The organism is Kiritimatiellia bacterium, assembly GCA_025054615.1.
Classification (GTDB): Bacteria; Verrucomicrobiota; Kiritimatiellia; order CAIVKH01; family CAIVKH01; genus JANWZO01.
This window is the reverse complement of the sequence record JANWZO010000002.1, coordinates 1-47,687: the sequence shown is the minus strand read 5'-3', so window position 1 is coordinate 47,687 and position 47,687 is coordinate 1. Positions and strand designations below refer to the sequence as shown.

The following is a 47,687-nucleotide window of genomic DNA, read 5'->3' as shown; positions in this document are numbered from 1 at the left end:
CGCCGACGGTCTTTTTCCGAGTGGAAACGCGGAATTCCATCCCGACGGCGGCCGGATTGGCCTCCTCGGCGTCGGGATTCGCCGCGCTCGCCCTCGCCTTGAATGACTTCTTCGGGTGGGATCTTCCCCATAACCATCTTTCGATCCTCGCCCGTTTGGGCAGCGGCAGCGCCTGCCGGTCCATCTTCCTCGGCTTTGTGGAATGGGAAGCCGGCGCAGATGAGGATGGCATGGACAGTTTTGCCGTACCGCTTTCCACACAGTGGCCGGAGCTCCGTATCGGTGTGCTCACCATCTCGGAGGATCAAAAGGCCATCAGTTCTCGCGAGGCCATGAAACGGACGCGGCGAACCTCATCCCTTTATGAATCGTGGCCCGTCAAGGTCGCACACGATCTGGCCCTCATCAAGGAGGCAATCGAAGGCAGGAATTTTGAACTGCTGGGTCAAACGGCCGAATCCAATGCGCTGGCCATGCACGCCACCGCGCTCGCGGCCTGGCCGCCAATCCTGTTCTGGCATCCGCGCACGGTCAGCATCATCCATGACATCTGGGCGCTGCGCGAGAACGGCCTGCCCATTTACTTCACCATCGACGCCGGACCCAACATCAAGTTGCTTTTCCCCCAAACGATCGAAAACGAGGTTCGAAATGTTTTTCCAGACGCGACGGTAATCGCCCCATTCTCCGACCCCGCACAGACAGCCAAAACGACAACCCCGTCGCCCGCCCAGCCATCCACCCCGACCTGAAACTCTCCCGCCAGCCGCTTTAGGATCAATCGATCCGCAAAAAAGGATTTGATACTCTCTCCTGTGAGATCGTTGTTTCCGGCCCATGGCCGGGAAACACTCGGGTCGCGTCTGGTAGCGTCATCAATCGCCGCAGCGACTTTTGCAACGTCAACCAATCGCCTCCCGGCAGATCGGTGCGGCCGACAGAGCCGCAAAAGAGCACATCGCCTGGGAAAAGCCATCCGGGCTCCGGAAAATGAAAACTGACGCTACCCCGCGAATGGCCCGGCGTGTGAAGCACCGTGTACGTGAAGCCGGCGTCCGCCCACGTTTGCCCATCACCGAGTTCGCGGTCAATCGGCGCCGGCCTCGGCGGCTGCGGATAAAAGGGCGGCAAGGTGTTGCGCTCCGTAAACGCCCAGGCTGAATCCAGCGGATGCATTGAAACTGGCGCGGGAAAGGCATCGCACAAGTCGGCCAAGGCGGTCACATGGTCCACATGACCGTGCGTGATCAGATATCGTTCGACGACCAAATCGCGCTTCTTTAGCGCCGAGGCGATCTCTGCCGCGTCGTCGCCCGGATCAACCACGAGCGCGCGCGAATCGCCTCGCCGCCAAAGAAGATAACAGTTAGACGCGAAAGGCCCAACGGAGAGACCGACCACGCAAAATGGAGAATCGCCGCTCAAAAGAGCGTGTAAATGAACGGCGCGACGCTCGAGCCGGTTACGATGAACGCCGCCAGGATCAGCAAGACCAAGACGATAGGGATGATCCACCAAGCCTTGTTTTGCCAGGCAAACTCAAAAAATTCGCCGATCAACCGGCCTATGTACTTTATGACTCGCATGGACTTAACCCCAAACGAATTTCTTTACACCAATTTCAGCCGCCGGATCAAGCTCTTCCCATTCGCGCCTCGCCAGAAAACCCGCATCCCCCACGTGTGCATGGTGTCGCAGTTCAAAGCTAGGTCGGTCCGAGGAATACCATCCGAATGTGGCCGCGGCAGATTCAGACGCGCCGAAATTTCCATCGTATGGAAAATGAATGGGCGGTCACTTCCATCGCATGGAATTTCCATTTCATGGAAAAAAGGACCGGAGTTTGTTTCAGCACCACCTCGACTCAATCGTCAACTCCGCCCCCCTTGCTGCTCATTATGTCGTAGAGCCGGCATTGGGCCGAAAGACGAGCCAGCCGGCGGCTGACCGGTACTGATTGATCGCCAATCGACGGAGCCCAGAGTCATACCTACCTGATACCTCTGACGGGAAGCGGCTTTCTGAAGTGGTATAGAACTGAGACCCATGCCATCATTCCCGCATGCCGGAGTTGAAAAATGAATTCTCGTGGTCGACTTCCAGGGCGTCCATGTTTTCCGCCTGCCCCCGCCAATACTATTATCATTACTACGGCTCATGGGGAGGATGGTCACCCGATGCGGACCCCAAGGCGCGCACGCTGTACATTTTGAAGAAACTGATGACTCGGCAACAGTGGATCGGCGCAACGGTCCACAACTGCCTCCGCTGGATGTTGACCACTTTGCGGGATGAGGGCGCGCTGCCGCCAGAAGAAGTCACGCTACGCCATTTGGGTCGACGTCTGGAAAAGGATTATCAGGAATCCGGCGAAGGCCTGTATTGGGATGAACCCAAAAAGTATGTCGGCTTGATCGAACATGAATATGAAGAACTGGACGTCGACGAATCCCGCTGGCGCTCGCTAATGCAGCGGGCGATGGAAATGGTCGGCCGACTCTACCGAAGCGACATTCTCCGTGAATTGACGTCGTTGCCTCGCTCGGCGTGGCTCGACATCGAGAAACTGGCTTCGTTCACCGTCGACGACGTGAAAGTGTACGTGCAGATCGACTGCGCCCATCGCCGCAGTGACGACATCCGCGTCATCGACTGGAAAACCGGCAGGTCGGCCGCGGAAGAGACCCGATCCCAGCTCACCCTTTACGCCTGGTTTGCATCCCAAAATTGGAACAAAACGCCGCAACACATCGAAGCGGGCGAATACAACCTCCGCGACGGCGCGTGGCAGAGCTTCCGATTCGAAGTCGGCGACTTCGAGGCGCAGCGTGCCCGAATCCTCGAAAGCGCCGCGTCTATGCGGGCGCTCCTTGATGATGCCGAACGAAATTTGGCGTCGGAGCCGAAGTTCCCCCTCGCGGAGACTGAAGAACCGTGCCGCGCCTGCCCCTTCCGCCGAGTCTGTCCTCGTTTCGCCGAATCAACATGAAACACACCAGGCGGTTTAATCGCCACGCTCGATGTTGAGATGTCCTGATCTGGCGAGAACCGTTGCGACCCGCTTGCTTCCCTTCATTTATGCAGTGATCAAAAGGATCGGTTGATCTTCGCGCGCAAATGTTTTTGCTGCCGCCCAGGAACGTAGTTGCCATCGGCCGTTCCCGCTGCAAACACATACGAACCTTTATGAATACCTAGCAACTCTTGGATCTTTCCTCGCGCGCGTATCAGCCTTAATTGTGCGGGGCAGGATCAATCTTCGGCGTCGTCAGAGCACCGCGAGGGGCAGCCGAGCCGACTTCTATGTCGCCGAAATTTCTTGGATCAGGAAAAGATTGGACAACTCTTTCGCAACGGAATTAGTAAAAAACCTCTGACGACCCTCGCCGAATCGCAGTCCCCGCCAGCCGGGCCACAACACCCCATCGAGAAATCCCGTTTCGCTTCCTAAGAAACATTTCGCCAGATTTCGGAATGATGCCGTGCGCCGAAGCCTTGCGCCCGGTTTCGGACTGCCAATATATTTCGATCTTTTGACAATGAAGCGCGTACTGATCGTCTTCCATTCGTTCGATGCCTGGGAAATGGGCGCCATCCGAATACGTCGAATCGCCCGACACCTTGGCCGTTTCGGCTTTGAACCGCTGGTCCTCACCTCCCCCGCCACGGGAAATTCGACGGCCGACATTCCCGAATCCGTTCGCATCCTTCGCGCGAATGCCCTTGACCTTGCCGAACTCTACGGCCGCCTCCGCGGCGCGCGCGCCACCCATCAAGCCGGCAGCGGGCGCATCAATCGCGATATCGGGCTCACCACCGCCATCAACCGTTGGCTCATGGTCCCAGACAAGCAAATTCCATGGAAATCACCCGCACTGCGGCTGGCCCGCGAACTGCTCCGCCGCGAACCGGTGGACCTGATCTTCGGCTCCCTCGCTCCGCGAACCAACCTTCTCGTCGCGACGCAACTAGCCCGAGAATTCAGGCTGCCCTGCGCGGTCGAATTCCGTGATTTGTGGACGGCCAACATGTACCGCCATCTTGACCAGCCCACCCGCCTGCACCGCGCCCTCCACGCTCGGCTTGAGCGGCGCGTGATCCGTGCTGCCGACCGCGTGTTTGCACTGTCCCAAGCCCTCGCCGACCGCCTTGGCGCGGCGCATCGCGAAAACCTGCGGGCCCCTGTTGAAACTCATTATAATTTTTTCGATCCTGCCGAATTCGAAGGGTTGCCCGCGCGCCACCGGGGCCCGGGATCTCCTTTCATCATCTCCTACGTCGGACAATTCTACATCCGCCGCGACCCCGCCCCGTTCTTTCAAGGTCTGCGCCGCTTTATTGACGCGTACCGCCTCACGCCCGACCAATTCCGGTTTCGCTGGGCCGGGGCCTCGTTCGGGCTTGCCCACCTCGAGGACACCATTCGATCCCTCCAGCTCGATCCATACATCGATTATCTCGGGCATCGAGCCCATCGGGAAGCCCTCGCTCTTCTCTGTGATAGCGACCTGGCGCTGATCGTCCAAGCGCCGGGGGACGCCGTGCACGTCCCGGGCAAGCTCTTCGAGCCGTTAGGCGCGCGCGTCCCGATCCTCGCCGTCAGCGAACCTTGCGAAACCGCGGACCTTGTTTTGAAAACGCGCGCCGGATTCGTCGCGCCCCACGACCCAGATGCCATCGCTGCCGCCCTTGGCGAGGCCCGCCGGTGGTCGCAATCGGGACGCCCGTGGGAATATGACGAAACTCAGCGCGCCCGCTTCAGCGTAGATGGCGCTCTTTCGAGGCTGGCGGCCTCTTTTGAGGATCTCCTCGCGGAGACCGCAAATCGCCGATGAGCACTTTCGTGCTAATAATTCCTTTTTCGCGCCTGTCTCATTCCCGCGCTGGACGATGAACCTTGCCGATCTGCGCCATTTCATCCGCTCGCCTTACGCGAGGCGTCCTTCGCTTCTCGCCCTCAAGCTTGCCGGACGCCTCGGTATAAGTCGGCCGCTCCGATGGGAAACATCGCCCAAACCCTACCGCGAGCCAGAGGCGTTGGCGCCCTTGCTGTTCGCATGGCTGGACCGCCTTCACCTCACCGGCCGGCCCATGCCGTCAAACCGAATCTGGGGAAGCGACTGGGCGGAGGCCGATCTGCTCCGCCTGTGCCGCGAAGGGCCCGCGCCGGGCCGGGGTCTCGCCGCTGATGCCAGAACTCTCTGGGAATACGGACGCGCCCACCATGCTGCGCAGACTGCCGCATGGGCCCGCCGTCAAGGCTCCTCGGACGAAGAAGCCATGCGTCTGGCTGGCTGGATCCGACAATGGGAGGCGAATAACCCGTTCCCAGACGGCGCCGCCTGGCTTTGCAGCATGGACGTTGCCATCCGGGCCGTCAATTGGATGGCCGCCGATGTGCTCCTCGGGGGACGACTTCGCCAGGCATTCGGGGAGGACGAGTGGAGCGCCAGCCTGTGGAATCATGCGCGTTGCATCTGGCACCGCCTCGAAACTCGGCTTATCCTCTCCAATCACTACATTGCAAACCTGCTAGGGCTGGCATGGCTTGGAGCGGCCTTTTGCGATACAGCGCCCGGCGCGAGGTGGCTGGAGTTAGCCCGACTCGAATTCCCCTCCGCGCTCCGGACCCAATGCCGCCGCGACGGCGGCGCAATCGAAGCCTCCGTGCCCTACCACGGACTCTATGCGGAGCTCGCCCTGCTCAGCCTGCCGCTGCTCGGAAACGACGCCACCCGACGCTCGGAACCTGTTCTGCAGGCCCTATGCCGAGTCTGTGCCGCCATGCGCCGGCCGGTCGGTGATTGGTGGCGAATCGGGGATGACGACAGCGGTCGGGTCCTCCGATGGGACCCACTCGCCCAAGAGAGTCGCGCCGATCAAATCCTCGCGCTCGCAGAGACCGTGATGGTCAACGCGTTCCCACGCGCCGAGCCAGCCGGATCTCTCTTCGAGGACAGCGGGTGGTGGTCATCCCGCCATCCGGGCGGCTTCTGCGCCTGTCTGTCCTTCGGCGGTGTCGGGTTCCATGGCTGGGGCGGGCACGCCCACAATGATCGGCTCTCGATTTGCGTGGACGACGATCGGCAACCGATTTTTGTGGATCCCGGAACCTTTGTGTACTCCGCAGACCCCGCCGCCCGACTCCGATATCGTTCCGTTCTGGCGCACAACACCCTGTTCGCGGACGGCCACGAACACAGGAAGCTATCGCCACCGGACTCGGACCACCTCTTCGTGCTTCGCGGCTCAGACCGCGCGGCGCATGTCGTGGAACATGGGCCGTTCCGGATCGCCGTCGAGGACGACATTCCGGCGGAAGGCGAGCGGGTGCGAGTCCATCGGGCCGTATGGATCCACGAGGAATCCGTCGAGATCCGCGACCGCATTTTTGGAACCAGCCCCCATCTCCTGTGCTGGCGGTTCCATCTCGACCCAGCGATTTCGCTGGAGCCTACGGAGCGTGGCTGGATCCTCGCCTCACCCTCGCGCCGCTACCGATTCACCGTTGCAGAGCCGCTGGAATTGCAGGTCGAGATCGGGAGAGTCTCCCCTGAGTACGGTCGGGAAGAGCCCGCGTCAGTCCTTGTCGCGGCCCGACGCGGAGCCCTCCCTGCATCCGCGACGTGGCGGCTCGAGCGCATCGGCTGATTGCCCCCTCCAACGATTAGGCCGCTCGGCCTTTCAGCGACAGCTTCGTTCAAAAGACGGTTGTCGGAGCCGCGACACAGGGGTAGATTGCGGACAAGGAGTGTATCCATGAATTTCGACCTGGATGCGGTACTGAACGACTGGCCTTACGATCCCAACTCGGTCAATGCGCGCTGGATCGTCGCGCGGGATGGCTCGCGGAAATTGCAGCTCCGTCTCGACCTCGGGATTCTCCAGATGGAGCCCACAGGTCGGCCCGACGGACAACGGCCCTACGGGTTCGAAACGCTCCTCGACTACTACGCCAGCCGCGAACAGGTCGAGGGAACGGACGTACAGGGGTTCTCGCTCGACCCATCCGCCTGCGCGGAGTTGCAGCAGGAAGCCGCCCAGTTTTATTACCGCTACATCTCCCTTTACGCGCTGCGGGACCTCGATGGCGTCGTCGCCGACACGGAACACGCCCTCGGCATCCTCGAGCTCGTCGCCCGGCATGTCGAAGACGGCGAACTGGTCTGGCAGTTCATTCAGTTTTATCCCTATATCCGGATGATGCACGCCCGTGCCCTTGCCGAGCGCGCAGCCGAAAAACGCGACTACGACGCGGCCATTCGCGACCTCGAGGAGGGGATTGAAGACATCCGCGAATTCTGGCGCGAAAACGGAAGCGAGGACGACATCGCCGAGTCGCGTGAAATCGAGCTGTTGACCGATCTGCTCAGCGACATGCGTGGATCGCGCCCGCGCTCGGAAATCGACCGACTCCAGGACGAGCTCATGCGCGCCATCGCCGCGGAAAATTATGAGAAGGCGGCAAGACTTCGCGATGCGCTGAAGCTGCTGCGCAACTCTTGAGCCTTCCAGCCCGGCCATGCCCGAATCCCGCGGTGAGCTCGAAGCGCGCATCACGGAGGCCTTCGTCAAATTCGAGCGCGAATACATGGGCCGCGGACCCGCGGCCGCGCGGACCTACCTGATTGACGACATGGTCCTCGTGCGACTGCAGGGCGTCATCACTCGCGCTGAGCACCACCTCGCCGCTGCGGATCCGACTGGGCGCGGGCGCGACCTGATCAAGCAAACCCGGCTTGAATTGCTGGAAAAGGCGCGCCCGGAGATCGAGAAGCTCATCGCCGACATCCTCGGCCGCCGCATCAAGAGCCTACACACCGACATCAGCGTCAAATCCGGCGAGCGCATCATCCTGCTGACCCTCGAGTCGCCGCCCAACCTGTAGGGCGCAGGCTCGCGCCGCAAGCGTCCTCGGATTTTCCATGCTCTGGAATTTCCATGCCATGGAAACCGCCGCGCGGAACTTTTCCATTTCATGGAAATTTTGCGACCTCAGGACCGAAGGAAATTCTGATCACTCTTTATTTCGGATGTCCGGGATTGTGGAAGCGATGCCGAATCCATAGCCGGCCCGGGTGGAACCGGGCCCTCCATTTCCCTTGGAGGGACGCCTTCCACGGCGTCCGCAAATTCAATTTTTTACCAAACTAGTGGAACGGCGCTCTCCAAGATTGGCGCGGGTGGAACCGCGCCCTCCATTGCGCCCCATCTGAAGCGGCGGTTTTCAACCTGCCCGCCAAAATTTCGCTCGTGACAAACGGAGACGCGTAGCGCACCCGTACAATAGAATCGGATTGCAGAGATAGCGGGCGTAATGAATCATGATATTCTGAAATGCGTGGGGGGCGTATATTCAAGCGTTGGTTGGAGAGACATACGGACGCTTCGGAAGAATACTCTCAGAAGATTTTTCTCCAGGGGGGCTGGGTTTGTCTGCCTCTATACAAGTGCTCGTGAAACAAATTAAGCGAATGAAAAAAGAGAATCCCCAACTCCGAAAGAGATCAAGGCGAGGAGCAAGTAGCTGGAGGCGATAAAAAGGGCGATTTCGCAGTCATCAACAAGGAGAAATTCACAGTCTCTAAACTTTGATATCGGAGGAAAGACGCAATGAAACGAGGGTGGCTGTTCGCGATGGTGTTGACGGGCATGGGCGCAGTCGTGGTGCAGGCTGATGCGCCGGCGATGATTCATTATCAAGGTCGATTAGCGGAAGGATCGAGCCTGTACAGCGGGCCGGTGAGGCTGGTGTTTCGACTGTATGATGCGCCGACGGCGGGCACGCAGCTTCACTACAGCACGAATTTTGCGACGGCGGTAGACGGGCTGTATGCGACGGTGATCGGGCAATATGGCGTGGTGGGCGATCTGGATGCGGCGCTGACGAACGTGCAGGTGTGGCTCGAGGTGGAGGTCAACGGAAACATATTGAGCCCGAGGGAGCGATTGATGGCGGTGCCGTACGCGCGTGCAGTGCATGGGATGCGGGTTGTACAGGCACACAGCATCGTGCTCAATGCGAAGGGAGGAACAAACTCAATCGCGGCCGGTGCGAACTACTCGTCGATCGGCGGTGGTGCTGAGAATCAAATTCAGATGTTTTCGGACTACGCGACGATCAGCGGCGGTTATCAGAATCAAATTCAGACGGATTCGGACTACGCGACAATTGGCGGCGGTTGGTCAAATCAAGTTCAACCGGATGCACGGCTCTCGACGATCGGCGGCGGTTATTTGAATCAAATTCAGACAAATTCGAGCTACGCAACGATCGGCGGCGGTCGTGGGAATCGAATTCAGGCGGATTCGTGGTACGCAACGATCGGTGGCGGTAATGGGAATCGAATTCAGGCGGATTCGTGGTACGCAACGATCGGTGGCGGTAATGGGAATCAAATTCAGGCGGATTCGCGGTACGCAACGATCGGTGGCGGTAATGGGAATCAAATTCAGACGAATTCGGATTACGCTACGATCGGAGGCGGCGATGGTAATCAAATTCAGACGAATTCGATCTACGCGACGATCGGCGGGGGTCGGGAGAATAAAATTCAACCAGAAACGGATTACGTGGCGCTCGGCGGCGGTTATCAGAATCAAATTCAGACGGATTCTGACTATGCGACAATCGGTGGCGGCGGGGTGAATCAAATTCAGTCAAATTCGAGCTACGCAACGATCGGCGGCGGTTTTTTCAACGTTATTGGGCCAACTTCGTACTATGCGGTGATTCCCGGGGGATTTAATAATCGGGTGGGCAATAATGCAACAGGCGCATGTGCGATGGGTTGGCTGGCGCATGCTTTGCATGCGGGGGCGTTTGTATGGTCGGATAAGAGTTCAGGAGCACCTACTGCTTCCACGAATGCCAACTCGGTGACGTTCCGCGCGGCGGGGGGATTTCGGATCTTCACGTCGGCGGCGATGACCAGCGGAGTAGCGGTGGCGCCGGGGAGCGGGTCGTGGACGTCGCTAAGCGATAAGAATGCGAAAGAGGGATTTGAGCCGGTAAATCCTAAGGAGGTGTTGGAAAAGGTTGTGGAATTGCCGATCGCGACGTGGCGGTACAAGGGGCAGCCGGAACAGGTAAGGCACATGGGGCCGACGGCGCAGGATTTTTATGAGGCGTTTGGGTTAGGCGACGCACCGGGGTATGGGATTACGACGGTAGATGCCGACGGGGTGCTTTTCGCCGCCGTGCAGGCGCTGGCGAGGCAGAACGAGCGAATCGCGCGGGAAAACGAGGACCTGCGCCGACGGATCGAGGAACTCGAAAAACGAATCCAGGGGCCTGTAGGCGGATCATTTTGAGGCTGAAGATTCGATGAAGAAAATGCCGCTTATTGAATGAAATCGAGGAATGGCGCCCGCCCGCTTGCTCGCTGTTGATAATTAAGTTGGAGGGACGCCTTCCACGGCGTCCTCATCCGGAGGAAGAGCTTCCACCCTGTCCCAAATCATCGGCCCGGGTGGAACCGCGCCCTCCAACAAGCCTTATCTGGAAGGTCCATTTCCACGCCGACCGGAATTTGTGGAGCGGGCAAGCGATGTGGGCCGCCCCTCTGTGGGCGGCGAATTTACAGTCCCTCTTCACAGCGCCTCCCGCTAAAATTCCGCTCCCTTGGCAGCCACTACTACGGCGGACCAACCCTTTACCCTCAGCAACTTGAAACCGCGGCCAGATCCGTTTGGGGAGGGATCACTCGGTCCCGGTTCGCGCGCCAACTCCACTATGCGCAACGGATTTATTCCATCCGACTCATGACCGTCAGCCTCGTTCGCTCGTTCTGTCTGCTCCGAAGTTTTCCCATCGCGGCGGTCCTTGCTCCGCCGCCAAGGGGTCATTTTATCGAGTTCGCGCGCGGACATTTTCAAAACTTCATAGAGGCCGACCCGAGGGGGATTGACAACACGCCGCCGATCCATAGGCTATCACGGTTGCCGGGGTGCCGCGGCGCGCGCGCGAGGCGGAGCCTCGGAAAAACGATTGTTGGATGTTCAAGTCGCGGCCGAATCGCACAAGCGAAGCGGTCGGGAAGTGAGCCGACGCCGTGAAGAAGCGGCATCGGCTTTTTTAGTTGAAAACTCGAACTAGGAGGCCTGCGATGGCTAAAGTGGATCTAGGATTCGATGTGCCCCCCGAAGTGCGGGACATCCTCGAGGCGTGCCCGTCATACACCGTGGCGCGCAATCAGCAGGAATTGATCGAACTGTCCGTGCGCGATGCGGTCAACGGAATTCACGAGGTCGCATATGACGTACCCGGGAAGGGACGCGTCGTGGAGGCCTGGGTTTGCCGCGTCAAAAACGGAATCAGCGCGAATTACACCGAACCGTACATGCGGCGCCGCGACCCCGACTGCATGGTGATAGCGGACGAGCGGCCGACGGACAAACCGCGGTTTCGGGAGGAGTTCGGCACCACGTTCGAAAGCCTCAGGCTCGAGACATTTGCGTGGCTGAAAACGCAAGAACTCGCCCTATTCCCCTTCCACGCCGGTGGTCCTCAGACTGGCGCCGACGCGCTTGTGGTCGGGCCGGCGAATGCTGGATTCTTCGCATTCGGCCTGGCAGTGCTGCAGGGAATCCTCGAGTCCGACAAGGTCCCCGAGGGCTTCAACCCGCGCGCGATTATTTATGTGGCGCCGCCGTTCCGACACACGCATTTCAAGGGCAAGCAGATGGTCGTCCATAATCGGCGAAGCCGCATCCATGAGCTCTTCAGCTACAACCTATACCCCGGCCCCAGCGCCAAAAAGGGCATCTATGGCGTGCTTCTCACCCTCGGTGAAAAGGAAAACTGGGTCACCGCTCACTGCTCGACCGTGCAAGTTATTACACCTTACGACAACAAGGTGACGATCATGCACGAGGGCGCAAGCGGCGGCGGCAAGAGTGAGATGCTCGAGCAGGTCCACCGCGAGCGCGATGGCTCGCTCCTCCTCGGCCAGAACATCATCACGGGCGAACGCCGCACTCTCGTCATGCCGCGCAACTGCGAACTCCGCCCCGTCACCGACGACATGGCCCTCTGCCACCCGTCACTCGCCAAAAACGACGGGCGACTGGCCCTGATGGATGCCGAGCAGGGCTGGTTTGTCCGCGTCAACCATATCACGCGATACGGAGTTGATCCTCACCTGGAGGAGCTGACCATCCATCCAAAGGAGCCGCTTCTTTTCCTCAACATCGACGCCAAGCCGGGCAGCACCGCGCTGATCTGGGAGCATATTGAAGACGCGCCCGGCAAGCCGTGCCCGAACCCGCGCGTTGTGATCCCACGGCGGATTGTCCCGGGGGTCTACAATGGCGCGGTCAACGTCGACATTCGCAGCTTCGGCGTACGATGCCCGCCTTGCACGGAGGAGCATCCGACCTACGGCATCATTGGTCTCTTTCACAAACTGCCTCCCGCGCTCGCGTGGCTTTGGCGCCTCGTCGCCCCGCGCGGCCATGCCAATCCGAGCATTGTCGCCACGGAAGGAATGAGCTCAGAGGGCGTCGGCTCCTACTGGCCGTTTGCAACGGGCCGCATGGTGGACCAGGCCAATCTGTTGCTTCAGCAGATCCTCGATACGCCGCGCGTCAAATACATCCTCATCCCCAACCAGCATATCGGCGCCTGGAAGACGGGCTTCATGCCGCAGTGGATTGCCCGCGAGTACCTCGCGCGCCGCGGCAGCGCTCGCTTCTCACGCGATCAGGTCCGCCCCGCGCGATGCCCGCTGCTGGGCTATGCGCTCAATTCCATCGTCGTCGAGGGCCAGACAATTCCGTCGATCTTCCTCGAGGTCGATCGCCAGCGCGAGGTCGGCCCCGATGCGTACGACAAGGGCGCGCTGCAGCTCACCCACTTCTTCCACCAGCAGCTGGAGCGCTACCGCGGACCGGACCTCCATCCTTTGGGCAATCGGATCATCGAGTGCTGTCTGGACGGCGGTTCCGTCGAGGACTACGCGAAACTCATCCCGCACCCGATGCTAGAGGGCGACGACTGAGGCTGCAGACCGGCGCGGCAGCCGTCAAACGAGTCGAACTTTGACGACGACCTTGAAGACGGGGCCGTCGCCGGCCAGCGGCGCGTGCGCGTCGTCCGGCAGAAACAAGGTAAAGTAGCCGGCGGGGACTTCAAACCAGCACAAGGGCGGATCCTCGAAAAACACGAGGTCGCGCGATTTGTCATACGGCGACTTCGGCGACATACACGAGGCGAGATCTCGCCAGCCCATGATGTCCCGGCCCTCCACAACATACTGGACATCCGCAAAAACTCGGTGCGCCTCCAGCGGCGCGTGAGCGCGGCTGCGCCCCCTTGCCCGCTCGATGTGCGCGTAGAGCCGCGACGGCTTGAGCTCGACGCGTCCCTCTGGAAAGGATTCCCATCCACGTCGCATTAAAAAAACAAAGGCGTCCGAGAGCCCCTCGAACAAGTGGGCATAGGCCGATGCGCGGTCGAGCCGGTCGAGAATCATAGCGTCCCCCTTGTGAAACGACGACGATTTGTTAGGATCACGGCTACAGTCTTTCATGATTCGCGTCACAATCAACGTCTTCCTGTGCGCGGTGGGCGCGTCGCTCTTCGCCGCGGCCGCCAGTCAGAATTTGCTGTCCAACAGCAGTTTCGAGGCGGAAAGCGCATTTTCTTATGGATTTGCGCAAAACTGGAAAATGAACGATCCGGACGACCATGGCGACGCGTGGGGCAGCGCGTCGCGCGAAAACTGGCGCGCGAAGGATGGCCAATACATCATCGCCATTCGGGGCACGTGGGCCAACGCCGGCTCCAACGGCGGCGTGTGGCAGGAGGCGCAGGGGCGCGGCAACCAGTCCTACCGGCTCAAAGCGTGGTTCTACGCAGACGTCGGGTGGGCCGCCGAAACTCAGGAAATGAAACTGGAATTCTGGAACTGGGATCGCACTCAGATGCTGGGCTCCGCCGCGCTGAAACTCGAAAACATTGGTGAAAGTTGGACCGAGCGCGAGCTGATCGCCGTATCGCCCGAGGGCACGGAATGGGTACGCGCCGTGTTCAACGTCTCCGGAGCAGGCCCCACCGGCGCGCTGCAGATTGATGATGTCTCGCTCGAGGCTCTTCCTTGACCGCGCTTTGCCCGCCAACGGTGCCCGCGGCGCTGTTTGGCGTACGAATGAATCCGACCTAAATCGCCGAGTCGAAATGGGACGGCCTTCGCCATACTGAGGACGGGTGGATGAATCATCGACTGCATCACCGACACGTTGGCAAAAAGGCGGAAGTCGATCGTTGTCGGGCCGAAGGATTCACCGGCCATTTCCAAGAAAGCTGCGACGAGCCTGCCCAATGCTCTAGACGAGCGGCGCAAATCATACGGATGCAGCCGGAGCCGCGTTTGGCACAATATTCGTAAACAACCCACCCGTTATTTCGAATAATCGGATAGTCTTTACAGCGGATGGACCCCCGCCGAAATATGCCATTCCGTCCTCCTTTTTCTGCCAATCGTTCTCGAAAGGCGGGTCTCTTGATCATTAACCCCATGATCTCCTGCCGAAGTGTGACGTACACGCGAATCACCTCATTCTCACGGCACACCCCCATCATGAAATTCGCCTGTCTCATCGGTTTTGCTCATTGGTTCCTGGCTACAGCGAGTTTGCGGGCAGAAACGGCGAGGGCTGTTGGATGGGAGGAGTTTTGCCTCGAAGTGGCCGCGCGCAATGCCGCACTTGAGGCCGCGCGCGAGCGGGCTGAACAAGCGCGGCGGTTGGTGGACGAGGCAGCCGCCAGATTCTGGCCCTCCCTGTCCGTCTCAGCAGACCGAAGCCGCTCAGAGTCCGACGGCGGAACGACGGACCGGACTTCTGCAGGACTCTCCGCGCAATACGCCCTCTATGCCGGCGGCTCGGACCGGGCCCGATGGCTGCAGGCCCGCGCGAATGCGGATGTCTCCGAGGCTGAGCTCGCGGCGGCGCGATCGCTGGTGGGCGCCGAGGCGCGAAGCGCATTCGTCCGTCTGCTCTTCGCCCAAGAACGCGCGGCGCTGGCCGAAAAAATTTCCGAACGCCGGCGGCAAAACTTCGAACTCGTCCGGCTGCGCTTCGAGGCCGGAGCTGAAAACAAGGGTTCCCTACTTCGTGTCGAAGCCGCGCTGCGCAGGGCCGAAGCCGAGGTGCGCGAAGCGAAGCGCGACATTCCGGTTCGCCAGCGCGAACTTTCGGCCCTCGCCGGGTACGATGACCCCGTGGCATGGGTGGCCGTTGGGAGTCTCGAAGCGCCGGAGCCACCGGACGAGTCGGATTGGGGGCCGCTTGTCCGCTCGGTGCCCGCGGTGCGCGCGGCGGCCGCCCGCGCGGAAGCGGCTAGCGCCGCGGCGGCCCTTGCTCGTGGCGAACGTAGGCCGGAAATTTCGCTGCAGGCGAATCTTCAACGCGAGGGAGAGGGCGACCGCCTCGACCAGGAGGGCTGGAGCATCGGCGCCGCGGTGTCGATCCCTTTGTTTACCGGCGGCGGTCTGCCGGCGCGCTACGCTGCCGCGGAGGCGGCCGCTCGAGCCGCTCGGGCCGAGGCGGATCAGGCACTACGAACGGCTGCCGCCGAGCTCGAACGCGCACGCGCCGACCTCATGAATGCCCTTGACCAGGTCGAGGTCCTGCGAGCATTCCGTGCGGCTGCGGAAATCCGCGCGGAAATTGCGCGCGCCCAGTATGCCAACGGGTTGTTGAGTTTCCAAACGTGGGACCAGATTGAGGATGAACTCATTCAGAGCGAACAAAACCTGCTCGCGCAACTCCGCGACGCGGCCTTGGCCGCCGCGGAGTGGGATCGCGCGCGCGGTGTTTCGCCCCTCCCGGAGGCTCCATGAAACGCATCATTGGGTGGATCGCTTTGGCGGCCCTCGGTTTGACCGCCGTCTGGGGCTGGTTGCGAATGCGCACAAACCCGGAATCGGAGACGCCGATGCGGGAAATCGCGGTCGAACGAGGCTCCATCCGCCAGACGGTTGTCGCCACGGGCACGGTAGAGCCGCGGAATCGCGTCGAATTGGGCTCGCCCATCGCCGGTCGCGTTGAAGACGTCCTAGTCCGCGAGGGCGACACCGTTTCGCGGGGTCAGGTTCTCGCATGGGTCAGCTCGACGGAGCGCGCCACCCTGTTGGATGCGGCCCGTGCACGCGGACCAGAGGAGCTGGCTCGCTGGCAGTCGCTGTTCAATCCAACCCCCGTCATCGCACCGCTTGACGGCTCTATAATCGCGCGTCTGCTTGAGCCCGGCCAGAACTCCGCTCCGGACAAGCCCATCCTCGTGCTGGCGGACCGGCTCCTCATCCGCGCCCAGGTTGATGAAACGGATTTGGCCCGGGTCGCTCCGGGCATCCGCGCAGAGGTGCGGCTCGACGCCTACCCGGATCACGCCTTCACCGGCCGTGTAGAGCATATTTCCTATGAATCGCGGGTCGTGAACAACGTCACGTTCTACAACGCCGAAATCGTTTCGGACGAGCTGCCGGAATTCGTCCGCAGCGGAATGTCCGCTGCAATTACTTTCATCCTACAGGAAACGAACAGCGTGCTCACGCTGCCGCTCGAGGCCATCCGCCGAACTGGCGACCGAACAATGGTTTGGCTTCCGGCCGACACTCCGCACGGCGCCCCGAGGGAGCGGGAGATCTTAACGGGCCTCGACGACGGGCGGCGTGTCGAAATCCGTTCAGGGCTCGCCGAGGGCGACCGGGTGCTGGCGCCCGATCTTCGGCTCTCCCCGGCCGGCGCTCAGAAGACATCGCCGTTCCTGCCGTTTGGCGGACGGAGGCGGCTATGACGATTAATCGGCATCTTCACGGGAAAAAGGGAACGGATCGTCCGTGATCGAGTTGTCTAATGTCAGCAAGACGTACCGGATGGGAGATGCGCAGGTGCATGCGTTGCGCGGCGTTTCGCTGCGGATCGAACCGGGAGAATTTGTGGCGATCATGGGGCCATCCGGCTCAGGCAAGTCAACGCTGCTCCATATCCTCGGGCTGCTGGATGTTCCCGATTCCGGGTCCTATCGCCTCCAAGGTCGCGAAGTGTCTGCGCTCGGCGACGATGAACTCGCCAGGATCCGCAATGAGGAATTCGGCTTCGTGTTCCAACAGTTCAACCTTCTGCCACGCGCCACCGCGCTCGAAAACGCCGCGATGCCGCTGCTGTACAGCCGAATGGTCGCCGATTCGAGCCGTCCCCGCGCTTTGCTTGAGCGAGTGGGCTTGGCCGACCGACTCCATCACAGGCCCAACCAGCTCTCGGGCGGCCAGCAACAGCGAGTCGCGATCGCGCGCGCATTGGCCAACCGCCCGCGAGTAATCTTCGCAGACGAGCCTACCGGCAACCTCGATTCCGCCAGCGCGCACGACCTCATGAGGCTGCTCTCGCGCCTAAACGAGGAAGGGCTCACGCTGGTCTTGGTCACGCACGAACGGGACATTGCCGACTACGCAAACCGCATCATCCATATGCGGGACGGCGCCATCCAGAGCGAGGAACGTCGATTGGGCCTTCGGCCCTTTGCCGAAGCGCCCCACTCCGTTGAAAAGCCGGAGGCCGAACCCGTCCGGCACTTGCCGGGCCGGGCGATGATAACCTACGCTCGCCTCGCCGGACGCGCTCTTTGGACGCACAAGGTGCGTTCTTTCCTCTCAATGCTTGGCATCCTCATCGGAGTGGCTTCCGTGATCGCAATGCTCGGGATCGGCGCGGGCGCAAAAGAGGCGATCCGTCGTCAGTTTTCGCACCTGGGGTCGAATGTGCTCATCGTGCGACCCAGTGCGTGGCATACAGGTGCCGTGCGGCTGCAGGCGGGGCAGGTCAGTCGACTCACTCCAGAAGATGCACGGGCGATCGCCGAACGTGTGCCCGGTGTGCGCTATGTGTCCGCCACCGTATCCACCCGCGCGCAGGCAGAGTTTGGCGCTCGCAACTGGAATACCGAGGTCACCGGCGTCGAGCCCGACCACCAGTTCATCCGCGCAATGCATCCGACCGTCGGCAGGTATGTGACAGACGAGGATCTGCGCACCCGCTCGCGCGTCGCCGTTGTGGGGCGCACCGTCGTTAGGGAGCTCTTTCAGGGCCGAAATCCGGTAGGTGAGGACATTCGGATCGACCGCATCCTGTTCAAGGTCGTTGGCGTGTTGCCCGAAAAAGGATCCTCGCCCTGGCGTGACCGGGATGATGTCATTATCATCCCGCTGACGACCGCAATGTTCCGTCTGGCAGGCCGTGAGACGGTCGACGCAATCGAGATGGAAATCGCCGACGCCTCGCTGATCCCGCGCGCTCAACGGGAGGCCGTTGCGCTGCTTCGGGCGAGGCTGAAGACGCCCCCGCACTCCGCTGATCCTGTTCAGGTCCAGAATATGGCAGAGATGCTCGCCGCGTTGACTGAGACAAGTCGGACGATGTCGATGCTCCTGGCTTCAATAGCGGCGATCTCGCTGGTGGTGGGAGGGATCGGCATCATGAACATCATGTTGGTCTCCGTCACGGAGAGGGTCCGCGAGATCGGAATCCGCAAGGCGGTCGGCGCGCGCCGGCTCGACATTCTGGGGCAGTTTCTGGTGGAGGCCGTCACGACAAGCTTGGTGGGCGGGACACTTGGAATAGGGCTGGGCGCGGCAATCGCGATGGTCCTTTCACATGCGTTCGGATGGGCGATCGCGATTACCGGCGGAGCCGTAGCGCTCGCATTTGGTTGCTCCGCGGCGACAGGCCTGATTTTCGGCCTCTGGCCCGCGCGCAAGGCCGCGCTGCTCAACCCGATCGACGCCCTGCGATACGAGTGAATGTCGAGCCTGCTCCGCAGTACTGCGACGGGTTCATCGTGCGGGATCGGGGCCCGCAGACACGTCATCGGCGACTTCATCGAGGACCGCTACACGCAGGCTTTCTCCAAATTCCCCGATCGCTTGCGTCCAAAGACGTAGCGTCCAGAGTCCGGGATCTGGAGGCACCCAGGATGCCTTCACGCGACCACCCGGCGGCGTGTCGGGAATACTGATCCATCTTGTGCGGCCAGTGGACGGAGTGGCGCGGAGCCAGACGCCTGCACTGGCCTTACGTTCGGAGCCGGCCCACGCTGCGGGCCCGGTATTCAAGAGCTCGAGCGAAACCGGCTGGCGAAGACGCACGGGAATAGCCTCGCCGGTTGGCGGCGGAATTGGATTCATCCAGTCGGCATTGAGCAGGCCGCGAAGGGTTTCCGCGCTATCGACCTCTTCCGATGAACGGCCCCACCCACGCGGGCGAATCTCGATCGGAATATCGACGCTTTGGACCTTGGCGAAAGCCGTTCGCCATTCCTCCCACGCCCGATGCAGAAGCGGGTCCGCTTCTTCGCTCCGCCATTGAACCGCAGTGACTGGTGCTTTGCGCCGCCACTGGTTCAGATGAACGCGCCACCGATCGCCGGCCGGGTTCCAAGAACCGTCCGGGTTCAGGAGACCCGCACTCCTTTCGTTCGATCCCCTCCGTCCGCCGGTGAGAGGACCCGCCAGCACGCCAGCTACATGGGTAGCCTCAACGCGTTGGAGGAATTCCCCGATCCGCTCGGCCGATTTTGCCGCCTCGCCATCCGAAGAATCGCCCGAACTGGAGGGGTGGATCCTCCATATCACGGGCTTTCCGCCGGATGCACCCCGCGCATAGGCGGTCAGGAATTCAATCCAACCAGGAGGGAATGATTCTCCATATCGGTTGGACAGGACGACAAAATCCACATGGTGAATCCCGGCCAGTTGCGGATACTGCTCGCAGCCTTCCGCTCCAAGCCATGCAATACCGCATTCGGAGAGTTCACGGCGTATCCGCCTCAGTTCCCTGCCGACCGCATCGTGGAAAAATCGACCCAGGTCCCGCTGCGAGTTTTCGGCAAGATCTGCCATTCGTTCAGGTTTCCGCGCTATCTCGAGCGGATCGATCGATTCCGCCCATTCGGGATCACCATCCGGCCCATACTCTTCGGCGATCCAATCCTGCCAGGCTGATCTCAAACGATTCTCGGCCGCCAGGTCTCCCGGCGATGGCGGGCCGACGGGGACCAAGACGGCCATCACCGGCGAATCGCGGGTCAGCGCGAGCGCATCGAGCAGCGCTTTCGCGGCTCTGCGCTCCGTCCGCCATGGCGACAGCGAGGGCATGGTGAGCACCGCCCGCATGCGTCTCGAATGCAATTCGTCCAATAGCAGACGCAACTGGGGAGCCTGCTCGATCCGAGTATATGGGAGTTCGATAATATTCAACCCTGCTTCCTGGAAGAGCGAGAGCTCTCGTTCAGCCGCTCGGGCCGTGAAGCGGGGCGGTTCCAGCGGATGCACGGAGGCGTCCCCGAATATCGGTTCGAATCGTGCGCCCGCCAGTGGGACGGGCCGTCGGCCGATCACAAACGATCCTCCACGAATACTCATCCTTGGCTCCCCGCTATCTACCGATCCCGCCGAACCGCTTATGATGCGGATGGACTGAACAAGTCGGTCGTATTCAATTTCCTCTCCAGGGTCGGTCAGGCTCGAATGGATGCGCCAGTTGATGCCGGTTGAAGGCGTGCGGGGCGCTGCGCCGAGCAGGGCCTTGGCGGATATGAGCGCAGGAACAGGGCGCGCGCCGGGTACTTCCAGAATCTGGGTAAAACGCCGCTCCACTGCACCCGCTTCGGAAACGGCCTCCACGGTTAGCCGGACCGATGCCCCGGTCTCGACCATGCCCGCGATGCGCACGCTTAGGGCGATCGACTCGCCGGGTGAAAAGGCTAAACGATCCGTTCCCGCTTCAACCAACAGGTAAGGTTTCCGGAGCAGACGCACCGCGCGGCGGAGCAACGCGGCCTGTGCCTCCGCGGCGCGCTGGTCAGGTTCCCACGCGATCCATGCCCATCCTCCAAACGCTCCGGACGGTCCAGCTTCGAAGACGGCAGACGCCGGCCATCCACGTACCGGACCATCCGGTTCGCGCGCTTCTGCAATCGGAATCCAGCGAAGCGTCGAGCCGGACCGTGCAGACTCTGGAAGAGGAAATGGGCTCTGGAGCCGGAGGGGCTCCCTCGCCAGGTAGGCGCCGCCGTCGAGCCCACGAATTTCAGGCGCACGACATTCGAAATGCTCCGAGTTCGGCCGTAACATCCGGACCGCCGAAGTGACGGCCTCTCTACCGGCCGGATCGGAGCCCCAGAACAATGCTCGGCCGCCGCGCGCAAGATGGTCGGCAAAGACCTCCCAATCCGCGTTCTGCATCGATCGGAGCGGAGGCGCCACCAGCACGACTCGATCCCGCCGCAAAACCGGTCCCGAGACGGCCAGTTGGTCCATCGTCAGGCGGCGAGCTCCCGGAAAGGCACGATTGAGGATCGCTCGGGCCTCTGGCGACCACTCGCGGCTGGGCGCCTCCACAATCACCGCCGAGCCGGGCGGCGGAGCCGCTGCCCGCCACGGTTCAACGGCGGGTGAGCACCCCGCGAGGAAGGCGGCACAGAGCGGCCAAACTGACAAGCGCTTAACCCAGCCAGCCGGCCAATTGGCGGAGATTGGGAAACGGCATGAGGCTCGCGCTAGAGCTGTGCGGTCCAACGGCAGAGGGCTACGCGACCGCTCATGCCCTAAGCGCCGATTCGAGAACGACGAGCGCTTTCGGAATGTCATTGACCCGCGCGACGATAAGGCTTTTGTCGGCGCTCTCGTCATCGGCCGAATAGGCATATTCGATGTTGATTCCGGCGCGCGCCCAGATGTCAACAGCGCTGGCCAGCCCGCCGGGCTCGTTCGCCACCGTCAGCAGCACCACGTCGCGCTCGATGACCAGGTGCCCCGCGCGGCGCAGGACATCCACCGCGCACTCGTGCTGGTCCACGATGATGCGCAGATAGCCGATGTCCAGTCCCTCTGAGAGCGAAAGGGCGAGCATGTTGATGCCGTTCTCCCGGAGGGTATCGATCACTTCCGACAGCGTACCGGGCCGGTTCTCGAGAAACACGGAAATCTGCCGGCCAAGCTTCGCGCTGAAGAGTTTCTTGCTCATGCGAACGCTCTACCCGAATCGCGCGTAGCGCCGCAATCAAAACCCGCGCCGGTCGAATCGGAGTTCCGCCCGGCGCAATCGATCTTCCAGCTCGGCGAGTACGCGGTCCTCGTCCGCGCGGTCGCGCGCCTCAAACGTTGCGGAAAATCGCAGGTAGGCGCCTACATCGTCCCACGGGACTGTAGAGACCGACCATTCGCGAATGAGGTACTGCGAAGCATCTTCCGCGGAGGCGAAGCGCGTGTCGCCCGCCGCCACGGGTGCAGGCACATACAGGTAAAAGGTTCCTCCCGGCATCTCCGCTTCAAAACCAACCCGTCGAAGGACGTCGACGAGTTTTTCGAGGCGCCTCCGGTAATGTTCGCGGATCTGCTCCGACAGGGCGATGTCGGCGATGCCCGCGCAGGCCGCAATCTGTATGGCCTTGAACTGGCCTGAATCGCAGTTGTCCTTGACCTCCGCAAAGGCGCGGACGGCCCGCGCGTTGCCTGCGACGAACCCGAGTCGCCAGCCGGTCATGTTGTAGCTCTTGCTCATGGAGTGCAGCTCGAGCGCAACCTCCTTGCCGCCGGGCCGACCCAGAATGGAGAGCCGCTTGCCGTACACGAGCGTGGCGTAGGCCGCGTCCTGCACGATGAGCACGTTATAGCGCTGCGCGAATGCGATCAGCTCGTCGAAGAACGCCTCCGTCGCCGCCGCGCCGGTGGGATTGTTTGGATAGTTGACATAAAACAACTTTGCACGCGCGGCGACTGAGGGATCGATCGATCCAAGATCTGGGAAGAAGCTATTTTCCCTTTTCAGCGGGAGCTTGACGACCTCGCCGCCGAGATAGCGGGCGTGCGTAGCCATGACGGGGTAACCGGGCACGGTTTGAAAGACGACATCGCCGGGGTTCACGAAACACAGCGGAAGCATCGCCAGCGCGGCTTTCGAGCCGATGCTGTGATTGATTTCCGTATCGGGGTCGAGATCAGCCACGCCGAAAAACTTACGCATGTATTCGGCCGCGGCGACCTTGAATTCGCGGATGCCGTTGTCCGCATAGCCCCGGTTCGCGGGGTCGTCGACGGCTTGTTTGAGCGCCTCGCGAATGGCGGCGGGGGCCATCTGGTCCGGCTCGCCGACGCCGAAATCGAGGAGCTCGACATGCGGTCTCGCGGCGCGGGCCGCCGCTTTGGCGCGCTTGATCTTCTCAAACTTGTAAATCTCGTTCGTGGTTCCGAATCGGGCGCCGCCAATTCGTTCAGCAAACAGGCTTTGAATGTCCATAGAGTTCGTCCGTCTCGAAAATTGCGATCCGCCCGGGCGGGCCTCCCGGACGGTCGCGGCAAAGCCGCGGACCTATCGTTCCAAGAGACAAGCCGCTCCGTCCGTCCGTCCAATATGTAAATGTTCGCGGCATAGCCCAATCACGGATCACGGTCAAGCCTGGCATGGAGGAAGACCGGACAGTTAGGAATAACCTTGCCCCTGACAGGCCCACACCCGGTCTTACCCGCTAATGAGATTTGGTAGGCGTACGGTTGACCCGTCGACCGAAATAAGACATTTTTGTCTTGTGAATCAATTTCGTATCGCCCTAGCCCAAATCAATACAACAGTGGGCGCGCTGAGCGCGAATGCGAACAAAATTCTACGCACCGCGCGAATTGCCGCACAACACGGCGCGCAACTGATTGTTTTTCCGGAACTTGCGCTGAGCGGCTATCCGCCGGAAGACCTGGTCCTCAAACGCCAATTCCTGGAAGACACAGCGCGCGAGATTGAGCGGCTGGTCGCCGAGCTGCCGCCCGAGCCGCTCGTGGTGCTCGGTGCACCGCGTAAAGGGGCCGAGCGGGCCCGGAACAGTGCGTTTCTCTTTCAGGGAGGCGCGTTGCTGGGAATTTACGACAAGTTGTTGCTGCCGAACTACGGCGTGTTTGATGAACAGCGAATCTTCGAACCGGGCGATGCGCCGACCGTGGTGGTGGAGGCCTCGACGGGGTGGCGGGTGGGCCTTCACATTTGCGAGGATTCGTGGGTGGTTTCAGGCCCGGCGTGCCGGGAACTGGCCGGCCGGGTCCACGTGGTGGTCAACCTCTCGGGTTCGCCCTACCATCGGGGCAAGCTTCTCCTGCGCGAGCAGATTCTGCGCGCCGCGTCGGCTTCGGTTGGGGCGTCGCTGGCCTACTGTAACCTCGTGGGCGGGCAGGACGAGCTGGTTTTTGACGGAGCCAGCATGGTGGTGGACGAGGGCGGAGTCCGGGCGCGAGCGCGCCAGTTCGAGGAAGACATCCTATACGCTGACCTTGTCCCGGCCGCGGGTTCCATTGTCTGTAAAAATGGAGTGGAAGGGCTTCCATCGTCTGTAAAAACGGTATCCGTCGCACTGGGCAAAAGCGGGGACGGTGATTCGGCGCCGAACGGAATGCCCCGACTGGAGCCGACGATGGGCGATTTGGAAGAAGTGTATTCGGCCCTCGCGCTGGGCCTGCGGGATTATACGGACAAAAACGGCTTCCGCGAGGTGGTGCTCGGGCTTTCCGGCGGGATCGATTCGGCGTTGGTGGCGACAATCGCAGCGGATGCGCTTGGCCCGGAACGCGTGAATGCGGTGACGATGCCTTCTCGCTATTCGTCGCTCGGTACACGGCAAGATGCGCGGGAGGTCGCTTCAAACCTGGGCATCCGGCTCATCGAGCAGCCGATTGAACGACTCTTCCAGACCTTTCTCGAGGAGCTGACACCGTTGTGGCCCGGGCGGGCGCCGGACATCACCGAGGAGAACATTCAAGCCCGGATCCGCGGCATTATTGTGATGGCGCTTTCGAACAAATTCGGCTGGCTGGTCCTGACGACGGGAAACAAGAGCGAGCTGGCGACGGGTTACTGCACATTATACGGCGACATGGCAGGCGGTTTTGCATTAATCAAGGACGTTCCGAAGACGCTTGTCTTCGAGCTGGCGCGCTGGCGCAACGCGCGGGCTGGCCGGCCGCTCATTCCCGAGTCGATTCTCACGCGCCCGCCATCCGCGGAATTGCGGGAGAACCAGACCGACCAGGACACGCTGCCGCCCTACGACGTGCTCGACGGGATTATCGAACGATACGTCGAACGGGATCTGAGCGCGGATGCGATTGTTGCCGATGGGTTTGATCCGGACGTGGTCCGGCGCGTGATCCGGATGATCGACGCGAACGAGTACAAACGCCGGCAGGGTGCGCCCGGCGTGAAAATCACGCCCAAGGCCTTCGGCCGCGACCGGCGCTTGCCGATCACAAATCTGTACCGCGACCGAACCTCAGTCGTGGTGCCGACACCGTCCTGAGACTTTCGCAATGGAGGATACCCTGAGATGACTCCGCTTGAAAAACCTGCCTCGCTGTCGGACATCGGATCCGAGCGCGAGCTGCACCTGCTCTACCACATCAGTTGCCTGCTAGACGCCAGCCTCGACCTGCGGGAGATCGTGAGCCCCGTCCTCGAGGCGCTGGCGGAGTACATGGACATGAACTACGGGACGTTGACGCTGCTGAACCGGAAAACGGGCGACATTATGATCGAGGCGGCGCACGGCCTTTCGCCGCAGCAGGCGCGGCGGGGCCGGTACAAATTGGGCGAGGGCGTCACCGGGCAGGTGATCCTGACGGGCGAGCCGGCAATCATCCCGCGCAAGAGCGAATCGCCGCTGCTCCTCGACAAGACGCGCCGCGGAAAAAGCGCGGACACCTCGTTTATCTGCGTGCCGATCAAGGTCGGCCAGGAGGTCGTCGGAGCGCTGAGCGTAGATTGCCCGTACAAGCCGGAGGAGGAGCTGAAGGATTCGGCCCGGCTGTTGAGCATCATCGCGTCGCTGATCGCGCAGGCTGTCAAGCTGCGCCGCGCTGCCCAGGAGGAGCGCGACCGGCTGATGGAGGAGAACGAGCGTCTGCGCCAGGAGCTCAAGGAACGCTTCCGGCCGTCGAACATCATCGGCAACTCGCACGAGATGCAGCGAGTGTACGATCAGATCGCGCAGGTCTGCAAAAGTAATGCCACGGTGCTGATCCTCGGCGAGACGGGGACGGGCAAGGAGCTGGTGGCACAGGCCATTCACTACAATAGCGAGCGGGCCGACAAACCTTTCGTCAAAGCCCACTGCGCCGCGCTTCCGGAGAGCATCATCGAGAGCGAGCTCTTCGGGCACGTGAAGGGAGCGTTTACCGGTGCGATTAGCGACCGCAAGGGACGCTTCGAACTCGCCCATGGCGGGACGCTGTTCCTAGATGAGGTTGGCGATATTCCGATGTCGATTCAGATCAAGCTGCTGCGCGTGCTGCAGGAGCGCGAATTTGAGCGGGTCGGCGACACCAAGACGATCAAGGTAAATGTTCGATTGATTGCCGCGACAAACCGGAATCTCGAGGAGATGGTGGCGCAGGGCAAATTCCGCGAGGACCTGTATTACCGCCTGAACGTCTTCCCGATCTATGTGCCGCCGCTCCGCAAGCGCAAGGCGGACATCGTGCTACTCGCCGACCATTTCCTGCAGCGGTATGCGAACGAGCAGGGCAAGAATGTCCGACGCCTCTCCAGCGCAGTGATCGACATGTTGATGAGCTACCACTGGCCGGGAAACGTCCGCGAGCTGGAGAACTGCATCGAGCGCGCCGTCCTGGTGGCCGAGGGCGACGTGATCCACCCCTATCACCTGCCGCCGACGCTGCAGACCGCGGAGGCCACCGGCTCGCCAGTAACGGGCAGCCTCAAGGAACGCGTGGAGACTTTCGAGAGGGATCTGATTGTCGACGCGCTGAAATCAACGCGCGGCAACATGGCCGCAGCCGCGCGGCTGTTGCAGACGACCCAGCGGATTTTCGGCTACAAGGTCCACAAATACGGAATCGACCCCAAGAAGTACGCCGGCTAGACCGTCCGAGCGTCAGAGCTTGTTGGCGCTGAAGGTCCCGGAGTAAACGACCGTTCCTGCGGCCGAGGTTGCGCTGCCGCTGATTTGACCAACGATCGTGCCGTTGGCCCACGTGCCGTTGTATACGATGGAGCCGCCCGGAACGTTGGCGGTGAACGTGAACCGATTATTGACCAAGGGGCTGGTGAGCGACTGGCCGGGCCGAATGGTGTCGCTGAACACGACATTTCGGGAATCAATCAGCAACGAATACGGATCCGTCTGACAGGTTGTCGGGGCGGACGGCGGCGTGGAGCACAACACGACCGTACCCGCATAGGATCCGGGCGCGTTGGTGGACGGGTCGCCGCCGCCGTCGCCATCATCTCCACTGCGGGAAATCAGGTATGCCCCGCCAAGGACGACGGCCGCGCCACCCGCGATCAGCGCGGGCGTGCGCCAGCTCGGGCTTTTGTCCGCTTCGGAAACTGGAATCTCTGGGGCCGGACCGGCCGGCGCGGGCGCTGGTGGCGGGACGATCGATGCGGTCCGATCCGACGGCCGCGGTTCGCGAATCTTGACCGTGTACCACTCCGTCTCGGCGACCTGCCCATCGGCGTCCTGGGCCTCGATGTAATAGGAGACGGATTCAACGCCGGTGAGAAGATTCGCCTCGATCGCGCCGACGAAATAGCCAAGCCCTGAACTTTTCATCGCCACGCGGAATGGCGCGGCATCCTTGAACAACTGATAATAAAGGGTCACGGTATGCGGCTCGCGGCCACCCTCCACCTTCGCGCGCAGCGTGAGCGGCTGGCCGCGCACCGCAAAGGGCACAGGCTCATGCGTCAGGCTGATCGAAAACGCCGGCCCCGCAGCCAAAAGCGCCACAGCCGCGTACACCATCCATGGTTTGCAGGTCATCCCAACCCCCTTTTTCCGGCTCTGATCAAGTCCCGGCTTGCCAAAGGGCATTGATCTTCGCCGCACAAATAAAGTCATTCTCCGACAGCCCGCCGATGGCGTGCGTCGTGTAGCGAATGGTGCAAAATTTGTATCCGAAGGCAATCTCCGGATGATGGTCTTCCGTCAGTGCAATCCAAACAACGGCGTTGACGAAGGCTACCGTGCGGGCGTAGCCCTTGAATGAGAATTCACGGACGATCGAATTACCGTCGACGCGCCAACCCGGAACTCGGGCCAGCAGCTCCTCAATTTGAGAAGGGGTAAGCGGCGACACACCCCCCTCGCAGGGTGCGCAGCGCCGGGAAGACAAATCGCCATCCATGGTTGGACTCCCTCAGTTGGCCGGAGGCGCGGAGCCGGGCAGCAAACGGTGCGCGGCGGACGCGATTGGCGGGTGGGTTTCAAGCGCCTGTTGGAACAACGCCGACGCGGGTTCATAGGCGCCGAAATAGGCGCTGGCGATCGCCAGCGAGAGATACAGGTCTGCCTTCTCTTCGGCGGAACGCGGCACTGAATCTGCGAGATGTCGGCCGAGCAGAACGAACAGCCGCGGGCTGACCTGCTCCCACGGACGCAAGATCGTGCCGCGGCCCGGCACCGCGACGCGGAGCCCGAGGGCCGTTGCACCAACCGCCTCTCCGCCCAGCTCGCGGTCGGGCCGGTTGTATGGCGCGTCGCGCAGTTCGCGGCCGAGGATGTCGCGAAGTTGCTGAAGCCGCTCGGCATGTTCGAGAATGATTCCCGCCTGCGCCTTCCCCTCCTCCGTCTGCATTCGTCCGGCGAGGTCGCGCGCCGCATTTGCGACGCGGCGGAAATCCTTCTGTTGCATGATGAGCGGCGTCTGTTCCGCCAGCCACGCGTCGATGGCATCGAAATCCTTTTGGATGACCGAGAGACGCTCGCGTTCGCGCCTTGCCTCAAGTTCGGCGCGCATCTCCTCCTCCTTGGCGGCAATGCGCTCCTCCGCGCGCTTGGCCGGACCCCGCATAAAGGCGGGCGCCGAGGCGAGGTATGCCTGCAGCGCCGCGCGGGCGCCATCGATGTCCCCGGCGCCTGCGCGGGATAGCGTATCCCGTTCCACCTGCTTCCAGCCCTTCAAGGTCTCGAGCCATCGCTGGGCAGCAGGCCGCATGGCATACGCCCAGGCGGGGTCGATCCGATTTGTGCTCGTGTAGGCGTCGAACGCCAAAATGGCCTGATCGACATTGCCCGTGTAAGCCAATTTGATGCCGTTCAGGAAACCTGCGACGTCACTAAACCAGGCCGGCCATTCTTTTCGCTCCTGCTTGAACCGATCCTCTCCCAAATCGCCGATCAAATATTGAGCGATCTGCTGGGGCATGTACACCGGATGCCCGCGACGCTGGGTCAACGGCAATGCCGCGACCTGTCGCAACAGGTCCTCCGCCTGAGAGGTCTGCCCTTGCGCCCACAACGGGACCGCTTGCAGAACGCGCAGCCACATCATTCTGGCGCTGTTGGCGGGAACATTCGTCGCGATGCGGCCCAAGTCCTCGAAGGTTTTTGCCGGATTGTCCGCAAGCGCTTCGCAGGCTCGAACAATTTCAGTCTCGATTTCGCCCGTGAATACGGTAACTCCGATCCGCACCCGCCCGCTTTCGGTTTTGGTGACTTCCACTCCCTCGGACTCGTCCTGTTCCTGACTCTGCGCCCGAGCCGGCTGATTCGTGGCGGCCTGCTTGCGCTGTTCGGCCGCGGCCCGCGCAATTTTTTCGGCTTCCCGCGCAGCCCGCGTGCTGTGCCGAATGAAAAGAATCGCGGCCAGGAGCAGAATCAGCGCGGCCGCTCCGAGAACGATAAGATGGCTGCGGTCAATTTTCTTGTTGCGACTGACGATGGAGGTGGGACTGCGCGCCGCGCGCGCGGAAGCCAGTGCGCTCCGCATGTCGGCCAGGAGTGAGGCGCAGGTGGGATAACGGTTGACAGGGTCGGCGGCCATCATGCGCTCAATCAGAGCCGCGGTCTGCGGCTGGACAGAGGGCGCGAGCTCGCGGAGGTTCGGCGGCGGCCGCTTCAGTCTTGCCACCACCACATCCGCCGCAGTCTTTCCGTCAAACGGAGGTCGGCCGGCAAGGGCGTGAAACATCGTTGCGCCCAGGCTGTATATGTCCGATCGGTGGTCCGCCTTGCCGCCACGGGCGCGTTCGGGGGCGATGTAATAGGGAGTGCCCCAGATGCCGCCCATCTCCTGCTGGCGGTTTACAAACATCGCAAGGCCGAAGTCGACGATCCGAGCCCGGCCGGATTTGTCGAACAGGATGTTGGCGGGTTTGATATCGCCGTGCACCAGCCCCACCTCATTTGCGGCCTTCAACCCTTCAGCGACATCCAACGAAATTTCCAGCAGACGGACCTCGTCCACCTTCTTGCCGCCCTCCATGAGCTGGTCGAGTCGTCCGCCGCCGACCAGCTCCATCACGATGTAGGGCTGGCCTTGTTCCTGACCGCATGAATAGATTTGGACGATGTTGGGATGGTTCAGCGCGGCAGCCGCGCGGGCCTCTCGCAAAAAACTTTCGACAAGCGCCGGGTCATCTCCCATCTCGGCCTTCATGACCTTGATGGCAACGAACCGGCCGAGCGTCGGATCCATCGCCCGGTAGACTGCACCCATCCCGCCGCTGCCCAGGCGCTCGACGAGCAGAAATGTACCGAACCGCGCGGGCACCGTCTGCTCCGTGCCACAGGACGGGCAAACCATTTGCGAAAAGGGATCCAGCTCGGAAACGTCGAGGGCCGTTCCACACTTGCCGCAGGCGAGTCGGTCAAGTTTTGTCCAGCGGATGCCGTCTTGGGCAAACATAGCTCTCTACTTTTACACAATATGTGCCGCATTCCAAGCGCTCCGACAAGTTGACTGGTGCCCAATCGCGGACGCCACGCCGCAAGATATTTTGGCGCTGGACCCGCACTTGCGCGCCGTCGGGCCGGCATGTATGAAAGCGGCATGATTGATCCCGTGGCTTTCACGATTTTTGGGCGCCCCATTTACTGGTATGGCATCTGCGTCGCGCTCGGGTTTCTGGCCGCCTTGGCTTTTTGGAACAGCGCCGTACGCCGGATCGGCCTGCCCACGGGCTTGGGGTCCGACCTCGCGATGGTGACCATGATCGCCGGCATTCTCGGGGCCCGCGCAATGTACGTGGCGGCAAACTGGAACTATTTTTCGGAAAACCTGGCTGCAATCCCGCGCATTGACCAGGGTGGTCTGATTTTCTACGGCGGATTTCTGGCCGCTTCAGCCGCCGTCGCAGTGATGGCCCGCGTTCGCGCTATACCGCTGTGGAAGCTCGGCGATTTCACTGTATCGGCCCTGCCGCTCGGGCATGCAATCGGACGTATGGGATGCCTTTTGAATGGCTGTTGTTACGGAAAACCGACAGACCTGCCGTGGGCCGTATTCACCGCCGGCGAGTGGCGCCATCCTGTTCAGGGCTATGAGGCGGCGTTCAATTTGGCGCTGTTTTTTGTGTGCCGTCGAATGCTGCTCCGGCAGGCGCCGCCCGGAAGCGTGACGGCCGCCTATCTAACCGCCTATGGACTCTGGCGGTTTGCCATCGAATTTTTGCGCGGAGACCCCCGCATGGAGGCGTGGGCCGGATTGAATGCCGCGCAGGCGCTCAGCCTCGTCCTCGTCGTGCTAGGCGGTCTGCTCGGCGGATTCGTTTTTTTCCGCTCACGTCCGCGCCCCTGATCCCCCCATGGAGCGGGGCTCTATCGTCTGCGGAGAACAGGATGTCGGCCGGCTGGATTCCGTCCTCGCCCGGGCGCGGCCAGAACTTTCCCGCGCCCGCTGGCAGGAGGAAATCAAGGCAGACAGGGTCACCGTCAACGGCCGGCCCGGCCGATGCAAAATGCCGGTCAAACCCGGAGACATCATCGAATGGACACGGCCGCCGCCGGAGCCGACCGGCCTTGAGCCTGAACCGATTCCACTATCCGTAATCTATGAAGATGAGGATTTGATCGCCATCGACAAGCCGCCAGGTCTCGTGGTGCACCCTGCGCCCGGACACCCGGCGGGCACGCTGGTCAACGCCCTGCTCCATCATTGTCCAAATTTACCGGGCATTGGAGGAGAACTTCGCCCGGGGCTTGTGCATAGGCTGGACCGCGATACGAGCGGGGTCATGGTGGTCGCGAAGAATGATGGCGCCATGGTTTCACTCGCCCGACAATTCAAGGATCGCCGTACTCGGAAGGAATATCTCGCTCTCGTCTGGGGACGGCCGCGCGACCTCGCCGGAACCATCCATACGCGCATCGCTCGCAGCGAGCACGACCGCAAAAAAATGGCTGCCTATCCCCTCGAGCCGGCGTCGGGTGAACTCAAAGGCAAGGAGGCTTTGAGCCGGTATGAGGTCCTCGAGACGATAGGGCCTGTCTCCCTGGTGCGCGTGCGAATCGAAACCGGCCGTACCCATCAGATTCGCGTTCATATGTCGCACATCCGGCACCCCGTCGTGGGCGACCCCGTCTACGGCGGTTCCCGCCGCGAGATCGCCGCGCCGCGCCAAATGCTTCATGCCGAACGGCTCGAGTTGATCCACCCGCGGACCGGCACCCCACTCGTCCTGGTGGCGCCGATTCCGGCTGATTTCCAGGAGCTGATTTCGCAGTTGAAACAGCGCGAGAATCCAGGCACATCCTCGCGGGCATGACCGCGCAAGACCTTATCGGCATGTTGCAATTGGTTCCGCATCCCGAGGGCGGCTGGTATCGCGAGGTCTACAGGAGTTCCGAGCTGATCCCGGCCGACGCGTTACCCCTGCGATATGGAGCGCCGCGCGCGTTTGCCACGTCGATTTACTTTCTTCTCGAGGCCGGTCAATTCTCCGCCTTTCATCGCCTCCGCAGTGACGAGCTCTGGTTCCATCTCGCCGGCGGGGACCTGGACGTCCACTGCCTCACTCCGAACGGTGCGCTGGAGACCCTGCGCCTCGGTCCGGGCTCCCTGCGGTGGCAGGCGGTTGTACAGCAAGGAACGTGGTTCGCGGCGCTCGCGGCCAACGATGCAGCCTTTTCACTGGCGGCCTGCGTTGTCGCGCCCGGTTTCGACTTCGCCGATTTCGAACTGGCGGATCGAGCGCAGCTCGCCGCTCAATTTCCGCATCACGCATCGCTGATTGAGCGGCTCACCCGGAGCTGACCATGGGACTGAACGAGGCCCTCGCCGCGCTGCGCGCGCACCTGGAGCACCTTCGAGAACTTGGCGTCCGCGAAGTCGACGCAAGCCCCGAACGCCTAGCCGCGCTGAAGAGTCTGGTGCGCAACGCCACGGCGACCGCCCCTACCCGCGCGACGACTCGCATCGATTCGCTGCCCGGGCTGGACCCTCCGCAGCCCTCCATCGGTCCGGCGACGGAATCGCTGGAGGCGATTGCCTCGGAAATCGCAGCGTGCAAAAAGTGCCGCCTCTGCGAGGCGCGCACGCGGGTCGTGCCGGGACAAGGTCGGCTGCAGCCGGACATCCTTTTTGTGGGCGAGGGCCCGGGCGAGGAAGAAGACCGCCAAGGGCTTGCATTCGTCGGGCGGGCCGGACAGTTGCTAACACGGATGATCGAGGCGATGGGCTACACGCGCGACGACGTCTTCATCGGCAACATCGTCAAATGCCGGCCGCCGGGAAACCGGACGCCACTGCCCGATGAAATGGCGGCCTGCCTGCCGTTCCTTGAACGCCAGATCGCGGTGATCCGACCGAAACTGATCGTGGCGCTCGGCAGCACGGCGCTCAAGGGACTCTTCGGCGACGCGAGCCTCTCAATCAGCCGGGTGCGGGGAACGTGGATGGACTACCGCGGGATCCCGGTGATGCCGACTTACCACCCCGCGTATTTGTTGAGGAATCCGGACGCCAAACGCGAGGTGTGGGAGGATTTGAAGGCGGTTTTGCAACGGCTTGGCCGCCCTCTTCCGCGCCAATCTCGACGCGGCGCCGAGTAGGCGCGCTCATCAGGGCAAGTCGCCGCGCTCGAGCAGATCTCGAGCCCGCTTGATTTGGACGGAGCTTCCCAGCAGCAGAACGCTGTCGTCTTTGAACAGTTCAAGGTCCGGATCTGGATTTACCATCGTTTTGCCAGCCCTCTCGACCGCCACGATGCTTGCCCCCGTCAGGGACCGGAGCTGCAGTTCCCGGATGAGGCGGCCGACCGCGGCATGGCGGGCCGAGAGCACAACCGCTTCCATTTTCGCCTCACGCAATGCCGCGGGCAGAGGGGCCGGTTCATCCGGCTCCGGCGGCGGCTGGGACCATGTTTCCACCAGCACGCCCTTCGCGCGGGTATACCATGCGTTTAGGGCCGGACCGCGCAGGACTGCAAGGGCCAGGACGGCCGCCAACAAGACGAGGGACACATACAGAGGCGGCAGCAACGCGAGGCTCACCAGGACGGTCATGACGCCAAGCCCCAGCACTTGAACCACCCAGAGCGCATTGGACAGGAACGATCGCAACGCGGGCGAACGCGAACCGGCAAATCCCGCCAGCGCCAGCTCGCTCAACATCATTCCCATCGCCTGCATCTTGCGAACGGTCGCCACGTACAACGGCAGCGCTGCAAGCGCCGCCACTAGCCACGCGACGGTTTTTGCGCCGCCCGTCCACGGCGGCAACCAACCAAACGGCGCATCGAACCATCGCACCGCAACCGCTGCCACGATGAAACAGGCGGCGATCAACGCCACGTTGAGGGCAATCTGCCACAACAGCCCTCGGATCATGCGAAACGCGGTCGCACGAGTGTTCTCGCTCTGCAGGCGGCCGACCCATCCGCTATACAGGCGGACCATCGTCCGGACCGGTCCGGGGATCCTCGACGCCAGCCAGTCCGCGAGCCGATCGGAGGAGGCCGTTAGGTACGGTCGAATCAGGGCATTGAGCGACGCCACCGCGACAATGACTGGATAGACATGCGGCCCGATTGCATTCAGCGACATGCCCAGCGTGGCCAAGATGAATGCGAATTCGCCGATTTGCGCCATACCGGTCCCCACGCGGACCGCGGTGCGGCCGTCGTAGCCGGCCATCAGGGCGCCCAACGAACACGCCGCAATTTTCGCGATGAGGTAGATCGCCGTCAGCGCCAGGACGATTCCGATGTTGTCCCGGACAAAGGCCGGGTTGATCATCATGCCGATCGCGACGAAGAACACGGCGGAGAACATGTCTCGTAGCGGCTCGGTCAGTCGGAGGACCCGCCCGAGCTCACGGGATTCCGCAACCATCGCGCCGGCCATGAAGGCGCCGAGGGCCGGGCTGTATCCCATCCGCACAGTCAGCAGCGAGGCGCCCAGGCAGAGGCCCAACACCGTCACCAACAGCGTTTCATCGTTGCCGAGCCGGCCGACGAGGCGGAGGGCGCGGGGAACGAGGATCAATCCGGCGACAGTGGCCGCCACGAGGAAAATCACCAGCCGTAGCAGCGCCACCGTGGCCTGTCCCGCAGGCAAATGACCCGACGCCGCGAACCCGGGCAGCAGGATCATCGCGAAGATCACAAAGATGTCGTCGAAAAGGCTGACTCCGGAAATCAATTCGCCGTGTTTGCTTTTCAGCTCGCCTGAGTCTCGAAGACTTTTCACGACGATTGTCGTGGAGGTGAGCGCCAGCATCACGCCAAGGAACACGCTTTCCATCGGCGTCCAGCCGAACACCGAACCGAGGGCATAGCCGACGGCGATCATCAGCATAATTTCGATGCTGGCCGTCACAAAAGCGGCGGGGCCCACGGCGCGCAGCTTCCGCAGATTGAATTCGAGTCCGAGCGAGAACATCAAAAAGACGACGCCGATATCCGCCAGCGTCCGGATCGCCGACTCATCGCGGACGAGGGGAAAGGGCGGGGTATACGGCCCGATGAGAAAACCCGCCAGCAGATACCCGAGCACGACGGGCTGCCGCAGCCAGCGAAACAGCAGCGTGACGACGCCCGCTACGAGCATCACCACGGCAAGATCTTGTAAAAACGAGGCTCCGAACACGCGCCCTCCGCCTGAATGCAGCGCATTCCATACCATCCCGCTACCGGATCGCCAGCCAAACCGATCGACGAACAGAGATCTCGAAGCGCCGGACCGGCGCCAAAGATAACGGGTCAGTTGGTTATGCGTGCCGCCGGCCTATCCGCCGGCGCCAGCGACTTCGGCTCGCTCTTCGTAAACGAGCTGGGCCCGCATGTACTCGCGCCGCATCCGTGCGATGTTTTCAATCGAGATCCCCTTTGGGCAGGCCGCCTCACACTCGGCGTGGTTCGAGCAGTTGCCGAAGCCCTCCCGGTCCATCTGATCCACCATTCGCAGGACACGCCGCTCGCGCTCCGGTTGCCCCTGCGGAAGCAGCGCAAACTGGGTGATTTTGGCGCTGACGAACAGCGAGGCGGACGCGTTCGGACACGCGGCGACGCATGCGCCGCAGCCGATGCAGGCTGCGGAGTCCATGGCCTTTTCGGCAACGTCTTTCGGAACGAGGACCGAATTGGCATCCGGCGCAGAGCCAGTGTTGACGGAAATATATCCGCCGGCCGCCATGATGCGGTCGAAGGCGGAGCGGTCGACGACAAGGTCCTTGATGATCGGAAACGGCTTGGCCCGAAACGGTTCAATCGTGATCGTGGCGCCGTCTTCAAAATGGCGCATACGCAATTCACAGGTGGTGCACTTCAGCCGCGGCCCGTGCGCCATGCCGTTGACGACCAGGCCGCAGGTGCCGCAGATGCCCTCTCGGCAGTCGCTGTCGAACGCGATCGGATCTTCTCCCCGTTTGGCGAGCGTTTCATTCAGCGCGTCGAGCATCTCCAATAGGGACATTTCCGGCAGGATACCGTCCACGGAATATGTTTTGAATTCGCCCTTCGCGTTCGGGCCCGCTTGTCTCCAAACCTTGACGTTGAATTTCATGCGTTTACGGCATCGGGGTGGCCGGGCCGAAGTGCAGACCTCGGCCGCCGCCGAAAAACCGCCTCCTATTTGTAACTTCTCTGCGCCAGGTGCACGTAATCAAACTCCAGCGGCTCCTTGTGCAACACCGGCTCGGACGGATTGCCCGTCCATTGCCATGCCGCCACATAGCAAAAGTTTTTGTCGTCGCGGAGCGCCTCGCCGTCCGGCGTCTGATATTCCTCCCGAAAATGCCCGCCGCACGACTCGTTGCGATGGAGGGCGTCGATGGCCATTAGCTCGCCCAGTTCGAGATAGTCGGCGACCCGACCGGCAAATTCCAGGTTTTTGTTGAATTCGGCTTCGGAACCACCGACGTAAACATTTTTCCAAAAATCCTCGCGCAGCGCGCGGATGTCGCGGATCGCGCCCTCCAGCCCCTTCGCGTTGCGCGACATCCCAACCTGGTCCCACATGATTCGGCCCAGTTCCCAGTGGTACTCCCGAACAGTCTTTTTGCCTCGCGCGCTGGCGAACCTCCGCGTCTGCTCGGCCACGGCTTTCGCCGCCTCCTTGAACGCGGGGTGCTCCACCGTGACTTTGTCCTTCAGCACGCCGCTGTCCGCAAGGTAGTGGCCGAGGGTATAAGGAATGATGAAGTACCCATCGGCGAGCCCCTGCATCAGCGCACTGGCGCCGAGCCGGTTCGCGCCATGATCGGAGAAATTCGCCTCACCCAGCACGTGAAGCCCGGGGATCGTGCTCATCAGGTTGTAATCCACCCAGAGTCCGCCCATGGTGTAGTGGGGGGCGGGATAGATGCGCATCGGGGTTTCGTAGGGCGACTCGCCGGTGATTTCATGATACATGTCGAACAAATTTCCGTAGCGCTCCCGAACGACGTCGCGGCCGAGTCGGCGGATCGCGTCGCTGAAGTCCAGGTAGACAGCATATCCCGTATTCCCAACGCCGTAGCCCGCGTCGCACATGCGTTTGGCGGCGCGGGACGCAATATCGCGCGGCACAAGATTGCCGAAGGCCGGATACATGCGCTCAAGGAAGTAGTCGCGCTCCTCCTCCGGAATCTGGCTCGGCGGGCGCTTGTCGCCCTTGTTCTTGGGCACCCAGACGCGCCCGTCATTTCGCAGGGACTCGCTCATCAGCGTCAGTTTCGACTGCGATTCACCCGAAAGCGGGATGCACGTGGGATGAATCTGCGTGAAGCAGGGGTTGGCAAAAAACGCCCCGCGCTTGTGGCAGCGCCAGACCGCGGTCGCGTTGGAGTTCACTGCATTGGTCGACAGGAAGAAGACCGTCGAATAACCGCCTGTCGCCAGCAGCACCGCATCGGCCGCATAAGGTTCGATTGCGCCAGTCACCAAATTGCGGCAGATGATCCCGCGCGCACGGCCGTCGATGACGACCAGGTCGAGCATCTCGCGGCGGGGAAAGAGCTTCACCCGGCCGGCATCCACCTGCCGCATCAAGGCGCTGTAGCAGCCCAGGAGAAGTTGCTGGCCGGTCTGGCCGCGCGCGTAAAACGTGCGAGACACCTGGGCGCCGCCAAAGGATCGGTTCGCGAGGGTCCCGCCATATTCGCGAGCGAAAGGCACGCCCTGCGCGGCGCATTGATCAATGATGTTCGTCGACAGCTCCGCGAGCCGATACACATTCGCCTCGCGCGCGCGGAAATCGCCCCCCTTGATCGTGTCATAAAACAGCCGCCAGACGCTGTCGCCGTCATTCTGATAATTCTTGGCGGCATTAATCCCCCCCTGCGCGGCAACGCTGTGCGCGCGGCGCGGCGTGTCCTGAATGCAGAACGAAAGAACGTTGTATCCAAGCTCAGCGAGCGAGGCGGCTGCCGATCCGCCAGCAAGGCCGGTCCCGACAACGATGATCGTGTACTTGCGTTTGTTCGCCGGGCTGACGAGCTTGATGCTGGACTTGTGCGCGGTCCACTTGTGCTCAATCGGTCCGTCGGGAACCTTCGCATTCAATATCGTTTCTTCAGCAACGTGAATCATGGCTCGCTCCGCGGAGGGCGGGGCGGCGGACAACCTCACTGCGATCCGCCCTGCGCGCTACGCCTTCTATCCCAAATTTTTTCCATCGTATGCAAAAAATTTTTTTGAGACTTCCATGATATGGAATTTCCAGCCAATGGACAAAATGTCAATAGGCGCGGGATGTGCGGTGCAAAGGCGCGTACGGCATCTAGCGCTGGGAACCAGCGGGCAGAGGTGCTGTACGTCTTCGTCAGGCCACGGGATATCGGCTACCGGACTACATTTGAAGCGCGGAGCGCATCCGCGATTCAGGGGCTCCACCGGGCGACCGCTCGCGCCAGCGAGGCGCCTAGCGATCGGGCGCGAACGTCAAGCGCTTCTTCCGCTAGTCGGCCATCTGGAGCAAAGGCGTATCCTGCGTTTGGCACGATAACCTGGTCCGGCAAGACCGTCAGGCCAAGACCCGCAAGCAACATGCGCAATGAAATCAACCCGCGTACGCCTCCGAAAGCTCCGGGAGATGCGGATCCGATCACGGCTAGCTTCCCGGCAAACACGGCGTTCGACGGCTCGCCGGGTGCATCGGCGCGCGAGACCCAGTCGATCATGTTTTTCAACACGCCGGAAAAGCTGCCGTTGTATTCCGGCGACGCGATGATGAACCCGTGGCTCTCTCGAAAGATCGCTTTCAATCGGCGAGCCTCCGGCGGCAGACCGGATGCAGCCTGAATGTCTGCGTCGTAGAGCGGAAGCGGATAATCGCGCAGACGGATCACATTGACCGATGCGCCCGCCTCCCGGGCGCCCTCCGCCATTCTGAGCGCCAGTTTATGGTTCAACGAGTCAGCGCGGATTGATCCGCTGAACGCAACAAGTTGAATTGGGGTCGGCATGGTCTGCTCTCCAATCTTCTCCCGGTCAGGCGGCCCGGTCGGCAATCAGGGCAGCGACACCGCGACGGTGAACCCATATCAAAAACGCAGCAGCGACGGTGGACAGCACGACGGGGGGTTCGAAGAGACCGCCCCGCGCGATGAAAATGTGATAGGCGACTATATTTACGATGATCGGTGTGAGCAGAAGCAAACCGATCGGGCGCGTTCTCGGAAAGGCAACCAGAATGCCCCCGGCAATTTCGAGAATCTTCACGAACGCAAGAAACCCGCTGCTGTAGAGGGCGCCCATGAACATGGCGGCGGGCGATCCCTCCGGAGGCGGAGGGATCGGGATGAAGCGCAGGAAATAGTTGAGCCCAAATACCACGAAGATGAAACCCAAGAGGGCACCGGCCACATTGGCTACTGTTTTCATAAATCTCCTTCCGCGAGATTAGTCGAACTTAGGACCAAATGCCTTACAGGCTGGAGGAGGATCAATGGCCAGGCGGTGCGCGGAACTCTACACGGACGATGGTCCTGCCCGGCTCGGAGCGGATCTCGAAGCGGCCGCCGGCCCGGGCGGCGCGATGCCGCATGATCCGCAACCCTGCTCCGTCCGATTGCGCGGCCGGGTCGAATCCGCGGCCATTGTCCTCGATGCGAAGCGCTTGTTCCGTCAGATCGATCCGTACATCCGTTGCGCCGCCGTGCTTGACCGCATTGCTCACGGCTTCCTGGGCAATGTGATAGAGGTGGATCGCCGCCTCGCGGCTCAGGCCCGGCGGTGCGCCGCGATCGTCAAAAGAACATGCAATATTGAAGACCTCGCACGTCTCCTCGGCAAGCCGCCGCAGGGCCGGCGCAAGGCCCTCCTCGCCGACTTCGAGCGGGGCCAGGCCGCGTGCCATCCGGCGCACCTGGGCGATGGACTCCTTCAGCAGATCAATGAGCTTCTCAAGCAACTCGGCGCGCTCGGCCTCGCCTGCAGCGCCCACCGCCCGCGCGAGAAATACGGCGCCCGTCAATTTTTGGCCGAGCGAGTCGTGGAGGTCCTGCCCGATCCGCTGTTGCTCACGGAGAGTCGCCGTCTGCAGGGCTTCCTGCAGCCGCGCGCGCTCGTCCATCTCGGCGGCCAGGAGCCGGTTGGCCTCGAGCAATTCCCGCGTGCGTTCGGAGACGGTCCGCTCGATGGCGCGCGCGCGCTCCGCCAGGATGCCCAGCGCAGCGGCGAGAAGAACCGTAATGACCGTCCCGGCCGCGGCGATGAGCGTTGCGGAGCCGGCGCCCCGGAGGGTGCGGTAGTCTTCGCCGACCTCGCAGCGAAGCATCCACTCCTGGTCGGCCACGGCCACCGGCAATTCTGCAATCCATCGCGCCTCGGGCGAGCGCGGCGGGACACCAAACTGGGGGTCGAAAAAGGTGATCTGCATCTGGCGGATGCCCGCCTGCTGAAGGGCCCGCTCGAGAACCGCCTGGGGCCACAGAGCGGCCACCGTAAAGCCGCGAAGCTCGCCCTCCGCACGAATGGGCGCCAGCACGAAAAATCCGGCCGGCTGGCCGGGCTGGAACGAGGGGGCAAGCGCCCCAAGCGCCGAGCCCCCGCCGGAACGGATTCGCTCCAAGGCGGCGGACTGTCCGGGCAGCGACGCCATGTCGAAACCCAAGGGGAGACCCAGCCCAAGTTCCGGCGCCTGGTAGGTAAGCGGAAAATACTCAGAACGGTCGCCCGCGGGCCGGATGCCGTTCGGCGTCCATTCAGTGAATGGCAGCGGTGCGGAGTCCTCGCCGCGATATTCCGCAGCCGCGCGCAACTCGCGGGGGATGCGTTGCGCGAAGCCGAACGCGCCCAATACGGATTTTTGGTGGAGGAGTCCTTTCCCGACGAATTCCGCAAAGGCCTCGTCGCTGACGGCCTCGGACAGGGTATGTAGTTCGCCGAGCGAGGCGAGCACGCTGACAAACAAACCGATCTCGCGCTCCAGGGCACGAACAAGGGTCCGGACCTCGAGCTGGAATTCCGCCTCCAGTCGGGCCTGCTCGCGCTCGGTGCTCTCGCGCGACGCCCAAAAAGTCAGCCCGAGCCCGGCGAGGGTCGTCAGTGCGACGAGCGCCCAGAGGGTGCGCGAAGGGGCGGATCTGGACGAGGAACCCATGGGCGACACCATGCCGACACCCCCCGATGCTGTCGAGCGAGATCCCTGCCGGCGTTCCGGCAAACCCGACGCATTCCACTTGCACTTGGCATGCCGCACTTTGTAATTTGCTGGCTTTTCGCCGGGAACCGCGCCCGTTGCGCGTCCGGTGAAAAACGCGTCGCTCCGCGTGGAGGGCGCGCGCAACTAACTAGGAGAGAATTCGTGGCAAAAAAGACGAAACCGAACCCCGGCAGCCGTGACGACATGGCTGCGAAATACGAGGAAACCCTCCGGAATTTCAGCGAGGGCGCCATCGTGACCGGGCGCGTCGTGGACGTGCGACCGGACGAGGTCATTGTTGACATCGGCTACAAATCCGAAGGGACGCTTCCGATTACCGAGTTCCGGTCGCCCGACGAACTCAAACCCGGGGACGCGATTGAAGTTTTGCTCGAAAAACTTGAAGACGAGGAGGGCAAGGTTGTCCTCAGCAAACGGAAGGCCGAGAACCAGCGCAACTGGGATCGGGTGCTCACCAACTACATGGAAGGTTCGACCATCCGGGGCGTGGTCAAAAGCCGCATCAAGGGCGGATACATGGTCGATGTCGGCGTGGACGCCTTCCTGCCCGGGTCGCAACTAGATCTGACGCCGGTCAAGAATCCGGATGATCTCATCGGCCGGGACTTTGAATTCAAAATCACGAAAATCAACCGCGATCGCCGCAACATCGTGGTTTCGCGCCGCGAATTGCTCGAGGAACGTCGCCGGGAGGCGAAGAAGACGCTGCTGGACGAAATTCAGATCGGCCAGGTCCGCCGCGGCGTCGTCAAGAACATTACCGAATTTGGGGCGTTCATCGACCTGAACGGCCTCGACGGTCTGTTGCACATTACCGACCTGAGCTGGGGTCGCGTCAATCACCCGTCGGAAGTGGTCCAGGTGGGCCAGGAACTCGATGTGATGGTCCTGGATGTCGACCGCGAGAAAGAGCGGATTTCGCTCGGACTCAAGCAGATTACTCGCAACCCTTGGGAAGACATCGAGGCGAAATATCCCGTCGGCACCCGCGTCCGCGGCAAGGTGGTCAATTTGGTGCCCTACGGCGCATTTGTCGAGCTGGAGGAGGGCGTCGAGGGCATGGTGCACGTTTCCGAAATTTCGTGGACCAAACGCGTCACCAAAGCCTCGGACGTCCTCTCGGTGGGTCAGGAAGTGGAGGCCGTCGTCCTCAATGTGAATCGCGACGAACAGAAGATTTCGCTCGGCATCCGCCAGACGGAGGAAAATCCGTGGACACGGGCGCACGAGCGTTATCCAATCGGTTCCCGTGTCAAAGGCGTGGTTCGGAACTTCACGTCATATGGCGCCTTCGTGGAGCTCGAGCCCGGAATAGACGGGATGATCCACGTGACCGACATGTCGTGGACACGCAAGATCAATCACCCGTCGGAAATCCTCAAAAAGGGCGATGAGGTGGAGGCGGTGGTGCTGGAGGTCGACGCCGCGAACCAGCGGATCGGACTGGGTCTCAAGCAGGCGCAACCGGATCCGTGGACGGGGATCTCGCAGCGCTACAAGGTCGGCCAGCGCGTCCGCGGCAAGGTTTCTAAACTCGCCTCGTTCGGTGCCTTCGTCGAGATCGAAGAGGGCATCGATGGCCTCGTTCACATCAGCCAGATCAGCGAGGAGCGTGTACAGCGGGTGAAAGATGCGCTTCAACCCGGCCAGGAAGTGGAGGCCCGCGTCATCAAAATCGACCCGGTGGAACGTCGTATCGGCCTCAGCATCAAGGCAGCCAAACTGCCCGATGAGCAGTTTGTGGTCGACGATTCAATGCTAGAGGGGCTCCGGCCCGGTGAGGATCTTGTCGACCTTGCAGGCGCATTCGACGAGGCCTTTGGCGCAGCCGCGCAGACAGAAGAGTGGCATCCGGGCCAAAAGAAAAAGGAGAATTGACCGCAGAACGCCGCGGCGCGCCGGCTTTTCCTGCTGGCGCGTCCGGCGCAGCGCGGACCGCCACGCTCACCCTCCGGTGATACAATGCTGCGGTCCGTAGTGGATTTCGTCTTCGATCAGATTATTGCCCGTCGGGTCCGTCTGTGAAATGTTCTGCCGATATGAAGGACCTCGACCACCTCGCTTCCCGATGTGTCGACCTGATATCCCGGGATGAATTCGCATCCCGGCTGCGCGAAGCTCGGCCCCTCCGAATCAAATACGGCGCGGACCCTTCGGCGCCGGACCTCCATCTGGGCCACGTGGTCGGGCTCAACAAGCTTCGCGAATTTCAGGAGGCGGGACACACCGTGGTGTTCATCATCGGGGATTTCACGGCAATGATCGGCGACCCTTCGGGCCGCTCTCAAACGCGAAAGCCACTGACTCGCGAACAGGTGCTCGCGAACGCCGAGACGTACCAGCGGCAGGTGTTCAGAATCCTCGACCCGGCGCGCACGGAAATTCGCTTCAATTCCGAATGGCTTGCCCCGATGAGGTTTGAAGACGTGGTCCGGCTCGCTGCCCGGGTGACGGTGGCCCAGATGCTTGCGCGGGACGATTTTGCCCGCCGCCATGCCGAAAACGCGCCGATTTCGCTTGTCGAATTCATCTACCCCCTCATCCAGGCCTATGACTCGGTTGTGGTACGCGCCGACCTCGAACTCGGCGGCACGGACCAACTGTTCAACCTGCTTCTGGGTCGCGAACTTCAGAAGGAGTTCGGTCAGCCCCCCCAGGTGGTGATGACGCTGCCCCTGCTCGAAGGGTTGGATGGTGTACAAAAAATGAGCAAGAGCCTGGGCAACTACATCGGCGTCACGGACCCGCCGAAAGAGATGTTCGGCAAGGTCATGTCGATCAGCGACGAGCTGATGTGGCGCTATTATGAGCTGGTCCTCTGCGCAACGCCCGACGAGCTGGCAGCAGCTCGGGCCCTGCATCCGAGAGAGGCCAAAGACCGCCTCGCCCAAGCGATCGTCGCGAGATTTTATGGTCCCGAGGCCGCTGCCGAAGCTTCAGCCGAATTCGCGCGCGTGTTCTCACAAAGCGAATTGCCGAATGAAGTCCCAGAATTTCGAATCGCGGAGCGCGAACTGGGCATTGCGCAACTGTTGGTGCGCTGCGGGCTGGCCTCGAGTAACAGCGAGGCGCGCCGTCTCGTGGAGCAGGGCGCGGTCCGCATCGACGACCAACGCATCTCCGACCCCCGCATGGTTGTTACCATTCGCCCGGGCATGGTCATCCGATCGGGAAAACGCGGCTTTGCGAAAATCGCATAGGCCCGGTCGATCGAGTTTGAAAAAGGGATGCGAGGGAACCGATCTGAAATCAGCCCACAATCGGTATCCAGAACCGCCCCGCTCTCCGCATGCTTCGTGGTGGTGGCGCAAGGGGTCCTCGCCGCGGCGATATTCGCAACGTGCCATTGGCCGCCAGGTCCGCTGGCTTGGGTGTTCGCAGTTTGTGGCGCGCTGCTGGGCGGATGGGCCCTTGCCGAAATGCGGCAATCGGTCATTCGCGTGCTTCCGGATGTGCATCCGAACGCGAGGCTGATTACGTCAGGTCCCTATCGCTGGATTCGCCATCCGATGTATGCGGCTCTCCTTCTGCTCTGCGCCGGCGCATGGCTCACCGATCCCTCATGGCTTCGACTCGCTATGATTATCTCTCTGGGGTTCGTTCTTCTGGCGAAGATACGCATCGAAGAACGCTCCCTCGAAGCCCGATTCCCGGCATACCGGGACTACGCCCGCTGCACGAAGCGTATGATTCCGGGCATCTGGTGATGCCCTGGCGGGCTGGTCCTTCGCCGCAGCGATCGAGATGTCATCCGATTGAATTTACACACGGGATTTGCCGCTCATTCCCGCCTCCCACGCTTTCCATGACTCGCCAAGGTCGGCTCGCCGCTGAACAGATTCTTCAGCAAGGGAAGGCGACCGAATTTCCCACAGGGCGACTTCGCCAGGCGCGAGCTTCACGTGAAGCACGCCGCCGTCCGCGGCCGGATTCACCGCCGCGGTGTAAGGTTCCGCACACCGCCGCAGATAGCGTTCCTCGGCTGGCAGAAGGTTCTCCGGTTTGCCCATCTCAATCCACGCCTCATAGGCGCTCCCCTGTTTGGCGCGAATGACTTCCAGCGTCGCTGACCGCGCGCTGGCATACTCGGGCGGCAATTCGATCCGCGCGGTCCAAGGCTCCGGCAAGGGCGCCGAAAAATCGAGGACGGCGTGCCAGGCGATGACCCGTAGCGTGTCGCCCTCGAGGGCCGCCATTACGCCTGCGCCCGGCGGCGCGCCAGCTATTCCGGAGAGCACGCGTCGTCCGGTAAGCCGTCGCAGGAATCGGAACGCATTCATCGATGCCTTCGGGATTCCGTGGATGGTCATCATGCCGTAGGTGCAGGAAAATGGGGCAGAGGGGATCGGCCCTTCTTCGAAGATGTCGCTCGCGACCCACCATGTGAGGGCGTCGCATGCATCATCAAGAGCCAGGCAATTTCGGACAATGAGCGCGGCTGCGTGTAAGTTATCGACGTAGACGTTGTCGCCCCACGTCACGGATGCGGCGTCCGCGGCGGATTGTGTGTTCCATTCCGTCCAATAGATCGGCAGGTCTGGCCGCGAGGATGCGGCCACCTCCCGTTGAACACCCCGGACGATGTCGATGAAAAATTCTCCTGCCGCATGGGGACTGGATGAGCGGTCGGGATACTCAACGAATTCGTCTTGCGGGTAGAGGTGCGTGGACACGAAATCCAGGGGGATTTTGCGTGCCGTACAGTACTCGATCAGATCCGAAATCCAACGCGCCTTGGATGTAGCCGGTCCACCGACGCGAAGCCCCGAATCCACCCGGTGCAGCGCCAGGGCCGATTCTTCGTACAATCGGAAGTAATCCTCTTTGGATCCCGACCAGAAGGCTTCGAGATTTGGCTCGTTCCAGACCTCAAAAAGCCACTCGCGAACCTCGCAAATTCCATATCGGTCGATGAGGTGGCGCGCAAACGATTCCACCAGTTGCCCCCATTCCGACCAATCGCGCGGTGGTGTGACGTTCATCTTGTAGTAGAACATCGTCCGGGAGCCGGACGCGAGGGCGGAGGGCATCGGATTGAGCTCGACTAGCGGGCGGAGCTCGATCGAGAGAAGAAAGTCGTAAATCTTGTCGACATGATGCCAATGGAAGCGGAGTGAACCATCGGGCCGCCGAGTGACGACCTTCATGTCGTCGTGGAAGACGGCATGAAAACGGCAGTATTTGTAGCCCATCTCACGCTGCAGCGCAGCGAGATGCTCACGCAAGTCGGCGCGCATTAGGTCGTAGGCGCGACCCACCGCGATGCACATTCGCCAAGGGTGTCGAAACGAATCAGAAAGAGACATGAGAGGCATAGAGCCAACTGCGAGGATTTACATCAATCCGCAATTTCTCCGAGCTCGCCGACCCTCTGCGCCGCTTTCGATAGCGATGACCGCCGACCAGGATCGTTCTGCAAACGGGTCGCGCAAGACAGTACCAGCGATCACGGCCTTCCGAGAAAGCCGCAGCGGCCTTTCTCACGGAAGGCCGACTCACCATGGTTGGCGTTATTTGGGCGAGAGGCGCTATGCTGAGGGACTCTAAATCCGCCCCCACCGAGGGGAGCCAACATCGCGCCCACTTCACAAATTTCGGTCGGCGTGGAAGCCGAACTTCCGCAGAGAGAGCTTGTTGGAGGACTCGGTTCCACCCGCGCCAATCTTAGAGGACGCCGCTCCACCATTGGCGTTCAGAATTGGATTTGTGGACGCCGTGGAAAGCGTTCCTCCGTGGACGGCGATTTCATAACCCCTCTGTGGGCGGCAAAATTTCGCCAGCTGAAGAGGATTAACCTAGTCCGCGGATGAAAATGATCTGG

At 61.9% G+C, this 47,687-nt stretch carries 37 protein-coding genes; 21 read left to right on the top strand and 16 right to left on the bottom strand.

Annotated elements, in window-relative coordinates; all coding sequences use genetic code 11:
- The coding region (gene mvaD / locus NZ740_01110) for a diphosphomevalonate decarboxylase (GenBank protein ID MCS6770608.1) at positions 1–752 on the top strand (752 nt) is incomplete at its 5' end.
- 25 nt (positions 753–777) lie between these two features.
- On the opposite strand, the gene NZ740_01105 is transcribed toward mvaD, so the two are convergent.
- On the bottom strand, positions 778–1,401 hold the full coding sequence (locus NZ740_01105) for an MBL fold metallo-hydrolase (protein ID MCS6770607.1): 624 nt from the start codon (positions 1,399–1,401) through the stop codon (positions 778–780).
- Positions 1,402–1,421: 20 nt separating this feature from the next.
- Positions 1,422–1,586 (bottom strand): DUF5989 family protein, encoded by a 165-nt coding sequence (locus tag NZ740_01100; protein MCS6770606.1) that lies wholly within the window; start codon positions 1,584–1,586, stop codon positions 1,422–1,424.
- A gap of 476 nt (positions 1,587–2,062) precedes the next feature.
- Here NZ740_01100 and NZ740_01095 point away from each other — a divergent pair, with 476 nt between their 5' ends.
- The 7 genes from NZ740_01095 (at position 2,063) to NZ740_01065 (ending at position 13,001) form a co-directional block, all read left to right on the top strand.
- Positions 2,063–2,989 carry a PD-(D/E)XK nuclease family protein gene (locus NZ740_01095; GenBank protein ID MCS6770605.1) on the top strand — a complete coding sequence of 309 codons (927 nt, stop codon included), beginning with the start codon at positions 2,063–2,065 and terminating at the stop codon, positions 2,987–2,989.
- A 550-nt stretch (positions 2,990–3,539) separates the two neighbouring features.
- The gene (locus NZ740_01090) at positions 3,540–4,835 is read left to right on the top strand and encodes a glycosyltransferase (GenBank protein ID MCS6770604.1); all 1,296 of its coding nucleotides are present in this window, start codon (positions 3,540–3,542) and stop codon (positions 4,833–4,835) included.
- Positions 4,836–4,890: 55 nt separating this feature from the next.
- A complete protein-coding gene (locus tag NZ740_01085; protein ID MCS6770603.1) occupies positions 4,891–6,651 on the top strand; it encodes a heparinase II/III-family protein in 1,761 nt (586 codons plus the stop codon).
- Positions 6,652–6,759: 108 nt separating this feature from the next.
- Positions 6,760–7,506, top strand: a complete 747-nt coding sequence (locus tag NZ740_01080) for a UvrB/UvrC motif-containing protein (protein MCS6770602.1) — start codon at positions 6,760–6,762, stop codon at positions 7,504–7,506.
- 16 nt (positions 7,507–7,522) lie between these two features.
- On the top strand, positions 7,523–7,888 hold the full coding sequence (locus tag NZ740_01075) for a DUF2294 domain-containing protein (protein ID MCS6770601.1): 366 nt from the start codon (positions 7,523–7,525) through the stop codon (positions 7,886–7,888).
- 725 nt (positions 7,889–8,613) lie between these two features.
- Positions 8,614–10,314 (top strand): tail fiber domain-containing protein, encoded by a 1,701-nt coding sequence (locus NZ740_01070; protein MCS6770600.1) that lies wholly within the window; start codon positions 8,614–8,616, stop codon positions 10,312–10,314.
- A 794-nt stretch (positions 10,315–11,108) separates the two neighbouring features.
- Positions 11,109–13,001 carry a DUF4914 family protein gene (locus NZ740_01065; GenBank protein MCS6770599.1) on the top strand — a complete coding sequence of 631 codons (1,893 nt, stop codon included), beginning with the start codon at positions 11,109–11,111 and terminating at the stop codon, positions 12,999–13,001.
- A gap of 24 nt (positions 13,002–13,025) precedes the next feature.
- Here NZ740_01065 and NZ740_01060 read toward each other — a convergent pair whose 3' ends face one another.
- The gene (locus NZ740_01060) at positions 13,026–13,475 is read right to left on the bottom strand and encodes a YhcH/YjgK/YiaL family protein (GenBank protein MCS6770598.1); all 450 of its coding nucleotides are present in this window, start codon (positions 13,473–13,475) and stop codon (positions 13,026–13,028) included.
- A gap of 55 nt (positions 13,476–13,530) precedes the next feature.
- Between NZ740_01060 and NZ740_01055 the strand changes: the two genes are divergently transcribed.
- The 4 genes from NZ740_01055 (at position 13,531) to NZ740_01040 (ending at position 18,803) form a co-directional block, all read left to right on the top strand.
- Complete coding sequence (locus tag NZ740_01055) at positions 13,531–14,103, top strand: hypothetical protein (protein ID MCS6770597.1); 573 nt, start codon at positions 13,531–13,533, stop codon at positions 14,101–14,103.
- A gap of 416 nt (positions 14,104–14,519) precedes the next feature.
- Positions 14,520–15,845: a TolC family protein gene (locus tag NZ740_01050; protein ID MCS6770596.1), complete on the top strand. Its 1,326-nt coding sequence runs from the start codon at positions 14,520–14,522 to the stop codon at positions 15,843–15,845.
- Positions 15,842–16,801 carry an efflux RND transporter periplasmic adaptor subunit gene (locus NZ740_01045; GenBank protein MCS6770595.1) on the top strand — a complete coding sequence of 320 codons (960 nt, stop codon included), beginning with the start codon at positions 15,842–15,844 and terminating at the stop codon, positions 16,799–16,801. The genes NZ740_01050 and NZ740_01045 overlap by 4 nt, the downstream gene beginning before the upstream one ends.
- Positions 16,802–16,844: 43 nt before the next feature.
- Positions 16,845–18,803 (top strand): ABC transporter permease, encoded by a 1,959-nt coding sequence (locus NZ740_01040; protein MCS6770594.1) that lies wholly within the window; start codon positions 16,845–16,847, stop codon positions 18,801–18,803.
- Between the two features lie 33 nt (positions 18,804–18,836).
- Here the strand turns inward: NZ740_01040 and NZ740_01035 are convergent, their stop codons facing one another.
- The 3 genes from NZ740_01035 to NZ740_01025 form a co-directional block, all read right to left on the bottom strand.
- Positions 18,837–21,500 carry a hypothetical protein gene (locus tag NZ740_01035; GenBank protein ID MCS6770593.1) on the bottom strand — a complete coding sequence of 888 codons (2,664 nt, stop codon included), beginning with the start codon at positions 21,498–21,500 and terminating at the stop codon, positions 18,837–18,839.
- Between the two features lie 100 nt (positions 21,501–21,600).
- Positions 21,601–22,026 carry a hypothetical protein gene (locus tag NZ740_01030; protein MCS6770592.1) on the bottom strand — a complete coding sequence of 142 codons (426 nt, stop codon included), beginning with the start codon at positions 22,024–22,026 and terminating at the stop codon, positions 21,601–21,603.
- Between the two features lie 36 nt (positions 22,027–22,062).
- Positions 22,063–23,298 carry an LL-diaminopimelate aminotransferase gene (locus tag NZ740_01025; GenBank protein MCS6770591.1) on the bottom strand — a complete coding sequence of 412 codons (1,236 nt, stop codon included), beginning with the start codon at positions 23,296–23,298 and terminating at the stop codon, positions 22,063–22,065.
- Between the two features lie 289 nt (positions 23,299–23,587).
- Between NZ740_01025 and NZ740_01020 the strand changes: the two genes are divergently transcribed.
- Entirely contained in the window at positions 23,588–25,339 is a 1,752-nt protein-coding gene (locus NZ740_01020; protein ID MCS6770590.1) for an NAD+ synthase, read from the top strand.
- A gap of 27 nt (positions 25,340–25,366) precedes the next feature.
- Positions 25,367–26,920: a nif-specific transcriptional activator NifA gene (gene nifA, locus NZ740_01015; protein ID MCS6770589.1), complete on the top strand. Its 1,554-nt coding sequence runs from the start codon at positions 25,367–25,369 to the stop codon at positions 26,918–26,920.
- 12 nt (positions 26,921–26,932) lie between these two features.
- Here nifA and NZ740_01010 read toward each other — a convergent pair whose 3' ends face one another.
- Genes NZ740_01010 through NZ740_01000 form a run of 3 tightly spaced genes read right to left on the bottom strand, consistent with a single transcriptional unit; the run spans position 26,933 to position 30,689 of the window.
- The gene (locus tag NZ740_01010; protein MCS6770588.1) at positions 26,933–27,823 is read right to left on the bottom strand and encodes a hypothetical protein; all 891 of its coding nucleotides are present in this window, start codon (positions 27,821–27,823) and stop codon (positions 26,933–26,935) included.
- A 25-nt stretch (positions 27,824–27,848) separates the two neighbouring features.
- Positions 27,849–28,187, bottom strand: coding sequence for a 4a-hydroxytetrahydrobiopterin dehydratase (locus NZ740_01005; GenBank protein ID MCS6770587.1), 339 nt, complete (start codon positions 28,185–28,187; stop codon positions 27,849–27,851).
- 12 nt (positions 28,188–28,199) lie between these two features.
- Complete coding sequence (locus NZ740_01000; protein MCS6770586.1) at positions 28,200–30,689, bottom strand: serine/threonine protein kinase; 2,490 nt, start codon at positions 30,687–30,689, stop codon at positions 28,200–28,202.
- Between the two features lie 144 nt (positions 30,690–30,833).
- Between NZ740_01000 and lgt the strand changes: the two genes are divergently transcribed.
- Genes lgt through NZ740_00980 form a run of 4 tightly spaced genes read left to right on the top strand, consistent with a single transcriptional unit; the run spans position 30,834 to position 33,832 of the window.
- Positions 30,834–31,580 (top strand): prolipoprotein diacylglyceryl transferase, encoded by a 747-nt coding sequence (gene lgt, locus NZ740_00995; GenBank protein ID MCS6770585.1) that lies wholly within the window; start codon positions 30,834–30,836, stop codon positions 31,578–31,580.
- Between the two features lie 7 nt (positions 31,581–31,587).
- Entirely contained in the window at positions 31,588–32,547 is a 960-nt protein-coding gene (locus NZ740_00990; protein ID MCS6770584.1) for an RluA family pseudouridine synthase, read from the top strand.
- Positions 32,544–33,035, top strand: a complete 492-nt coding sequence (locus NZ740_00985; GenBank protein MCS6770583.1) for a cupin domain-containing protein — start codon at positions 32,544–32,546, stop codon at positions 33,033–33,035. Before NZ740_00990 ends, NZ740_00985 begins: the two co-directional genes overlap by 4 nt.
- A gap of 2 nt (positions 33,036–33,037) precedes the next feature.
- Positions 33,038–33,832, top strand: a complete 795-nt coding sequence (locus tag NZ740_00980) for a uracil-DNA glycosylase (GenBank protein MCS6770582.1) — start codon at positions 33,038–33,040, stop codon at positions 33,830–33,832.
- Positions 33,833–33,841: 9 nt separating this feature from the next.
- On the opposite strand, the gene NZ740_00975 is transcribed toward NZ740_00980, so the two are convergent.
- The 6 genes from NZ740_00975 to NZ740_00950 form a co-directional block, all read right to left on the bottom strand.
- A complete protein-coding gene (locus NZ740_00975) occupies positions 33,842–35,905 on the bottom strand; it encodes a cation:proton antiporter (protein ID MCS6770581.1) in 2,064 nt (687 codons plus the stop codon).
- A 102-nt stretch (positions 35,906–36,007) separates the two neighbouring features.
- Complete coding sequence (locus NZ740_00970) at positions 36,008–36,784, bottom strand: succinate dehydrogenase/fumarate reductase iron-sulfur subunit (GenBank protein MCS6770580.1); 777 nt, start codon at positions 36,782–36,784, stop codon at positions 36,008–36,010.
- A gap of 65 nt (positions 36,785–36,849) precedes the next feature.
- Positions 36,850–38,790, bottom strand: a complete 1,941-nt coding sequence (locus tag NZ740_00965) for a fumarate reductase/succinate dehydrogenase flavoprotein subunit (protein MCS6770579.1) — start codon at positions 38,788–38,790, stop codon at positions 36,850–36,852.
- A 290-nt stretch (positions 38,791–39,080) separates the two neighbouring features.
- Positions 39,081–39,665: an NAD(P)H-dependent oxidoreductase gene (locus NZ740_00960; protein ID MCS6770578.1), complete on the bottom strand. Its 585-nt coding sequence runs from the start codon at positions 39,663–39,665 to the stop codon at positions 39,081–39,083.
- 25 nt (positions 39,666–39,690) lie between these two features.
- Positions 39,691–40,083, bottom strand: coding sequence for a hypothetical protein (locus NZ740_00955; protein MCS6770577.1), 393 nt, complete (start codon positions 40,081–40,083; stop codon positions 39,691–39,693).
- 61 nt (positions 40,084–40,144) lie between these two features.
- The gene (locus tag NZ740_00950; GenBank protein MCS6770576.1) at positions 40,145–41,815 is read right to left on the bottom strand and encodes a CHASE domain-containing protein; all 1,671 of its coding nucleotides are present in this window, start codon (positions 41,813–41,815) and stop codon (positions 40,145–40,147) included.
- 234 nt (positions 41,816–42,049) lie between these two features.
- On the opposite strand from NZ740_00950, the gene rpsA reads away from it, so the two are divergent.
- The 3 genes from rpsA to NZ740_00935 all read left to right on the top strand — a co-directional run bounded on the left by rpsA (position 42,050) and on the right by NZ740_00935 (position 45,573).
- The gene (gene rpsA, locus NZ740_00945; protein MCS6770575.1) at positions 42,050–43,744 is read left to right on the top strand and encodes a 30S ribosomal protein S1; all 1,695 of its coding nucleotides are present in this window, start codon (positions 42,050–42,052) and stop codon (positions 43,742–43,744) included.
- Between the two features lie 143 nt (positions 43,745–43,887).
- Positions 43,888–45,066, top strand: a complete 1,179-nt coding sequence (gene tyrS, locus NZ740_00940) for a tyrosine--tRNA ligase (GenBank protein MCS6770574.1) — start codon at positions 43,888–43,890, stop codon at positions 45,064–45,066.
- A 27-nt stretch (positions 45,067–45,093) separates the two neighbouring features.
- Entirely contained in the window at positions 45,094–45,573 is a 480-nt protein-coding gene (locus tag NZ740_00935) for an isoprenylcysteine carboxylmethyltransferase family protein (GenBank protein ID MCS6770573.1), read from the top strand.
- A 54-nt stretch (positions 45,574–45,627) separates the two neighbouring features.
- Here NZ740_00935 and NZ740_00930 read toward each other — a convergent pair whose 3' ends face one another.
- On the bottom strand, positions 45,628–47,172 hold the full coding sequence (locus NZ740_00930) for a hypothetical protein (GenBank protein ID MCS6770572.1): 1,545 nt from the start codon (positions 47,170–47,172) through the stop codon (positions 45,628–45,630).
- Between the last annotated feature and the right edge of the window lie 515 nt (positions 47,173–47,687).

Bases quoted from the DNA above. Each gene is read 5' to 3' on its own strand.
- NZ740_01065 (MCS6770599.1), top strand. From the start codon at position 11,109: ATGGCTAAAGTGGATCTAGGATTCGATGTGCCCCCCGAAGTGCGGGAC.
- NZ740_00990 (MCS6770584.1), top strand. From the start codon at position 31,588: ATGGAGCGGGGCTCTATCGTCTGCGGAGAACAGGATGTCGGCCGGCTG.
- NZ740_01075 (MCS6770601.1), top strand. From the start codon at position 7,523: ATGCCCGAATCCCGCGGTGAGCTCGAAGCGCGCATCACGGAGGCCTTC.
- NZ740_00960 (MCS6770578.1), bottom strand. From the start codon at position 39,665: ATGCCGACCCCAATTCAACTTGTTGCGTTCAGCGGATCAATCCGCGCT.
- NZ740_00930 (MCS6770572.1), bottom strand. From the start codon at position 47,172: ATGTCTCTTTCTGATTCGTTTCGACACCCTTGGCGAATGTGCATCGCG.
- nifA (MCS6770589.1), top strand. From the start codon at position 25,367: ATGACTCCGCTTGAAAAACCTGCCTCGCTGTCGGACATCGGATCCGAG.
- NZ740_00950 (MCS6770576.1), bottom strand. From the start codon at position 41,815: ATGGTGTCGCCCATGGGTTCCTCGTCCAGATCCGCCCCTTCGCGCACC.
- NZ740_01095 (MCS6770605.1), top strand. From the start codon at position 2,063: ATGCCGGAGTTGAAAAATGAATTCTCGTGGTCGACTTCCAGGGCGTCC.
- NZ740_01010 (MCS6770588.1), bottom strand. From the start codon at position 27,823: ATGACCTGCAAACCATGGATGGTGTACGCGGCTGTGGCGCTTTTGGCT.
- NZ740_00975 (MCS6770581.1), bottom strand. From the start codon at position 35,905: ATGGTATGGAATGCGCTGCATTCAGGCGGAGGGCGCGTGTTCGGAGCC.
- NZ740_01080 (MCS6770602.1), top strand. From the start codon at position 6,760: ATGAATTTCGACCTGGATGCGGTACTGAACGACTGGCCTTACGATCCC.
- NZ740_01100 (MCS6770606.1), bottom strand. From the start codon at position 1,586: ATGCGAGTCATAAAGTACATAGGCCGGTTGATCGGCGAATTTTTTGAG.
- NZ740_00955 (MCS6770577.1), bottom strand. From the start codon at position 40,083: ATGAAAACAGTAGCCAATGTGGCCGGTGCCCTCTTGGGTTTCATCTTC.
- NZ740_01085 (MCS6770603.1), top strand. From the start codon at position 4,891: ATGAACCTTGCCGATCTGCGCCATTTCATCCGCTCGCCTTACGCGAGG.
- NZ740_01025 (MCS6770591.1), bottom strand. From the start codon at position 23,298: ATGGACATTCAAAGCCTGTTTGCTGAACGAATTGGCGGCGCCCGATTC.
- NZ740_01000 (MCS6770586.1), bottom strand. From the start codon at position 30,689: ATGTTTGCCCAAGACGGCATCCGCTGGACAAAACTTGACCGACTCGCC.
- NZ740_01050 (MCS6770596.1), top strand. From the start codon at position 14,520: ATGATCTCCTGCCGAAGTGTGACGTACACGCGAATCACCTCATTCTCA.
- lgt (MCS6770585.1), top strand. From the start codon at position 30,834: ATGATTGATCCCGTGGCTTTCACGATTTTTGGGCGCCCCATTTACTGG.
- NZ740_00970 (MCS6770580.1), bottom strand. From the start codon at position 36,784: ATGAAATTCAACGTCAAGGTTTGGAGACAAGCGGGCCCGAACGCGAAG.
- NZ740_01030 (MCS6770592.1), bottom strand. From the start codon at position 22,026: ATGAGCAAGAAACTCTTCAGCGCGAAGCTTGGCCGGCAGATTTCCGTG.
- NZ740_01045 (MCS6770595.1), top strand. From the start codon at position 15,842: ATGAAACGCATCATTGGGTGGATCGCTTTGGCGGCCCTCGGTTTGACC.
- NZ740_01070 (MCS6770600.1), top strand. From the start codon at position 8,614: ATGAAACGAGGGTGGCTGTTCGCGATGGTGTTGACGGGCATGGGCGCA.
- rpsA (MCS6770575.1), top strand. From the start codon at position 42,050: ATGGCTGCGAAATACGAGGAAACCCTCCGGAATTTCAGCGAGGGCGCC.
- NZ740_01090 (MCS6770604.1), top strand. From the start codon at position 3,540: ATGAAGCGCGTACTGATCGTCTTCCATTCGTTCGATGCCTGGGAAATG.
- NZ740_01060 (MCS6770598.1), bottom strand. From the start codon at position 13,475: ATGATTCTCGACCGGCTCGACCGCGCATCGGCCTATGCCCACTTGTTC.
- NZ740_01005 (MCS6770587.1), bottom strand. From the start codon at position 28,187: ATGGATGGCGATTTGTCTTCCCGGCGCTGCGCACCCTGCGAGGGGGGT.
- NZ740_00980 (MCS6770582.1), top strand. From the start codon at position 33,038: ATGGGACTGAACGAGGCCCTCGCCGCGCTGCGCGCGCACCTGGAGCAC.
- NZ740_00935 (MCS6770573.1), top strand. From the start codon at position 45,094: ATGCGAGGGAACCGATCTGAAATCAGCCCACAATCGGTATCCAGAACC.
- NZ740_01055 (MCS6770597.1), top strand. From the start codon at position 13,531: ATGATTCGCGTCACAATCAACGTCTTCCTGTGCGCGGTGGGCGCGTCG.
- NZ740_00985 (MCS6770583.1), top strand. From the start codon at position 32,544: ATGACCGCGCAAGACCTTATCGGCATGTTGCAATTGGTTCCGCATCCC.
- NZ740_00965 (MCS6770579.1), bottom strand. From the start codon at position 38,790: ATGATTCACGTTGCTGAAGAAACGATATTGAATGCGAAGGTTCCCGAC.